The organism is Arcicella rosea (assembly GCF_040543805.1).
GTDB lineage: Bacteria > Bacteroidota > Bacteroidia > Cytophagales > Spirosomataceae > Arcicella > Arcicella rosea.
Map to the genome: position 1 here is coordinate 1 of NZ_JBEUMS010000021.1, position 57,671 is coordinate 57,671.

General features: G+C 34.3%; 50 protein-coding genes (1 of these 50 running past the window's edge). 19 read left to right on the top strand and 31 right to left on the bottom strand.

All coding sequences use genetic code 11. From position 1 onward, the window contains the following. Nucleotides 1–218: 218 nt before the first annotated feature. A complete protein-coding gene (pruA, locus tag ABID42_RS21805) occupies nucleotides 219–1,844 on the bottom strand; it encodes an L-glutamate gamma-semialdehyde dehydrogenase (RefSeq protein ID WP_367285464.1) in 1,626 nt (541 codons plus the stop codon). A 311-nt stretch (nucleotides 1,845–2,155) separates the two neighbouring features. On the opposite strand from pruA, the gene ABID42_RS21810 reads away from it, so the two are divergent. The 3 genes from ABID42_RS21810 to ABID42_RS21820 all read left to right on the top strand — a co-directional run bounded on the left by ABID42_RS21810 (nucleotide 2,156) and on the right by ABID42_RS21820 (nucleotide 4,114). Then, nucleotides 2,156–3,001 carry a bifunctional helix-turn-helix domain-containing protein/methylated-DNA--[protein]-cysteine S-methyltransferase gene (locus ABID42_RS21810; RefSeq protein ID WP_367285465.1) on the top strand — a complete coding sequence of 282 codons (846 nt, stop codon included), beginning with the start codon at nucleotides 2,156–2,158 and terminating at the stop codon, nucleotides 2,999–3,001. Nucleotides 3,002–3,158: 157 nt separating this feature from the next. Then, nucleotides 3,159–3,854, top strand: coding sequence for a 2OG-Fe(II) oxygenase (locus ABID42_RS21815; RefSeq protein WP_367285466.1), 696 nt, complete (start codon nucleotides 3,159–3,161; stop codon nucleotides 3,852–3,854). Further along, nucleotides 3,851–4,114 (top strand): Ada metal-binding domain-containing protein, encoded by a 264-nt coding sequence (locus ABID42_RS21820; protein WP_367285467.1) that lies wholly within the window; start codon nucleotides 3,851–3,853, stop codon nucleotides 4,112–4,114. The genes ABID42_RS21815 and ABID42_RS21820 overlap by 4 nt, the downstream gene beginning before the upstream one ends. A gap of 12 nt (nucleotides 4,115–4,126) precedes the next feature. On the opposite strand, the gene ABID42_RS21825 is transcribed toward ABID42_RS21820, so the two are convergent. The 3 genes from ABID42_RS21825 to ABID42_RS21835 all read right to left on the bottom strand — a co-directional run bounded on the left by ABID42_RS21825 (nucleotide 4,127) and on the right by ABID42_RS21835 (nucleotide 7,040). Then, on the bottom strand, nucleotides 4,127–4,786 hold the full coding sequence (locus tag ABID42_RS21825; RefSeq protein ID WP_367285468.1) for a tetratricopeptide repeat protein: 660 nt from the start codon (nucleotides 4,784–4,786) through the stop codon (nucleotides 4,127–4,129). Between the two features lie 551 nt (nucleotides 4,787–5,337). Next, nucleotides 5,338–5,970, bottom strand: a complete 633-nt coding sequence (locus tag ABID42_RS21830; protein WP_367285469.1) for a LysE family translocator — start codon at nucleotides 5,968–5,970, stop codon at nucleotides 5,338–5,340. An 86-nt stretch (nucleotides 5,971–6,056) separates the two neighbouring features. Then, nucleotides 6,057–7,040 carry a ComEA family DNA-binding protein gene (locus ABID42_RS21835; protein ID WP_367285470.1) on the bottom strand — a complete coding sequence of 328 codons (984 nt, stop codon included), beginning with the start codon at nucleotides 7,038–7,040 and terminating at the stop codon, nucleotides 6,057–6,059. A gap of 252 nt (nucleotides 7,041–7,292) precedes the next feature. On the opposite strand from ABID42_RS21835, the gene thrC reads away from it, so the two are divergent. Continuing rightward, nucleotides 7,293–8,600 (top strand): threonine synthase, encoded by a 1,308-nt coding sequence (thrC, locus tag ABID42_RS21840; protein WP_367285471.1) that lies wholly within the window; start codon nucleotides 7,293–7,295, stop codon nucleotides 8,598–8,600. A gap of 150 nt (nucleotides 8,601–8,750) precedes the next feature. Here the strand turns inward: thrC and ABID42_RS21845 are convergent, their stop codons facing one another. The 11 genes from ABID42_RS21845 to ABID42_RS21895 all read right to left on the bottom strand — a co-directional run bounded on the left by ABID42_RS21845 (nucleotide 8,751) and on the right by ABID42_RS21895 (nucleotide 25,155). Further along, a complete protein-coding gene (locus ABID42_RS21845; RefSeq protein WP_367285472.1) occupies nucleotides 8,751–10,523 on the bottom strand; it encodes an AMP-dependent synthetase/ligase in 1,773 nt (590 codons plus the stop codon). Nucleotides 10,524–10,718: 195 nt separating this feature from the next. Further along, nucleotides 10,719–11,792 carry a hypothetical protein gene (locus ABID42_RS21850; RefSeq protein WP_367285473.1) on the bottom strand — a complete coding sequence of 358 codons (1,074 nt, stop codon included), beginning with the start codon at nucleotides 11,790–11,792 and terminating at the stop codon, nucleotides 10,719–10,721. Nucleotides 11,793–11,988: 196 nt separating this feature from the next. Beyond that, on the bottom strand, nucleotides 11,989–13,821 hold the full coding sequence (locus tag ABID42_RS21855; RefSeq protein WP_367285474.1) for a tetratricopeptide repeat protein: 1,833 nt from the start codon (nucleotides 13,819–13,821) through the stop codon (nucleotides 11,989–11,991). A 437-nt stretch (nucleotides 13,822–14,258) separates the two neighbouring features. Then, on the bottom strand, nucleotides 14,259–15,893 hold the full coding sequence (locus ABID42_RS21860; RefSeq protein WP_367285475.1) for an Ig-like domain-containing domain: 1,635 nt from the start codon (nucleotides 15,891–15,893) through the stop codon (nucleotides 14,259–14,261). Nucleotides 15,894–16,074: 181 nt separating this feature from the next. Next, nucleotides 16,075–16,959 carry a class I SAM-dependent methyltransferase gene (locus tag ABID42_RS21865; RefSeq protein ID WP_367285476.1) on the bottom strand — a complete coding sequence of 295 codons (885 nt, stop codon included), beginning with the start codon at nucleotides 16,957–16,959 and terminating at the stop codon, nucleotides 16,075–16,077. 99 nt (nucleotides 16,960–17,058) lie between these two features. Next, on the bottom strand, nucleotides 17,059–18,921 hold the full coding sequence (gene mnmG, locus ABID42_RS21870) for a tRNA uridine-5-carboxymethylaminomethyl(34) synthesis enzyme MnmG (RefSeq protein ID WP_367285477.1): 1,863 nt from the start codon (nucleotides 18,919–18,921) through the stop codon (nucleotides 17,059–17,061). Between the two features lie 484 nt (nucleotides 18,922–19,405). Beyond that, on the bottom strand, nucleotides 19,406–19,825 hold the full coding sequence (gene ybeY, locus ABID42_RS21875; protein ID WP_367285478.1) for an rRNA maturation RNase YbeY: 420 nt from the start codon (nucleotides 19,823–19,825) through the stop codon (nucleotides 19,406–19,408). 168 nt (nucleotides 19,826–19,993) lie between these two features. Beyond that, nucleotides 19,994–23,344 carry a DUF4175 family protein gene (locus ABID42_RS21880; protein WP_367285479.1) on the bottom strand — a complete coding sequence of 1,117 codons (3,351 nt, stop codon included), beginning with the start codon at nucleotides 23,342–23,344 and terminating at the stop codon, nucleotides 19,994–19,996. 166 nt (nucleotides 23,345–23,510) lie between these two features. After that, the gene (locus tag ABID42_RS21885; RefSeq protein ID WP_323258486.1) at nucleotides 23,511–24,275 is read right to left on the bottom strand and encodes an exodeoxyribonuclease III; all 765 of its coding nucleotides are present in this window, start codon (nucleotides 24,273–24,275) and stop codon (nucleotides 23,511–23,513) included. Then, nucleotides 24,272–24,619 (bottom strand): hypothetical protein, encoded by a 348-nt coding sequence (locus ABID42_RS21890; protein WP_367285480.1) that lies wholly within the window; start codon nucleotides 24,617–24,619, stop codon nucleotides 24,272–24,274. The genes ABID42_RS21885 and ABID42_RS21890 overlap by 4 nt, the downstream gene beginning before the upstream one ends. A gap of 191 nt (nucleotides 24,620–24,810) precedes the next feature. Beyond that, nucleotides 24,811–25,155 (bottom strand): carboxymuconolactone decarboxylase family protein, encoded by a 345-nt coding sequence (locus tag ABID42_RS21895; RefSeq protein WP_323258485.1) that lies wholly within the window; start codon nucleotides 25,153–25,155, stop codon nucleotides 24,811–24,813. Nucleotides 25,156–25,243: 88 nt separating this feature from the next. On the opposite strand from ABID42_RS21895, the gene ABID42_RS21900 reads away from it, so the two are divergent. After that, the gene (locus ABID42_RS21900) at nucleotides 25,244–25,921 is read left to right on the top strand and encodes a ComF family protein (RefSeq protein ID WP_367285481.1); all 678 of its coding nucleotides are present in this window, start codon (nucleotides 25,244–25,246) and stop codon (nucleotides 25,919–25,921) included. A 49-nt stretch (nucleotides 25,922–25,970) separates the two neighbouring features. Here the strand turns inward: ABID42_RS21900 and gldJ are convergent, their stop codons facing one another. Continuing rightward, nucleotides 25,971–27,197 (bottom strand): gliding motility lipoprotein GldJ, encoded by a 1,227-nt coding sequence (gldJ, locus tag ABID42_RS21905; protein WP_456319143.1) that lies wholly within the window; start codon nucleotides 27,195–27,197, stop codon nucleotides 25,971–25,973. 207 nt (nucleotides 27,198–27,404) lie between these two features. Continuing rightward, the gene (gene mfd / locus ABID42_RS21910; protein ID WP_367285536.1) at nucleotides 27,405–30,764 is read right to left on the bottom strand and encodes a transcription-repair coupling factor; all 3,360 of its coding nucleotides are present in this window, start codon (nucleotides 30,762–30,764) and stop codon (nucleotides 27,405–27,407) included. A gap of 302 nt (nucleotides 30,765–31,066) precedes the next feature. On the opposite strand from mfd, the gene ABID42_RS21915 reads away from it, so the two are divergent. Then, complete coding sequence (locus ABID42_RS21915; RefSeq protein WP_367285482.1) at nucleotides 31,067–31,369, top strand: hypothetical protein; 303 nt, start codon at nucleotides 31,067–31,069, stop codon at nucleotides 31,367–31,369. Between the two features lie 321 nt (nucleotides 31,370–31,690). On the opposite strand, the gene ABID42_RS21920 is transcribed toward ABID42_RS21915, so the two are convergent. Then, the gene (locus ABID42_RS21920; protein WP_367285483.1) at nucleotides 31,691–33,280 is read right to left on the bottom strand and encodes an OmpA family protein; all 1,590 of its coding nucleotides are present in this window, start codon (nucleotides 33,278–33,280) and stop codon (nucleotides 31,691–31,693) included. Between the two features lie 118 nt (nucleotides 33,281–33,398). After that, nucleotides 33,399–33,980 (bottom strand): LOG family protein, encoded by a 582-nt coding sequence (locus tag ABID42_RS21925; RefSeq protein WP_367285484.1) that lies wholly within the window; start codon nucleotides 33,978–33,980, stop codon nucleotides 33,399–33,401. Nucleotides 33,981–34,202: 222 nt separating this feature from the next. Here ABID42_RS21925 and ABID42_RS21930 point away from each other — a divergent pair, with 222 nt between their 5' ends. Continuing rightward, the gene (locus ABID42_RS21930) at nucleotides 34,203–35,279 is read left to right on the top strand and encodes an acyltransferase family protein (protein ID WP_367285485.1); all 1,077 of its coding nucleotides are present in this window, start codon (nucleotides 34,203–34,205) and stop codon (nucleotides 35,277–35,279) included. Nucleotide 35,280: 1 nt separating this feature from the next. Here ABID42_RS21930 and ABID42_RS21935 read toward each other — a convergent pair whose 3' ends face one another. Continuing rightward, a complete protein-coding gene (locus ABID42_RS21935; protein ID WP_367285486.1) occupies nucleotides 35,281–36,672 on the bottom strand; it encodes a tetratricopeptide repeat protein in 1,392 nt (463 codons plus the stop codon). A 496-nt stretch (nucleotides 36,673–37,168) separates the two neighbouring features. After that, on the bottom strand, nucleotides 37,169–38,074 hold the full coding sequence (locus ABID42_RS21940; protein WP_367285487.1) for a TIGR01777 family oxidoreductase: 906 nt from the start codon (nucleotides 38,072–38,074) through the stop codon (nucleotides 37,169–37,171). Nucleotides 38,075–38,270: 196 nt separating this feature from the next. Here ABID42_RS21940 and ABID42_RS21945 point away from each other — a divergent pair, with 196 nt between their 5' ends. Both ABID42_RS21945 and recO read left to right on the top strand, forming a co-directional pair. Continuing rightward, entirely contained in the window at nucleotides 38,271–39,077 is an 807-nt protein-coding gene (locus ABID42_RS21945) for a lysophospholipid acyltransferase family protein (protein WP_367285488.1), read from the top strand. A 4-nt stretch (nucleotides 39,078–39,081) separates the two neighbouring features. After that, nucleotides 39,082–39,783, top strand: a complete 702-nt coding sequence (gene recO, locus ABID42_RS21950) for a DNA repair protein RecO (protein ID WP_367285489.1) — start codon at nucleotides 39,082–39,084, stop codon at nucleotides 39,781–39,783. A 14-nt stretch (nucleotides 39,784–39,797) separates the two neighbouring features. On the opposite strand, the gene ABID42_RS21955 is transcribed toward recO, so the two are convergent. From ABID42_RS21955 to ABID42_RS21975, 5 genes are all read right to left on the bottom strand, one after another. After that, the gene (locus tag ABID42_RS21955; protein WP_367285490.1) at nucleotides 39,798–40,136 is read right to left on the bottom strand and encodes an addiction module toxin RelE; all 339 of its coding nucleotides are present in this window, start codon (nucleotides 40,134–40,136) and stop codon (nucleotides 39,798–39,800) included. Next, on the bottom strand, nucleotides 40,126–40,368 hold the full coding sequence (locus ABID42_RS21960) for a hypothetical protein (protein ID WP_367285491.1): 243 nt from the start codon (nucleotides 40,366–40,368) through the stop codon (nucleotides 40,126–40,128). The genes ABID42_RS21955 and ABID42_RS21960 overlap by 11 nt, the downstream gene beginning before the upstream one ends. A gap of 43 nt (nucleotides 40,369–40,411) precedes the next feature. Continuing rightward, on the bottom strand, nucleotides 40,412–41,143 hold the full coding sequence (gene lptB, locus ABID42_RS21965; RefSeq protein ID WP_323258472.1) for an LPS export ABC transporter ATP-binding protein: 732 nt from the start codon (nucleotides 41,141–41,143) through the stop codon (nucleotides 40,412–40,414). An 84-nt stretch (nucleotides 41,144–41,227) separates the two neighbouring features. Next, a complete protein-coding gene (gene recJ, locus ABID42_RS21970) occupies nucleotides 41,228–42,952 on the bottom strand; it encodes a single-stranded-DNA-specific exonuclease RecJ (protein ID WP_367285492.1) in 1,725 nt (574 codons plus the stop codon). Between the two features lie 89 nt (nucleotides 42,953–43,041). Then, nucleotides 43,042–43,632 (bottom strand): NifU family protein, encoded by a 591-nt coding sequence (locus ABID42_RS21975; RefSeq protein ID WP_435521491.1) that lies wholly within the window; start codon nucleotides 43,630–43,632, stop codon nucleotides 43,042–43,044. Between the two features lie 121 nt (nucleotides 43,633–43,753). Between ABID42_RS21975 and ABID42_RS21980 the strand changes: the two genes are divergently transcribed. From ABID42_RS21980 to ABID42_RS22000, 5 genes are all read left to right on the top strand, one after another. Continuing rightward, nucleotides 43,754–45,133, top strand: coding sequence for an MptA/MptB family glycosyltransferase (locus ABID42_RS21980; RefSeq protein ID WP_367285493.1), 1,380 nt, complete (start codon nucleotides 43,754–43,756; stop codon nucleotides 45,131–45,133). Nucleotides 45,134–45,232: 99 nt separating this feature from the next. Further along, the gene (gene mutL / locus ABID42_RS21985) at nucleotides 45,233–47,125 is read left to right on the top strand and encodes a DNA mismatch repair endonuclease MutL (protein ID WP_367285494.1); all 1,893 of its coding nucleotides are present in this window, start codon (nucleotides 45,233–45,235) and stop codon (nucleotides 47,123–47,125) included. A 35-nt stretch (nucleotides 47,126–47,160) separates the two neighbouring features. Beyond that, nucleotides 47,161–48,171, top strand: a complete 1,011-nt coding sequence (locus ABID42_RS21990; protein ID WP_367285495.1) for a M28 family peptidase — start codon at nucleotides 47,161–47,163, stop codon at nucleotides 48,169–48,171. A gap of 215 nt (nucleotides 48,172–48,386) precedes the next feature. Further along, nucleotides 48,387–49,484: a glycine cleavage system aminomethyltransferase GcvT gene (gene gcvT / locus ABID42_RS21995; protein ID WP_367285496.1), complete on the top strand. Its 1,098-nt coding sequence runs from the start codon at nucleotides 48,387–48,389 to the stop codon at nucleotides 49,482–49,484. Between the two features lie 26 nt (nucleotides 49,485–49,510). Further along, nucleotides 49,511–50,215, top strand: coding sequence for a 2-phosphosulfolactate phosphatase (locus ABID42_RS22000; protein ID WP_323258466.1), 705 nt, complete (start codon nucleotides 49,511–49,513; stop codon nucleotides 50,213–50,215). A gap of 90 nt (nucleotides 50,216–50,305) precedes the next feature. Here ABID42_RS22000 and ABID42_RS22005 read toward each other — a convergent pair whose 3' ends face one another. Continuing rightward, the gene (locus tag ABID42_RS22005; protein WP_367285497.1) at nucleotides 50,306–51,001 is read right to left on the bottom strand and encodes a DsbA family oxidoreductase; all 696 of its coding nucleotides are present in this window, start codon (nucleotides 50,999–51,001) and stop codon (nucleotides 50,306–50,308) included. 253 nt (nucleotides 51,002–51,254) lie between these two features. Between ABID42_RS22005 and ABID42_RS22010 the strand changes: the two genes are divergently transcribed. Next, a complete protein-coding gene (locus tag ABID42_RS22010) occupies nucleotides 51,255–51,839 on the top strand; it encodes a DUF4136 domain-containing protein (RefSeq protein WP_367285498.1) in 585 nt (194 codons plus the stop codon). A 20-nt stretch (nucleotides 51,840–51,859) separates the two neighbouring features. Here the strand turns inward: ABID42_RS22010 and ABID42_RS22015 are convergent, their stop codons facing one another. From ABID42_RS22015 to ABID42_RS22025, 3 genes are read right to left on the bottom strand one after another with little or no spacing between them, the layout of a single operon-like run. Then, on the bottom strand, nucleotides 51,860–52,369 hold the full coding sequence (locus ABID42_RS22015) for a cupin domain-containing protein (protein ID WP_367285499.1): 510 nt from the start codon (nucleotides 52,367–52,369) through the stop codon (nucleotides 51,860–51,862). Beyond that, nucleotides 52,356–52,823, bottom strand: a complete 468-nt coding sequence (locus tag ABID42_RS22020) for an RES family NAD+ phosphorylase (RefSeq protein WP_367285500.1) — start codon at nucleotides 52,821–52,823, stop codon at nucleotides 52,356–52,358. Before ABID42_RS22020 ends, ABID42_RS22015 begins: the two co-directional genes overlap by 14 nt. A 35-nt stretch (nucleotides 52,824–52,858) precedes the next feature. Further along, nucleotides 52,859–53,308: an Xre family toxin-antitoxin system antitoxin gene (locus ABID42_RS22025; protein ID WP_367285501.1), complete on the bottom strand. Its 450-nt coding sequence runs from the start codon at nucleotides 53,306–53,308 to the stop codon at nucleotides 52,859–52,861. A 237-nt stretch (nucleotides 53,309–53,545) separates the two neighbouring features. On the opposite strand from ABID42_RS22025, the gene ABID42_RS22030 reads away from it, so the two are divergent. From ABID42_RS22030 to ABID42_RS22040, 3 genes are read left to right on the top strand one after another with little or no spacing between them, the layout of a single operon-like run. Beyond that, a complete protein-coding gene (locus ABID42_RS22030; RefSeq protein WP_367285502.1) occupies nucleotides 53,546–54,109 on the top strand; it encodes an RNA polymerase sigma factor in 564 nt (187 codons plus the stop codon). 39 nt (nucleotides 54,110–54,148) lie between these two features. Then, entirely contained in the window at nucleotides 54,149–54,724 is a 576-nt protein-coding gene (locus ABID42_RS22035) for a hypothetical protein (protein ID WP_367285503.1), read from the top strand. A gap of 26 nt (nucleotides 54,725–54,750) precedes the next feature. Then, nucleotides 54,751–56,055, top strand: coding sequence for a hypothetical protein (locus ABID42_RS22040; protein WP_367285504.1), 1,305 nt, complete (start codon nucleotides 54,751–54,753; stop codon nucleotides 56,053–56,055). Between the two features lie 27 nt (nucleotides 56,056–56,082). Here the strand turns inward: ABID42_RS22040 and recF are convergent, their stop codons facing one another. Further along, entirely contained in the window at nucleotides 56,083–57,168 is a 1,086-nt protein-coding gene (recF, locus tag ABID42_RS22045; protein ID WP_367285505.1) for a DNA replication/repair protein RecF, read from the bottom strand. A 257-nt stretch (nucleotides 57,169–57,425) separates the two neighbouring features. Here recF and pdhA point away from each other — a divergent pair, with 257 nt between their 5' ends. After that, a protein-coding gene (pdhA, locus tag ABID42_RS22050; protein WP_367285506.1) for a pyruvate dehydrogenase (acetyl-transferring) E1 component subunit alpha crosses the window boundary here: on the top strand, nucleotides 57,426–57,671 show its 5' end (the start). Its footprint extends 762 nt past the window's final position; only the first 246 of its 1,008 coding nucleotides appear in the window; it begins with the start codon at nucleotides 57,426–57,428; its stop codon lies off the right edge, out of view.

Here is a 57,671-nt window from a genome sequence, read left to right on the forward strand (position 1 = left end):
ACTTCTTCCAAAAGTTTTTTAAAACTTTTTTTAAAATAATCCGTAAATAACTTAATATCAATACATTATTGCACACAATAAATAACGAAAAAAAAATTTATAAAAATGAAAAAAAATTATGACCATTTAATAAAGCTTAGTTTTTACACAAAAAATCGGCCAATCATTTTTAAAATGACTGACCGATTTTTGCAATTTCTATAAGATTTATATCAAATCTATCCTAAGAATGGGTACTTATAGTCTGTTGGAGATACAAATGTTTCTTTAATTGTTCTTGGAGAAACCCATCTTAATAGATTTAACTTTGAACCAGCTTTATCATTTGTTCCTGATGCTCTTGCTCCACCAAATGGCTGTTGTCCAACTACTGCTCCTGTTGGTTTGTCATTAATATAGAAGTTTCCAGCTGCGTTCACTAACTTTTTATTGGCTATTTCTAAAGCATAGCGGTCTTGTGCGAAGATTGCTCCCGTTAAAGCATAATCAGAAGTTGTATTTACAATATCTAAGGTTTCTTCATACTTATCGGCATCATATACATAGATAGTAAGTACTGGTCCAAAGATTTCTTCACACATGGTTGTATAGTGCGGGTCTTCTGTTAGGATAATGGTTGGCTCAATGAAATATCCTTTTGATTTATCGTAGTTTCCTCCTGCTATTATTTTTGCTTTATCAGATGCTTTTGCATTATCTATATAAGCAGTGATTTTATCAAAAGCTTTTTCATCAATTACTGCATTAACGAAATTTGAAAAGTCTTCAACTGGACCAACTTTGATTTCACTCAAGTCTGCTTGAACATATTCCCAAGTTTGTTCCCAAAGTGTATTTGGAATGTACGCTCTTGAAGCTGCCGAACATTTTTGTCCTTGATATTCAAAAGCTCCACGTACCAAACCTACGGCAAGTGCTTTGGCATCGGCTGATTTATGGGCTACTATAAAATCTTTACCACCAGTTTCTCCAACAATTCTTGGGTATGATTTATACTTATGAATGTTTTCTCCGATTGTTTTCCAAATATGTTGGAATACTTTAGTACTTCCTGTGAAGTGTACGCCTGCAAATTGTGGATGATTGAAAACAATATCGCCAGTCAATGGTCCATCGGTATAAATCAAATTGATTACGCCATCTGGCAATCCTGCTTCTTTCAATACTTTCATTAATACATTGGCAGAATAGATTTGTTGCGGTGAAGGTTTCCACACTACAACATTTCCCATTAATGCTGCCGAAGCTGGAAGGTTTCCTGCAATAGCTGTAAAGTTGAAGGGTGTTACTGCAAAAACGAATCCTTCTAATGGACGATATTCTAATCTATTCCAAACGTTTTCAGAAGAGATTGGTTGTTCTGCATAAATTTGTGTGGCGAAATGCACATTGAAACGAAGGAAGTCTATCCACTCGCAAGCGGCATCAATTTCTGCTTGGTAAGCATTTTTCGATTGACCTAACATCGTTGAAGCATTTAGCTCATTACGATATTTTGTTGCTGAAAGGTCGGCTGCTTTTAAGAAGATTGCCATTCTATTTTCCCAAGGTAAATTTGCCCAAGCTTCTCTGGCAGCTAAGGCTGTGTCAATAGCTTGATTAACATGAGTAGCATCGCCTTCGTGGTAATATCCTAAAATATGTTGATAGTCGTGTGGGGAAGTTAATGCTTGTTTGTTTCCTGTTCTTACTTCTTCTGAACCAATATACATTGGTACATCTGCTACGACACTTCGCATTTCAGTAAGTTTCGCAATAAGTGCTTCACGCTCCTTAGTATTAGGGGCATACGAGTTGATTGGCTCATTCTTGGGCGTTGGTACGCTGAAAAATCCTGTTGACATTTGATGAAGTTTTTGATTTCATGTAAAATTAATGAAAAAGCTGGATTAGGACAATTTTGGTAGAAGATACAAGACGAAAGAAGCAAGAGACAAGATTTGAGATGTAAGATTTAAGACGAAAGAAAAAATTAGAAAAAGACAAGATTTGTCGTTTGTCAGGAAATGAATCTTGTATCTTACTTCTTGCCTCTCGTATCTCTTTTCTTGCTTCTTGTGTCTTGCCTCTTGAATCTAAAATCTCAAAAAAAGCAACTTTCGGGTTGAGGATGTTCTTTTATCAATCGACATTTGTATCGTTAATTTTATAAATCATGACAACAGATACTTATCATTATGAACGCATTGCGAAGGCAATTGAGTTTATTAGCGAAAATATTACGGCTCAACCTACTTTGGAAGAAATCGCTGAGAAAGTAAATCTTTCTCCTTTTCACTTTCAAAGAATATTTACGGAATGGGCTGGTGTGAGTCCGAAGAAGTTTTTACAATTCTTAACGGCTGATTATTTGAAAGCGAAAATTAAATCGACGGCTACTTTGATTGAAGCCGCAGAAATCGCTGGACTTTCAAGTCAAAGTAGAGTGTATGATTTGTTCACAGGTATCGAAGCGGTTACTCCACAAGAATTCAAAAGTGGTGGAAAAGGTTTGCATATCAGTTATGCTTATCATCAAACTCCTTTTGGTGAATGTTTTTTGGCGGTTACTGAAAGAGGAATTTGTGGCATGGCTTTTACGGATGAACATACAAAAAAGGAAGATTTAGCAACCTTCAAGAAAAAATGGTTTTTCGCCACAATTCAAGAAAATACTTCCATTACTTATCCATATATACAACGCATTTTTACGCCACATCTTAGTTCATTGGATAAACTGCATTTATTGGTACAAGGCACAAATTTTCAATTGAAAGTTTGGGAAGCATTGCTGACAATTCCGCAAGGTTCATTAACTACTTATCAACAAATTGCTGAAAGTATTGGAAAAGACAAAGCCGTTAGAGCCGTCGGTACGGCCGTGGGAAATAATCCGATTGCATATTTGATTCCCTGTCATCGTGTGATTAGAAAAGAAGGAAAACTTGGGGAATATCATTGGGGAAGTATTCGGAAGAAGGCTATTGTTGGATGGGAAGCGGCAAAAAAAATTAGTGATTGAGTGAGTTGTGATTTAGTGATTTATTTTTTCAAAAAAAGTACAAATGTATCTTTTGAAAAATTATTGGCTGAAATATTCTGAATACTTTTTTAATATTTTCTTACTAAACATAAAACATTTAATCACTCAATCACAATTCACTAACTCACAATTAAACATGAATATCAATTCAATCAACTGGCAAAATGTTAAAGCTGATTTGGATGAACAGGGTTATGCTGTGATTCCTTCGCTGATACCGACTGATGTTTGTTCTCAATTAATTACTTCTTACACACAAGCAGATTTATATAGAAGTACGATTGTGATGAAACGCTATAATTTTGGAAAAGGCGAGTACAAATATTTTGCTTATCCTTTGCCCGAAAGCATTGCTTATTTAAGGAATGAAATGTACAGTCCTTTATCAAAAGTAGCGAACGAATGGAATCAAAAATTGGGCATTCATTTTACTTATCCAGAAAAGCACGCTGATTTTATAGAAGCTTGTCGCCTACAAAATCAATGCAGACCAACGCCTTTGATTTTGAAATATGAAAAAGGAGATTTCAATACGCTTCATCAAGATTTGTATGGCGACTTATATTTTCCTTTTCAAGCAGTATTGTTTTTAACACAAGTAAATGAAGATTATACTGGCGGTGAATTTGTATTGATTGAACAAAAACCAAGGTTGCAGTCACAAGCGATTGTGCTACAACCCAACCGTGGTGATATGGTAATTTTTACCACGAATTTCAGAGCAGCTAAAGGAACAAGAGGATATTTTCGTTCACCGATGAAACATGGAGTAAGTAAATTGCATAGTGGCAATCGTTATACTGTGGGTATTATTTTTCATGATGCAAAATGAAAACACATCAATCATTTTTGGACGAAAAAGGGACGAATCGGGTATTACTTTCTTTTATTAAAAATAGAAAAATCCTTTGGGCTGGAAATCGTAAATTAAAAATTTATGGTAAACTCAATTGTAAATCGGGCAAAAGAATGAAAAACCCAAACCGAGTCTTCTTTCAAAATGAGCAAGAAGCCATCACTTTGGGTTTTCGTCCTTGTGGGCATTGTATGAGATTGGAGTATTTGAATTGGAAAAGAATTCACATTGATTGATACTTCAAGGCTCTATTTTTCCAAAAGAAATTTCCTCACCTCTGGATTAATTGCATTAGCATCTAATTTATCAGTAATCTTCAAAAAAACTAAAGCACTGTCTTTTTCCATATAATACGAATAAGCCATTGTTAACTGAGCATAAGCCTCTACGTTCTTATTATCTAATTCAGCAGCTATTCTAAAGTTGTCAATTGCTTTATTCAACAATTTAATATCATTGTTTTTAACAAACATTTGGGCATAACTTGTCCCCTTTGAAAGCCAGACTTTAGAATTTTTAGGATTTAATTTTAACGATTTATTAAAGTAAGTTAATGATTCTTCAAACTTCAATTGCATTCCAAGTATATTACCAAAACCCCAATAAACATCTGCATTAGTACTGTCTAAAAGCCAAGCTTGGTTAAATCGTTTCATAGAATTATCATAATCCTTTTTATAGAAATACGCCCAAGCGTCCTTCAAATGACGACTAACAGCCTCATTCCTACTTTTAAAGTATTTATCACATTCTTCGATAAAATCCTTGTCAATTTGTAATTGCTCTTTACATTTTTTTACTCCACTATTCACACCATACATTGGCAGAATATTGATATTCTCTGGGCAATCTTGAGATGACGAACAACTCAAAAAGAACACGATGATAAGTGCGTGAATCTGTTTCATAGAAATGGGTTTATAGTGAAAATTGATTTTTCGAGAGTTTACATCATTCTCATGTAATCCAACATCACAATTTTGTTTGTTTACATTGAAGTTCTGCAAGCTTACAGAAAAGTTTTGTTGACTTACAAAATTTCTCTGCAAGCTTACAAAATAGTTTTGCAGACTTACATCGTTTCATTGTAAGCTTAATCTGTGTTTTTGACGCTTTCATAACATTGATGTAGGTCAACATCACAATTTTGTTTGTTTACATTGAAGTTTTGTAAGCTTACAGATAAGTTTTGTTGACTTACTTACAGCAAACCTTTGTAAGCTTACAAAATGCCATTGTTGAATGATTTTACATTAAAACAGAGCTTATAAAGTACTTTGTAAACATCTTTTGAAATTGATTTAACCTACAAAACATTAAAAGCAGTTAATTCTGTAATTTTGTTTGTTTACAAAGCATCATTGTAATACTTAAAATATTGATTGTTAATAATTTATAAGTCAAATCAAGTTAATCTTGAAATGATGTTCACTTATATAATTATTAATAGAATAAATATTCATTTGGCTTTATCTAAGGCTAATTTTATAGCAAGACTTCCCAAAATTCCAGCCATAAACCATTTTTGAATTTTAATCCATGTTGGTCTTTCGCTGAACCATGTTGAAATACTGGAAGCAAACAAAACGATCATTAGATTCACCGAAAAACTGACTGTCATTTGGGTAAATCCTAATTGAAAATTTTGAAGTAAAACATTGCCATATTCTGGTTTGATAAACTGCGGAAAGAAAGACATATAGAATACCGCAATTTTAGGATTGAGTACATTGGTTAAAAATCCCATCTGAAACAATTTGAAATTACTGTCGTCTTTCAAAGATGTTGTTTCAAAAACTGATTTACTTCCCGGTTTGATGGCGCTCCAAGCCAAGTACAAAAGGTAGCCAACTCCCAACCATTTCAGAAAAGTATAGGCAAAAGGTACTGCCATTAAAATAGCAGTGAGTCCGAATGAAACCATGATGACATGAAATAGAAAACCGACTATCACTCCTGCCAAAGAAATCATCCCAGCTTGTTTCCCTTGTGAAATAGAACGAGAAATTAAATAAATCATGTTTGGTCCGGGCGTGATGACCAAACCAAAAGCGGCGATGATAAAGATGAGTAAGTCTGAGTAAGGAATCATAAATATATTGTTATGTAGCACGAGATTCCATCTCGTGTTGTTATTAGAGTTTTAAAATGTCACGGGATAGAATCCCGTGGTACAGTTTAGAATGATAAATATGGTAAAAGTTTTTCAAGTGTCTGAGTATCCAAGAGTTTAATATTTTCTAAATCTTTTTTACTCGAAAAATCTCCATGCTGTTGTCGATAGGCAATAATCGCTTTGGCAATATACGGTCGTAAATAAGGATGTTTGAATTCTTCCAAAGTCACTTCATTAATCTTGATTTTTTTGAGTTGTGGATTATTCACTCTTCCATACTTCAACAGTTCTTCAATCGAAACAGAATCTAATCCCCAAATAGATTTTACTTGCTCTACTGAATAAAAGCCTCCCAATTTTTCTCTTTCTTGAATAATCCTCATCGCTCGTTTTGAAGCAATGCCTTTTAATTTCTTTAAGTCGTTGGTATCGGCATGATTCAAATCAAAAACTTGTATTTTGAAAGACTCTTTCACAACATTAGAAGCAGTAGATTTTTTTTCGGAAATTACTGCTAATTGTTCGGTCACAATATTCTTAGTTGTCGATTGAGTATTCGATACAACAATATAAGGTGCTAACTTTTGATAAAGTGTATTTGGAAAACTATAAATTTTCAATAAATCTTCTTTTTTACGAAAAACACCTCCTTTGCTTCTGTACTTAATAATGCGTTCAGATAACCAAGTTGGTATGCCCAATTTTGTTAAATCGCCAGCACTAGCCAAGTTAGGATCAAAAGTGAATAAATTTATCGTTTTTGCACTCTCAGTAAAGTCGATTTCCTTAGGGTATTTATCCGGAAAAATATTTTTATTCGCTCTACGGCGTTCTGAAGCTTCTTTGATTTCAATTTTTGCTATCAATTCTTTAATCCTTTTTGGATTCACAGAATAATTAACTAATTGTTTTTCAGGAAGATAATCAAAAATAAAAGTAACAACAACCAGTAAAAACAGTAAAAAAATGAGGAAAACAAAGCCTTTAATTTCTGTTTGATTAAAAGCGAAAAAATCACGAAGGTAGGTTTGTAATTTCTTGTACATGGTGTTTATATTAAAATGAATAAGATGTCCAGTCACAGAAAATCAAATGTTTATTCTGTAATTCGGGCTTTTGAACTAATTTTGTGCTTCGTTTACTGCTGTAGGCTTTGGGCTGTAAGCTGTAAGCTATTTTTAAATTGTTATTATCAAAAATGTTCTCGACAATTATTAAATTTTTGATAATACTAATTTACAAGATTTCTTGCCACGAAGGTTTTGAAATTGAAGCTTTTATCTGTTCCAAAAACGTTTATGATACTTTATAGCACAAATCATCAAAGTGATGATGTTTCTTTAGAAGAAGCAGTTTTTAGAGGACTTCCTCCCGACAATGGCTTGTATATGCCACATGTTATTCCGACTTTACCCGCTTCATTTTTTGAAAAGATTGAAACACTCTCCATTTCAGAAATTGCTTTTGAAGTAACTAAGGCTTTATTGGGCAATGATATTCCTGAAGCAGATATTAAAACGATTGTAGAAAGAGCTATTGATTTTGATGCTCCTTTGGTTGCTCTTGAAAAAGACACTTATGTTTTAGAATTGTTTCATGGACCATCAATGGCTTTCAAAGATTTTGGTGCAAGATTCATGGCATCGTTGATGTCTTACTTTTTACAAAAATCACAAAAAGATATTCACATCCTTGTAGCAACCTCTGGCGATACTGGTGGAGCAGTGGCACAAGGTTTTTATAAAACGCCGGGTATCAAAGTAACTATTTTGTATCCGACAGGAAAAGTATCGGATATTCAAGAAAAACAATTGACTACTTTGGGCGAAAATGTAACAGCTTTAGAAGTTGATGGTACTTTTGATGATTGTCAGGCTTTGGTGAAAGCTGCCTTTTTGGACAAAGAATTATCTTCAAAAATCAATTTAGCTTCTGCCAATTCAATCAACATTAGTCGATTGATTCCTCAATCTTTCTATTATTTCAATGCTTATGCACAATTAAAAAAAGCTGGAAATACCAAACCAGTAGTTTTTTGTGTACCAAGTGGAAATTTTGGAAACTTATCAGCAGGATTGATTGCTCAGAAAATGGGCTTACCTGTGAAAATGTTTGTGGCGGCAACGAATGTGAATAACATCGTTCCGAAGTATTTGGCTTCTGGAAATTATGAACCAAAACCTTCGCAAGAAACGATTTCAAATGCGATGGATGTTGGAAATCCTTCTAATTTTATCAGAATGCGTTTGTTGGCTGGCGATGCTCATGAAGAAGTAGTAAAACATATTGCTGGAGATTTCAGTGATGATACTGCTACCAGAGCATCCATGAAAGATGTCTATGAAAGAACCCAATATGTAATGTGTCCACATACTGCGGTAGCGTACTTAGGTTTGAAATCTTATACAGATACTTTATCGGAAGAAGTGGCAGGCGTATTACTTTCAACAGCGCATTATGCTAAATTTTTGGATGTTGTAGAAGAAACTTTAGGAACATCAGTAGCGATTCCAGAAAGACTTTCGGCTTTACTTTCTAAAGAAAAAGTAGCTATTCCGATGACGAAAGAGTTTAGTAATTTTAAGGAATATCTTCTTTCTTTATAATTGAGTGAATTAGTGAGTTGTGATTTAGTGATTAAATTTCAACTTAAAGTTTCTTATAAATAAAAATGCCATTCGACTAAAATCCGAATGGTATTTTTATTTATAGGAAATACTGATAACTATTAACAGTTTTCAGATAACAGCTTAAGATTAATTATACATTCCCTCAATCAAATTCTTATAATTATTATGAATGATTTTTCTTTTTAGTTTAAGTGTTGGTGTTAATTCACCTGATTCAATAGTGAACAATTTAGGTAATAATTCTACCTTTTTTACTTGTTCGTATTGAGCAATGTTCTTCATTAAATCTTTCACTACTTCATCCAATTTATCTTTTACTTTTTGATTTTTGATAATTTGTTCTGGATTGGCATATGAAATTTCATTTCTTGAACACCATTCTTTTAAAGCATTGAATTCTGGAACAATTAAAGCCGAAGGAAATTTTTGCCCCTCACCTACTACAATCGCTTGTTCAATCAAAACGGCTTCTTTTAATTTATTTTCGATTACTTGTGGTGCAACGTATTTTCCACCAGAAGTTTTGAAAATTTCTTTCTTGCGGTCTGTAATTTTCAGATAACGACCTTCAAAAAATTCACCAATATCACCAGTATGAAACCAACCATCTGCATCAATGGCTTCGGCAGTAGCGTCTGGTCTTTTGTAATAACCTTTCATCACTGATGGTCCTTTTACACAGATTTCTCCATCGTCTGCAATTTTTACTTGTAAGTTTGGCAAAACCGTTCCCACACAACCGACTCTGAAATCAGATAAAATACTTGAAGAAACAACTGGTGAAGTTTCAGTAAGTCCATAACCTTCGGCAATGGGAATTTCAGCCGCCCAAAATACTCTTGACAAACGTGCCTGTAAAGCTGCTGAACCCGAAGCGATGATTTTTATATTTCCACCCAAAGCTTCTTTCCATTTACTGAAAATCAATTTACGGGCAATTTTTAATTGAGTATCATAAAACCAACCCATGTCTTTCATAGGGTCATATTTCAAACCTAAATTTAATGCCCAGAAAAAAAGTTGCTTTTTGATTCCAGAAAGTTCATAGCCTTTTGCTACAATTTTATCATAAACTTTCTCTAACAATCGAGGAACAGTAGCGAATACTTGTGGTTTAATATCCTTTAAATTATCTGCAATGGTATCCATACTTTCGGCATAATATACCGAAACACCATAATACATATAAACATAAACATCGGTACGTTCATAAATATGACAAAGCGGAAGAAAACTCAAAGCTTTATCATCCGAACACAACTCCAAATGCTTTCCAATCACTAAACCATCAATATTTGAAATGATATTATCGTGCGTGAGCATTACACCTTTTGGTTTTCCAGTTGTTCCAGAAGTGTAAATCAACGTCAATAAATCGTCAGGATGAACGGCAGCTTTGTATGTTTCAATTTGAGCGAAGTCTTCATTTTTTGATAAATCCAATAATTCAGTCCAATGTTTGGCTTCTTTTGTTTTATCAAAAGTATAAATTCCTTCTATGCCAGTTAATACACTGGTTGCTTCTAATACTTTTGCCAGTAAAGCTTTATCCGAAACAAAAACCAGTTTTACTTCTGCATCGGTAAAAATATAACGGTAATCTTCAATCGTAATGGTTGGGTACATTGGCACCAAAACAGCTCCCAATTGTTGAACGCCCAATTCGATAAAATTCCATTCTGGTCTGTTATTAGAAATCAAAGCAATCTTGTCATCCTTTTTAACTCCCAATTTTATTAATCCAATACTTACTTTATTGACGATTTCAATTACTTCTGTAGCACTGTATTTCTTCCATTCGCCTTTTACTTTACTTGCGAAAGTATCTTCTTTATTAACAGCTAAAACACAATTGGGCAGTAAGTCGAATACTCTGGTAATGTTAGGATTGCTCTTCATGACTATCTTCGTTTAATCGATATATCTTCAATATAAAATACAATTTAAACCCTATATTTTACAATAGGATTTAAGCAAAGATAACAAGATTAACTAAATCAAAATAGTATGCACGCATAATATTTTTACTACTTTTTATGCTTTTTATCATAATTTTCAAAAAGTAATTGTCTCTATATTATTTACTCTATTTGATTATTCGTTTATAATCTGAATAATTTCTTTTCTGCCATCAGAGAAAAAATAAGTTAATTCAACATCACTTTCATCATTATTAATTAAGATATAGTAACCTTCTTCAGTTGTACCATCATTTACAAATTTACCTTCAAACCTTTCTCCATGTTGAAAATAGTAAATTCCATTTCCTTCTCTTTTTCCAGCTTTGTATTCGCCTTCAAACATTTTTGTACCATCGGGATAATACTGAATTCCGTAACCATCTCTTTTTCCATTTTTCCACATTCCTTGATAACTGCCTTGTGTTTTATGTACAAAAAGTCCTTCGCCTTCTTTACAATCTCCTGAGATACATCCTGTTTTTTTCAAAGAAGATTCGATTGGTGAAATTGGTTTACTTTCAATTAATGAAATACTTTTAAAAGGTTCTTCAGCATCTGATTGAACTTTAGGTTGATTATTTTTAGGTTCTCTTGATACTTCTATTTGTTTTTCGGTATCAGCTTCTTCCCAACCTTTTTTGATAGCTAATAATCTTTGAGATTTTGGAGGATGTGTTGAAGTAATATTTTCTTCCTGAAAATAAATAATAGCTTGTTGGGCTTGTGCTAAAGTAGCGCCCATTTGATGTAACCAAAAACCAGAAAAATAATCAGCTTCTAATTCTTTTTCGGGTCGGCTACCTTCTTTATCAATCGTATGAAAATTGGCATGATGTCCGATTTCATGTGCCAAAATAGAAATTGCCGCCCAGTCAGTTTGTGCTGTGCGTTCTACTCTGTTTAAAAAGTCACGGTCATAAATAATATAAGGCTGTCCATCAATAATCGTAGCAAAACAATTATCAGTATTTGAACATTGCATTACTTTAAACTTACTATGAAACTGTCCCATCTTTTTGGCAAATTTTCCGATTACTTCCGCAGCATGACTTTCAGAAGCATATCCTAAGGTTTGTGGACAAATATCTTGTGGGATTACTTGTTTACCAAAATAATTACAAGCAAAAACAATTTGCTTTTGCTGAGCATGAAGCTCATAAACAGAAAAAAGAGAAACAATAATAAATAGAGAGAAGAGCTTTTTCATGGTTATTTTACTTGATAGTGAATAAATCAGAGGATGGAAAGCAAAATAAAACCAGTCCATTTCAACAATGGTCTTTACAAATTTTATTTAAAGCAATCAAGTAAAGTTAAATCATGTGTTGGGATTTAGCATTTATCCACAAAAAAGGCCTGTAAGTGGATAAGTTTACAGGCCTGATAATAATACGTTTAGGTAATTAATTTATTGTATCGCCTCTTAGATTTCTAAATCTTTTTCTAGCTTCTGCACTATAAATACTTCCAGGATACTTTATCAACAATTCTTGATACAATTTCATGGCTTTCGTCGATTGATTCAATACTTCATGATAGGTCTTCGCTAAAAGATAAAGTGCATCATCACCTTTAATATCATGTGGAAAATTCTGGATGACAAATTCTAAATCCTTTACTCCTTTTTCCACATCACCTTGTTTTAAGTAAATATTGGCTCTGAGGAAAATCAAATCATCCATGATAGGATTTCCACGATATACTTTTTCCATTTCGACCAATTTAGCAATTGCTTCATTGTTTCTGTGTTGAAAAAGTAAAAGCTCAACGGCTGAGTAATCTTTCAAAGCAGCTTCAGTACTATCAAAGCCTGTGTTTTCTTGAATCAGTAAACTCAGCTCCATCGCATCGTTTGCAATTTCACGAGTAGTGGCTTGTTTTAAAATATCCAGTACTTCTTTTGATAATTCAAAATCGCCTCTGAAATAAGCCAATTTTGCATTGCGCAATTTTGCTTCATAACCCATCGGGCTATCCTTTTGTGATTTTTCTACTTGCGAATAAAGTAAAGTAGCTTCCCAAGGTTCAGATTTCAATAAGAAAATATCACCTAAATCCAGTTTACATTTATCCACAAAGATTTGATCAGTATTAGCAAGTTTGATGGCTTTTTCTAAAACAGCAATGGCAGTATCTTTTTCGTTCAAGTAAAACGCATATAAAAGTCCTTTACTTCTCAATGCTTCCAAAGTTCTTTGGTTCGTTCCAAGTTCTTCCAGCATTTTGGTGTATTCAGCAATGAGCAAACGAATATCAGATTGATTGATTGGATAGGTAGTTTTGATTACTTCCTCTTTAGCATTAATCAACATTCTTCTCCACAATGGGTAATTCTGATGTCTTGGATATTCTTTAATCAAGTATTCAAAGATTTTACCCGAGTTAACAAAGTCTTTATTTTGATGCGCCATAAAGCCTAATTCTGTAACCTGAGCTCCTTCTTTTCTATAGCGTTTATCCAATGCTCTTGCCTGAACAAAAGCTTTATAAAAGTCTTTTTTCTGAACCAAATGCCAGATTAAAATATCAGTGTAATAAGAAGTCTGTGGATACTTCTGAACTTTTGCGTAAAGTATTTTTTCTAATTCTTCTATTTCTTTGTCTTCCTTCAACTCATCCTGAAGGATTGACTGCACCATTTCTTGATTTTCAGTCGCTAAACCAAACTTCAAGTACTCTTCTATCATTTCAGGCACTTTGGCTTGCATACGAAACAAATTGGCTAACTGTACAGCGTATTTGTCTTCCGACTTTCCAAAAACCCTTGATACCTCAATTGTTTGTATAGCTAGTTCTGTTTGTTGTTGTTGAACAAAGTAATTCACCAAATCAATCATTTCATCGTCGTTGGCTTTTACTTTATCAATCGCTAAATCGTAGTTCTTTTTAGCTTCCTCTTTCTTTTCTGTTGCTTGATAAAGTCTTCCTAAGTCAACTAAATATTTAGCTTGATTGCTTTCTGAATTTTTGATTTGCCTTTTAACAAACTTTTCAGCCTCGTCCCAATTTTTCAACTTAATCAAAGTTTCCAAATAAGGTTTGTAAATATCTTTTGCGGTTTCTTTGTTCTTCGCCAACTTCTGAAAAATGGTTCTTGCTTTTTCATACTCTCCAGCTTTCAAGTATTCAACGCCCAACTGAGCATCCTGACTGAAAACTTCAAAAGAACACATCAAGACAAAACATAAGCAAAGAGCCTTCCAAAAAGTTTTCAACAACATCTTATATTTAATCATAATAATTTTTATTTAATTTTTTAAAAAAAGAAAACTATTACTTCTATTATACTGTGGATATGTGGAAGAGTATTGTGAAACATTATTTTCACGTACAATTGTTAATATCAGTTTTATTATCAACATTTTATGATAACTTATCAACACATAACTATTTGATTTACAGAACATATAAATTTAATCAACATTTATGTGTATAACTTTATTCATTTTCTCAACATTGTTAACATTCAAAATTTATGTGGTTAACATGTCTTAAAAATAGGGATTAAATCGATAGTTTTCCACTTTTCAAAAAGTCCATTTTTACTTTCCACAATGAGGCTTTTTCTTTCCACAAAAATGAAGGGTGAAAAACACCTACTTTTCCACTTTTTTGAAAGGCTATTTGCCCTGTTTTGGTACTTATCCACAGAAGGTTGACCAGTTTTCTGATTTTAGTCAATTGTGAAATCATTTCCTGAAAGAACAAAGTTCTGTTTCAGCTTTATCTTGTTCGGATTGTAGATAATTTTTTCGGGAAGCGTATTGGTTTGAATATCGCCTTCATCCCAGCGAGCATTTTGATTTTCATCCACAATTAATCTTAGATAATAAATACCCGCTTTTAGAAAGGCAAATTCGTATTTCAAAAGGTTGTCCACTTTTTGGATTACTTCATTTTTATCGTTCATCAATTCGATAAAGAAATGTTTCTTGTTTGGATTTTTTACTTCGCCTTCAATGATGCCATAATTTTCAGGATCACGAATTGGATGATTGGCTTCGTACTTTGAAGTCGTGTCATTTTCAAGAGAAATAAAAGCTTCTTTTTGGAATCGCACTCTTACAAATTCCTTCGGTTTCTTATCATTTTTCTGGATGATAAGTTTCGTTTTATCTTGGTTCCATTTAATATCTTTTTCAGTAATTGGTACTTTAATCAAAGTATCATTCATGATTTCAATTTTATTCAAATCATATTTTATTACAGATTTTGTAAAATTGATAGTGTAGCCAACTTCTTTCAAATCGATGTCTTCATTATTACTTGGACTGATTTTAATACTGAATTCTTCTTTTACACTTTCATCCTTTTTACCTTTTACTCTGAATTTGATTTTTTGGTCGTGGGTAAAAACTCTATCTAATGAATCCGTCACAGAAATTTTTACTTTTACAGTATCAGTAGAATTGTTGATAGTATTATAAATTCTAAGATTTTTTGCATCAACTTGTTGATAAGCGAGCGTATCTTTTCTGCCAAGAAAATCAATTTTGGCATTTTTTATTCCACGATTGTATTCTATATAATAATAGCCAGAAGTATTTCTTGTCTTAAATACTTTGTTTGGAGTTTTATCCATTTTCGCCATATTGATTTCTAGGTTTGATAAATTGGTTTTTAAATCAATTGTATCTCTTACAAAACCCATCAGTTCTTTAGCTTCTTCATATAAAAGATTACTGTTTGCATCTGAAATAGCGAAAACTCTATACTTGCCAGCAGCCACATTTTCAATTTTGAAAATTCCAGAACTATCCGTTTTTGTGAAATAATAAGGCTTTACTTTTTTCGGATTCAAAGTATCAGTGTAATTATATAAACCCACATTAATATCTAAAACTGGTTTATTGGTTTGCGGATTGAAAACTTTTCCACTCACACTCAGAGAATCAATGATATTACCAGTACTGAAAACCAATCTGATATTTTTAGCCACATTTCTCTCAGTAATATCTTTAATAGCATTTCTAAAATTTAAACTATAAGTAGTGTTTGGTTTGAAAGGTTTATCAAAAACAAGACGCACACCTTTAGATAGTGCTTTGCTTTCATAAGTACCTTCAATATTTGGTGTGATTAATAATTGCTGTTGAATATTATCGACACTCACATACTCATTGAATTCAATTTGTACTAATCTTCCTGAAAAATTAATGGCTTGATTATTCGGAAATGTTTTTATAATAACTGGTGCAAGTGTATCTTTTTTACCGCCAGTAGGTGCTACGATTTGTGCACAACTAAACAGCATTTCAATGAGTATAAAACTTAAAAAACTTATCAAGACTAAATTCTTCACTTTCATGTTAATATGTTGAAAACTTTGTGGATAAAATGGATGTCAATGTCTGAAAAACTAAATAAATGCCTTCGTTATCCCAAAATTGCTTAAAAAAATTGGTTTATCGAAATGTTGACCATTTTGCAAAAAGAAACCCTCAGCGTTTGATAAACTCTGAGGGTTGTGGAAAAGTGTGTGAATAATGTTAATTCTTCTTAAATATGTAAATTAAGCTAGAATAATTCTGTTGATTACTTTCAGCTTTAAGATTTGACTTCAAACCATCCATAAAAGCTTTTAGATAATTGATTTTTCCGGTTTGATATTTAGTACTCAACATCGAAACATAGAAAGAATCAAACTTCATTGGCAGTGTTTTTTCTAAACGAAAGTTATGTTGTTCAAAAAGTTGCTTTATTGTCTTTTGCGAGAAATGATATAAATGTCTTGGTACATCATAGGCTGCCCATTTGTTGCCATAAATAGCCGCATCTTCAGATTCATGGTTAGGCACAGCAATAATCAGCGAACCATCATTTGAAAGTCTTTCATAGAGCCAATCAATTGTTTCATTTAATTGATGAACATGTTCTAAAACATGCCAAAGAGAAATGATGTTAAATTGCTCATTTGGAAAAGAACTAAGCACTTCATTTTTGATGGTTGACTGATTAATTTGTTCAGCAATTGCCCTTGCGTCATCGTCTGGTTCAATGCCAAATACTTTCCAACCATCTTCTTTACAGACATTCAAGAACATTCCTGTTCCACAACCAACATCCAATAATTTACCTTTTGAAGGGAATAGATTATTAACTAATTCTAATTTACCTTTTAAAGTATATTTTCGTACAGAATGATAAATTTTTGCGATTAATCCTTTAGAAGTATTAGTATGTGAAATGTAAGATTCAGCTTTATAATATGCTCCTATTTTATCTATTGTAGGACGAGGATTGGTAAACTTAAAGCCACATGAATTACAATTGACAATATCGAATGTTTCTTGGCTTACGGTATAATCTTGAACATTAAGAAAAGTACTAAATGAATTCTGTTGACAGATTGGGCAAGTGCTAATTTTTTCCATGGTTGTTAATTTTCACAAAGATATAAAAAAAGACTTGTAAGCCTTTGGTTTGGAATTACCATTACTTACAAGTCTTTTTGATTGCGTATTATCCAGATTCTATCTGTCCATATAAAGCATTAATACAGAAACATCAGAAGGTGAAACGCCACTAATTCTTGAAGCTTGACCAATAGTGGCTGGTCTTATCCTTGATAGTTTTTGACGACCTTCATTTGAAATAGCTTTTAAATTCGCATAATCGAAATTTACTGGAATCTTCAAGTTTTCAAATTTCAATAGTTTATTAACCATTACTTGCTCCTTTTCGATGTAGCTTTCATATTTTACATTGATTTCTGCTTGTTCAAGAATTTCGTCAGAATATTTACAAAGATATGCTTCTACTTCAGGTGTCAAGGTTTTCAATTTGACCATATCAATATCCGGTCTTTTTAATAAATTGATTACTAAAGTACCTTCTCTTAAAGCAGAAGTACCAATTACTTCTAGTTTAGCATTTACTTCCTCAGGTTTAATTTTCAAAGATTTCAAGCCAGCAATTAATTCAACCGTTTTAGCTTTTTTATTATTAACATTATTCAATCTTTCTTCCGAAGCCAAACCAATAGAATGACCTCTTTCTGTTAAACGAATATCAGCATTGTCTTGTCTTAAAAGCGTTCTGTACTCCGCTCTTGACGTAAACATTCTATAAGGCTCTTCTGTGCCTTTATTAATTAAATCGTCGATTAAAACACCGATATAAGCTTCTGAACGAGATAAAGTAAAGTCTGGTAAATCTTGCGCTCTTTGGTGTGCATTAATGCCCGCCATTAAACCTTGGCAAGCGGCTTCTTCATATCCAGTAGTTCCATTAATCTGACCAGCAAAGAATAGATTCTGAATTAGTTTAGTTTCCAAAGTCTGTTTTAATTGTGTTGGCGGGAAGAAATCATATTCAATTGCATAACCAGGACGGAACATTCTTACGTTTTCAAAACCCGGAATCTTTTTCAAAGCAGCGTATTGAACATCTTCTGGTAAAGAAGTAGAAAAACCATTTACATAAACTTCAACTGTATTCCATCCTTCAGGCTCTACAAAGATTTGGTGACGGTCTTTATCTGCAAAACGATTGATTTTATCTTCAACTGATGGACAGTACCTTGGCCCTAATCCTTTAATTCTACCCGCAAACATTGGAGATTTTTCAAAACCAGTTTTTAAAACATCATGTACTTCATGGTTTGTATAGGTAATCCAGCAGCTTCTTTGTTCTGTTAATGAAGGCGTATCTAAATAAGAAAACTTACTCGGATTTTCATCTCCTTTTTGTTCTTCCATTTTAGTGTAATCTAAGCTTCTTCCATCAACTCTTGGCGGAGTACCAGTTTTCATTCTACCAGCTTCAAAACCTAATTGTACTAATTGTTCTGTAATACCCGTGGCTTTTCCTTCGGCAGTTCTGCCACCGCCAAAGTTTTTTTCACCAATATGGATTAAACCATTTAAGAAAGTACCATTCGTTAAAACAACTGATTTTGCTTTGAATTCTATTCCTAGTTGTGTTTTTACACCTACTACTTTATTATCTTCAACAAGCAATCCAGAAACCATTTCTTGCCAAAAATCCACATTTAAGTTTCTTTCCAAAGCTAATCGCCATTCTTCAGCAAAGCGCATTCTATCCGATTGACATCTTGGCGACCACATAGCAGGTCCTTTTGAACGATTTAACATCCTAAACTGAATCATGGTTTTATCAGAAATAATCCCTGACATACCGCCCAAAGCATCTACTTCACGCACTATTTGTCCTTTGGCAACGCCACCCATCGCTGGATTGCAAGACATCTGTGCGATAGTATTCATATTCATCGTAATGAGTAATACTTTAGAACCCATCGTTGCTGCAGCGTGAGCGGCTTCACATCCTGCATGACCAGCTCCTACTACGATAACATCATATTCTTTGTACATATTTTTAATTGGTAATTAAATCTTATTCTCTGTTGTTTTATAATCTTGTTTGTTTTTCTCTTTAGAAGACAGTTTTGATACTTTTAAGGGTAATTAAATTTATGCTCGAAATACAATAATCTAATTAACATTTCATGGGTTTAATTTTATGTTTCACACTTATCTTTAGGCATATTTAATATTGTTGTTTAGCCTCAAAAGTGCTAGTTATTGATTCTATTTTATCTGATATTCTCAATAAGTTAATTTTAACACTCAATTTATAAGTATGATTTTGTGTGAACTAATATCTTGTAAGATAGATACTGAGTCATCAAGTATTACTTATGCCTAGTATATTTTTATCTATGAAGTATTACTTTAGGTGTTAAAATGGTTATTTAAAATTAGATATTCAATATTTGAATCACTTTGAAAGAATACTCCAAAAGCCACATTTTTAACAAGTGTTCCACGTGGAGTGTTTGATAAAAATAACAAGGTGTTAATTATTGAAAATAGAAATATATTTACTTTCAAGCTCTCTCATCTGTGCCTCATCTTCGTCTGAATGGTCGTCGTAACCGCAAAGATGTAATAAGCCATGAACTAAAACACGCTTAAATTCATCAAGGAACTCGGTTTTTAATTCTTGTGAGTTATCTTTTACTCTTTCAATACTTACAAAAATATCACCTTCAATATCTTCTTCTCCCTCTGAATTGTCGAAAGTAATAATGTCTGTATAAGTGTCGTGATCTAGGTACTCAAGATTGATTTTATGAAGGTACTCGTCAGAACAAAATATATAGTTGAGGTTCCTCATCTTAAAGCCCTCTGATTCAGCTACTTTTTTAAGCCAAGCTTTTAACTGGTTCTTCTGACCAAATTTGAAATCAATATCCTCGTTGAAAAAAACAATCATTGTGTAATAACATTGTTAAGTTTGAAATAATTCGTTTACAAAGATACAATATAAAATTCAGCTTGTGAATATCAACGACTTAGACTAGAATACGGAAACACCTTCAAACCAATCTACTCTACCAATAAAAATAAAATGGACTCAGATTTAAACCTGAGTCCATTTCGATTAATTGATTTGTTTGAAGTAACTATCCACTTGACGTTTGTAATATTGATTCAAGTTAGGAGGAACAGTCCGAAGTAATTCAGTTTGCTTTTGTTTGTCTTTCACATACTGCTGAAATTGTGGCGGGACTTTCCTTGCTAAATCTTGTCGAGCAGATTCGGCTTTTCGTTTTTGCTCTTCTTCCTGTTCTTGCATAGCTTTTTCAGATTCCAACAAACGAGTCAATAATTCTTGCTGACGTTTCATTAAATTTGGATTCAGCCTTTTATTCACTAAATCAGTTTCGCTTTCTTCCATTTTCTTCATCAGCTCTTTTACTTCATTGCCTAAACTTTTTCCTTTGTCAGTTCCTTTATTATTATCCAAAAACTCTTGAAGCATTTTTCTGATTTGTGCTTGCTCTCTCGCCATCTTTGCCAATTGCTCAGAAATACCACCTTGTCCCTTCGCTCCTTTTTGCATAGTCTGTTGCATTTGTTGATTCAAATCTTTTTGACTTTCGCTAATGCTTTTCCCTTTTCCTTTACTTTTGGTTTTTCCTTTTCCAGCACTCTGCATCATCATTTGTTGATTTTGCTGCATTTGCTTCAACACATCAGAAAGTAACAAAGCCAAATTATTCATCGAAGTCATCGCAAATTGTTGCTTTGAAGTTGTCATTGGTAATTTTCGTTCTTTAATCAACTTTGTGGCTTCGCCCATAAAACCTTTCATATTACTCATTTCACGAGTCACGAAAGTTTCAATTTGTAAAACCCTTTTCGACAAAGCATATAAACTATCTTCAATTACTTTGGCATCATCTTGAATTTTTAATTGTTCTTGCGAAAGTTTAATAAAGCGTGGATCTGATGGATTCATACCTCTAAAGTCTTTCATCAACTTTTCTTGGTTCAACGAAATCTTCACAAGATTTTCAAGAATGTCACGAAGGTCGTCCATATTTTCTTCGTTCTGTTTCATTTCTTGTTCTTGTTTTTCTTTTGCTAATTGCTGTGCCAAATTCTTCATTTGTTTCGCAGCTTGCTTTTGTTTTTGCGAGGCACCTTTATTATCACCTTTTTCAGATTTTTCTTCCGCATCTTTTTGATCTTGAGAAATGTCTTCTTGCTGTTCTTTTCCCATATCCATCTGTTCAGCATTTTTCATTTCTTTGTTAATCTTTTCAGCTTCTTTCAAATCTTTCTTTACTTCTTCAAAAGCCTTGCTAAGTTTTTCTTGTTCCTTTTTATTGGCATCAGCTTCTTTTTGTTTCTCGTCATCACTTTTATTGGCTTTATCTAAAGCTTCATTTTTCTCAGCAAGTTTATCTTGTTTATCGGCTTGGTCTTCCAAATCTTTGATACTCTTATCCAACTTTTGTTCTAATTTTAATTTTTTGAAAAGCTCCTGCATACGTTCCAATTCTTTTTCCATGTTACGCTCTTTGTTTTTGAGCTTATCCATTTGTTCAAGCATTTTATTATCATCAGGATTTTGTTCAAGCATTTTTTTCAATTCTTCATATAATTTCTGAGTTTCAGGATCCATCAAATCATTCATCATTTTTTGGAGAGCCTCCATTTTCTGTTGATTTTCTGGTTTCTGTTCATTGAATCTTTGTTGCTTGTCGTTCAAATCTTTGTTAGCTTCTTGTAGATTTTTGATTTCATTCATCAATTCAGCTTTCTTTTTGATGAGTTCTTCAGCCAATTTCTTGTCTTGATAATCCAATTCTTTTTTGTTTTTCAAGCGATTTTCCAAAGCAGCAATTTCCTTACGAAGTTTTTGTGCTTTCTCGAAAGTCTTTTCTAATTGGGCTTGGGTTTTATCGACAGAATTTTCAATTTCATTATCAATTGCTTGCTTGTCAGGAATGGCATAATTCATAATTTGTGAACGAGTAGATTTTGCACCATTCACGCCATCATTATCCCAAACTTGCACAAAGTATTCTATTCTATCAGAAGGATTGAGTTTTAAGCTATCCAAATTCCATTGCTTATAAAAGCTTTGAATCGTTTGATTTGCTTGAATTGGCAAGCCAAAACTCGCATAATTTTGCTGATTATTTTGTCCGTTTCTAAGTACTTTATAAAAAACCGCAAGGCGACTAATGCCATAATCATCGGCGATATTTCCGCCTAAAACCATAAAATTATAAAGCGTTGAATCTTTGTATTGCTCTAAACTTAATTGCGGATATTTATCAGGAATAACGTTCAAATAGAAACTGATTCCATCTGAATTTGAAGCGTATTTATTTTTAAGAAATACTTTATAAGTACCAGAAGCTTTTACTTTTTTAGTAAAATCGAATCCACCGCCCAGTAATTTTTTATCAGCACGATAAGTATTTTTATCACCTTCAAAAACCATTGTAATAGAATCTGTATTACTTACGTTAAAATCCCATTCAATAGAAGTACCTTCTGGAACGGTTAAATTGCCAACATTTTTTAAAGATTCATCAGGTTTATTGAGATATGAAGGATAGTTTACGTTAACATCAAAAAAAGCCAAACTCGGTTTGTTGACCAATTCTACTTCATATTGACCAGATTTGAATCCAGCTGCTTCAAACTGGAAATCGAAGCCATTTTGAACTTTAGAGAAAGTATAAGTATAATGACGTTTGTCATTCGTTTCCATTTTTAGCTTTCTATCATTATAAATCACATAAACAGCGTCAGGAATAGTATTGCCTTGAAGACTAAGATTAAGGGTAAAATCTTCGTTTTTGAAAGCCTGTAAACTTTTGTTTTCAAGAAGAAAATTGAAAGGAGCTTCTTCTTGATATTCGTTTTTAAAATTGACAATTCGTTCTGTACTTTTTGAAAAGAAAGCAGGATAAATCATTAAAATTCCGACAATCAAAATCGCTGGAAAAATAGCGAATTTCAAGTATTTTCGATTGTCGTTTATCTTGATAGCATCGGCAAATTTGACAATTCCTAATTGCTGAGATTTCTGTTTGATAGAAGCAATCAGTAATTCATTTTGCTCTTTGTCGATATTTCTAGTCAGTTGAAGAGTATTGATAAGCTTATCGCCCACTTCTGGAAAGTACTTGCCAATTTGTTCAGCAGCTAATTCATTTGATAAAGGCTTTTGTTTTCCATATAGAAAAATCAGCGGTTTTATCACCCAAAGTATCGTTGAAATGATAAATGCCAACAAGAAAGAAAAGAACAAAATGGTGCGAAAAGTAGTACCAAAATGACCGAAATATTCAAGGACATTAAAAACCAAAAAAGCGGACAAGATAACTGCCGCTGAAAAAATACTGCCTTTGATGAGTCGATTGAGATAATACTTTCGTTTGTATTCTTCAATCCGCATGAGTAATGTTGCGATGGGTGAAGTAGTCATATTGTTAAGGTTTATTCCCGAAGATTTTCAAGTATTGATGAAACAAATTATTAACGAAAAAGAAGCTTGTAAATGTAGAATTTTGAAAGATATATTGAAAAGAATTATTAAAAAAAGCGAATCATAAATCTTTCAAATTAAAAAATTTATGATTCGCTCATTAGTCTTACACAGAAATTTCAAGTAAAACAGGGCAATGATCTGAGTGTTTAGCTTCTGGCAAAATAGCAGAACGAACAAGTCTATCAGTCATACTTTCGGTTGCGCAATGATAATCAATACGCCAGCCCAAATTCTTGCCCCTTGCTCCTGCTCTATAACTCCACCAAGTATATTGATGTGGCTCAGCATTAAAATGTCTGAAAGTATCTACAAAGCCATTAGCCAAAAACTTCGTAACCCATGCTCTTTCTTCAGGTAAAAACCCAGAACTATTGGCATTCGATTTTGGATTATGAATATCAATTGGTTGATGACAAATATTATAATCTCCTGAAATAATCAGGTTTGGAATTGACTTTTTTAGTTCATCGGAATAGCCATAAAAATCATCCAACCATTGCATTTTAAAACCTTGACGTTCGTCGCCACTAGAGCCAGAAGGCATATAAACCGACATCAAAGAGAAAGTATCAAAATCAGTACGGAGTACTCTTCCCTCACGGTCGTAGTCTGGCAAACCACAGCCGAAATCAATGTTGTTGGGTTTTACTTTCGTGAGAATGGCAACACCGCTATAACCTTTTTTTTCGGCAGGAAACCAATAAACATGGTAACCCATATCCTCAAAAACAGCTTTGTCGATTTGGTGTTCTTCAGCTTTAATTTCTTGCAGACAAATCATGTCTGGATTGCTCGCTTTGAGCCAATCGATAAAACCTTTGTTGATGGCAGCACGGATGCCATTTACATTATAAGTGATGATTTTCATACAAATACTTCCCTTTCAAAATATTCTATAACTTGAGCTTTCAATAATTTTTCTTGTTCAATTACATTTACGAAAGGCAAAGGCTGAATCAATTTCCAATGTGGCCAACCGTCTTGATCAGTGCCTTCCAATTCATAAATACCGCTATAACTAAGTACTTTACAAATGGCAATGTGCATTAAATCTTGCTTTTGTTCTTTGGTAAAAAACTGATGTCCTTTTCCTAATTCTTGAACACCAATCAGGAAGAGTACTGCATTCAAATCAGCAGGTTTTTTTCCAAGAACTTGTTCTAATTTATCTAATAAAATGTTCCATTGCTGGGCGAGATTCTCTATTTCCATGTTTTTTTTATTAGCTGTAAGCTTTCAGCTATGAGTAATGAGTGTTTTTGAAAATTTAGATGTTGACCAAAATATTGATTCTTGGCATTTATAATTGTGAGTTTTGAGTTGTGAATGAGTGATTTTTAGTAAAGACTTATTTTTATAATCCATAAAATATTCAGCATTCACAACTCTTCATTCACAACTCCCTACTCCTCACTGCGAAGTTCTTCCCAATACTCAACAGCTCTGCGCAAATGTGGAATAACAATTGTTCCACCAATTAAAGTAGCGACAGAAAAAATCTCTTGCATTTCGGCGTCTGTTACTCCTAATTCAAAACATTTTCCGAGGTGATATTTGATACAATCATCACAACGCAAAACCATTGAACAAGATAAACCCATCATTTCTTTTGTCTTTTCAGATAAAGCTCCTTCAGCGTAAGTATTGGTATCGAGATTGAAAATTCTTTTAATTACTTTATTATCAGAAGACAAAATTTTATCGTTCATTTTGCTTCTATACTCATTAAATTCTGCGACTAAACTCATGATTATTGTTTGATTGATGTTAAATTGTATGCAAAATACAAAGAAAAAATTGTAATCAGTTTCTAACCTTAACAACATTCCCGAAATCATGTTCAGCGCATTTATCGACCTCATTTTTCCAAGAATCTGTTCGGCTTGTTTAGAGCCTCTTCAACGCAATGAAGAACTAATTTGTACGCATTGCAGATTCGATTTACCAAAAACGAATCTACATCTTGAAACCGAAAATACTTTAGCTCATAAATTTTTTGGAGAAGTACAATTAAAACATACTTTGAGCTATTTGAAGTTTGTAAAAGGAGGAAAAGTACAGCTATTAATGCACGAATTAAAATACAAAGGCAATCAAGAAGTTGGTGAAATGCTTGGTCGTTGGTACGGAGCCGAATTAAGAGAAAGTGGTTTTGCTGATGCCTTTGATTTGATAATTCCTGTACCACTTCATCGAAAAAGATTATTGATTAGAGGTTACAATCAATCAGATTGTTTTGCAAAAGGTTTATCCGAAAGCCTAAATATTGAATGGCGAAATGATATTTTAGTCAGAGAAACTGAAACAAGTTCGCAGGTTAACAAATCAAGGTTAGAGCGTTATCAAAATATGGACAAGGTTTTCAACGTGAAGAATGCAGAACTTTTAAGAAATAAGAAAATTGTAGTTGTTGACGATACGCTAACGACAGGCGCAACGCTTGAATCTTGTATTTTAAGCTTGCAAGCATTTGAGATAAAAGACATTTCTATACTCACCCTAGCAATGGCATAAAAAAAGGCGACAGAATCAAATTCTGCCGCCTTTATAATGGGTAAAAATATTATTTATTCGCACCTGCTCTAATCATCGCACATCTAAAACCGATGGTTGAAGTAGCAGAATCTTGGTCAATAAATCTACGTGTTCCTGGTGCTAACCAATAAGCAACATCTGCCCATGAACCACCTTTGTAAACTCTTGCTTTGTTATCTACTAAAGAGTTATTGTTTTTTCTATCGTAGTTTTTAGCGTTATCTAAATAATCGTTTCTACGAATTGGGTTTAAATCGTTGAAATCTTCATAAGATAATGGACGGTACAAGTCATAAACCCACTCATTTACGTTACCAGCCATTTGGTATAATCCAAAATCATTTGGCGGATAAGTATAAACTTCAGTGGTGATAATTGCACCATCATTTGATTTACCTGCAATACCCGCATAGTCACCACGTCCACGTTTGAAATTGGCTAACATTGAGCCTTTTTTCTTGCCTTGTGAAGCACGCATATTTGGTCCGTCCCAAGGATAAATTCTTTGATTGGTTTGATTTTCATCCTCGTACTGAGTACCAATCATGGCTTTTGCTGCATATTCCCATTCTGCCTCAGTTGGAAGACGATATGCAGGCAATACTTTTCCAGATTCAATCGCTAAACGTTGACCAGCAGAATAAACTGGTGCTGTTCTACTTTCAGCTCCTTTTTTACCTTTTTTCTTTTTCTTCTGGCTTTTCATAGCGATGTCGTTGTTAACGGCAGCGGTTCTCCAAGTACAGTAATCAGAAGCTTGTACCCAAGAAACACCCACAACTGGATACATTCTAAAGCCGGGATAACGTAAATATTGTTCTACATAAGAATCGTTAAAAGCTAATTCATCTTTCCAAACTAAAGTATCTGGCAAAGCAGATTCATAAAATTCTTGAGAAGAATCTTTCATTACAGAATTCAAATATTCAAGGTAATGAACGTTTCCAATTTCTGTTTCATCCATGTAAAATGATTGTACAGAAACTGTTCTTTCTAAGTTATCTCTAGAATTGACAACGTCTTCTTCCAAAGCTCCCATTGTAAAACGTCCGCCTTCTACAAAAACTAAGTTCGGACCTGTAGGTTGACCTTTGAAGGATTTATCAATCTGAAAACCTCCTTTTTTATTATAAGCAATACCAGTAGCAGTACTTGTTTTGCCGATTTTTACACTAGTTGACTTTTTCGATTTACAAGAACTTACCATTGCAAGACCTGCTAAAAGAATAGCCATTGATTTGAGAGACAACTTCATCTGTTAATTAATTTGATTGTCGTGAATAAGAATAATTTTAAAATCTTGTTTTTTCCTTTGTTAGGAAGAGTGCAATTTACAGAAAAGACTACAAATTTATGCTAAAGAGTGTAAATTCTGCTGGCTTTCTGATAGAAGATTCTTCATCTTCATCATTATCAATGGAATATTACGAATAAATAAGTAAAAATCTGAACTGTGGAAGCTTTATAATTTAGTTATTTCTTTCAAAATCCACTTCAATTCTTCAATAGAAGTAATTTTATCGAAATACAACATCAATTTTCCTTTTACTTCTTTCAACGAACATTTTCGTGAATTTTGTTTTACATATTCAATAACCTTGCCGAAAACTGCTGATTTATAATACTTTTCATTCTCTGAGGGAACGAAGAAACACTTCAGATTATTATTTTTCAGCAATATTTTTTCCATTCCTAACGATTCTGCAATCCAACGAACCCGCACAATTTCAATCATATCAGACATTTCTGGTGGAATTGGTCCGAATCTGTCAATAATCATACTTTCAAATTTTACCAATTCTTCTTCTGTTTTCATATCATCTAATTGGGTGTAAAGCGAAAGTCTTTCAGAAATACTGCTGATGTATTTTTCAGGAATCAATACTCTTAAATCGGTTTCAATCTGACAATCAATTTTGAGTTTTTCGGCAGTTTCAGCTAAATCTTTTTCAAATAACGCTCTGAATTCATTTTCTTTCAATTCCTGAACAGCTTCATCCAAAATTTTATGATACAATTCATAACCTAAATCATTGACGAACCCACTTTGTTCAGCACCCAATAAATTTCCTGCTCCACGAATATCCAAATCTCGCATCGCTACTTTGAACCCATCACCCAAATCAGAGAATTCTTCTAGAGCACTTAGCCTTTTTCTGGCTTCGGAGGTCAATAATGAAAGTGCTGGAGTGAGTAAATAACAGAATGCCTTTTTGTTGGAACGTCCTACTCTTCCACGCATTTGGTGTAAATCTGATAAACCAAAATGATTGGCGTGATTAATCAAAATGGTATTTGCATTCGGAATATCCAAACCAGCTTCGATAATATTGGTTGAAACTAACACATCGAAGTGTCCTTCAATGAAATTCATCATGGCTTTTTCCAACTTATCGCCATCCATTTGTCCATGAGCCACACCTACTTTGGCATCTGGTACCATGCGTAAAATCAGGTTGGCAATAGATTCCAACTCTCCTACTCGGTTATGCACAAAGTAAACTTGTCCGCCTCTTTTTAGTTCATAGCTTACAGCATCACGAATGAGTGTTTCGCTAAAAATCTGTAATTCAGTCGTAACTGGCTGACGATTTGGCGGCGGTGTTGCGATGATAGATAAATCTCTTGCTCCCATCAAAGAAAAATGAAGTGTTCTTGGAATTGGCGTAGCCGTAAGCGTTAGGGCATCAATATTCACACGCATTTCCTTCAAACGGTCTTTTACTTTTACGCCAAATTTCTGCTCCTCATCAATAATCATCAAGCCTAAATTCTTGAAAACTACATCTTTGTTCACAATTCTGTGCGTGCCAATCAGAATATCGGTTTCGCCTGAAGCTACTCTTTTGAGTGTTTCTTTGATTTGTTTATCCGACTTGAAACGATTGATATACTCTACTCGACAAGGAAATTTCTCCAGACGGTCACGGAAAGTTCTAAAATGTTGCATTGCCAAAACCGTAGTTGGTACTAAAATCGCTACTTGTTTTGAATCTGCCACAGCTTTGAAAGCCGCCCGAATCGCTACTTCTGTTTTTCCAAAACCCACATCACCACAAACTAATCTGTCCATTGGGTGTGGTTTTTCCATATCAGCTTTTACATCGGCAGTAGATTTTGCTTGGTCTGGTGTATCTTCATACAAGAAAGAAGATTCCAGTTCGGCTTGCATAAAAGTATCTTTAGAAAAAGCAAAACCAGGTGCCATTCTACGTTTTGCATAGAGTGAAATCAATTCCTTGGCAATATCTTTTACTTGTTTCTTTACTTTCGATTTTCGATTTTCCCATTCTGGCGAACCCAATTTTGACATAATTGGCGGTCCGCCTTCTTTGCCTGAGTACTTCGCAATTTTATGGAGCGAATGGATGGAAACCATCAACACATCATTGTCTTTATAAATCAAACGAATGGCTTCTTGTTCGGCATCGCCAACGATTACTCTGTCTAAACCTGCAAAGCGACCAATTCCATAATCAACGTGCGTAACAAAATCGCCTACTTGGAGTGAACGCAATTCTTTTAAAGTCAACGCTTTTGATTTGGAGTACTTACTCTTTTCTCTGAAACGATGAAAACGGTCGAAAATCTGGTGGTCGGTATAACAAACAATTTTGGCTTGTTGGTCGATAAATCCTTCTCTCAAAGAAATATTCATTGCTTGAAAGCGAACATTTCTATCAATTTCATCAAAAATAGTTGCCAAGCGTTCAAGCTGTTTGGGCGAATCGGCAGAAATAATATTGGTATAATGAAAGCCTTGATTTTCACGAAGATTATCCGCCAATCGTTTGAAATCCTTATTGAAAGTCGGCTGTACTTTTACTTGGTATTGAATCTTTTCCTGAGCAGATTTGAAGTAAAATCTTTTACCAAACTCAACAGTGCCAAATGCTTTAATCAAATTCAGAAAACTTCTGCGAGTTTCAAATAATTGATTGGGTTCAGAAATCACTTTGATACCACCACTTTTAGCAATGATTTCTTGGAAATTGGCTTCTACTTTTTCGAACGATTTCTCAATAATTTCCAAAGTCAATTCTACATCCTTGAACCAAAGACGAGTATTTTCTGGTAAAAAATTAAAGAAAGGTTCACGGGTTTCTTGAATCAAACGACTTTGAACATCTGGAATGATATTGATTCTGGAAATGGATTCTACAGAAAGTTGAGATTCTGGGTCGAAGGTTCTGATACTTTCTACTTCATCGCCAAAAAGGTCGATTCGGTAGGGCAAATCATTGGCATAACTAAACACATCAACAATTCCGCCACGGATAGAATATTGTCCAGCTTCGTAAACAAAATCAGTTTTCTCGAAATCGTAACTTGATAATACTTCACCCAGAAAAGCGGTATCTAATTTCTCAGAAACATTAATGGTAAAAGTATTTTTAGAAAGCGAACGCTTGTTGATTACCTTTTCGGAAAGTGCTTCTGGATAAGTAACAATCAAGAAACCTTCAGTACTGTTATTGAGTTTGTTGAGTACTTCAGCTCGCATCAGTACATTGGCGTTATCAACTTCTTCGTATTGATAAGCCCTTTTGTAAGACATCGGGAAAGAAAGTACACGCTCCTCGCCTACTAAATTTTGCAAATCGTTGATAAAGTAAGCCGCTTCTTCACGGTCGGAAAGGACAAAAAGGTGCGATTGTTTTTCGTCAAGTAAATGTAAAGCAGAAGCTACAACGGCATCTAAACTACCAATAAACCCTTTGATTTGGATATGTGGATAGTCTTTCGGCGTTTTAATTTGTTCGGCAATCATCTGTACAAAGCCGTCTTCACGATACAGAGTAAGGAAATCTTTTACGAGCATAATCTTATCATCAATAACAACAATAGCCACGAATCGCCAGATTCCTAAAAATCTGAGCAATTCGTGGCGAAAAATTCGATACAAATTTAACCTTAAAAAGAAGTATTTGGCTTAAATGAAAATTATTTTGTGTAAAGTGATTTTAAATTTAAAAACCTTGACCAAAAAGATGTGTATTTGAGTAATTGAAGTAAAACTTGTTAGAGTAAAGAAAATATTTAATATTTTAGGGAATTAGCCTTACTTGAGAAATAATCAAAGAGAATTCACAAGCTAGAATGGCATGTAATTAATATATCAACATGAAAAAGCTCATAACACAGTTCTGGTTTTTACAAAGAAAATCTAATAATCTATTTAATTTACTCTTCTTTTTCCCATTAATTACAGTAAGTGTTTATAATTACTATAAAACAGTAATGGTAGGTGTTAAGGCGAGTTTTTCACTAGAATATATATCGTTTGGGTTGTTTTTTTATTTACCTATTACGTTCGTTATTCTTTTTTTTCCACCATTTGCTTACTTACAAAAACTGAACAGAGAGAATAAAGACCTAAAGCAAAAATCAATGTTTGACGAAAATGATAGCCTTTCTGAAAGTTGAAAATAAAAAACCTCAGTAATTATCTACTGAGGTTTTTTTGTATTTAATCTCTTTTACTACTCTTCTTTTCCTGTTTTGCCGCTCTTTTTTCCTTGAGGGTTTTTGTTGGTTCTTTTTTAACCTCTTTGATTGAGCCTTTATCCTTTGCCATTTTATGTTTTTTTTAGTTAGTTACAAGTTAGTTTAAAACCAACGATAATCTTATGCTTAACATTCTTTTAATTTTTTCTCGAAGATTTTCAAAGATAAATTTCAATGTCAAAATATGGATAAATATAATTTTCAGTCTAATACTTGGAGCCTATCGCCTAAAACTTAAAATCAATTCTTCAAAACTTCAAATTCTACTCTTCTGTTAATGGCTTGGTTTTCAGGCGTGTCATTAGCTACTTTTGGTCTGGTTTTTCCATAACCTTTGGCTTTAATTCTCTCTGCTGGCACACCCTGAGTAAGCAAATAATTACGAACAACATCAGCACGTTCTTGCGATAATTTGTTGTTTACTTCATCCGTACCAACATTATCAGTATGTCCGCTTACTTCTGAAACTAGTTTTGTGTTTGTCTTAAAGAAATTGGCAATTCTATTCAGCTCTGGATATGATTCTGGCTGTAAAGCGGCTTTCCCAAATTCAAAGAAAATATTATTCATTTCCACTTTTGTACCTGCTTCGATAGGTTTAACCGTCATGTCTTTTCCTTCTACTTCCAAATATCTTCCTGAGATTTTACTCAAATCTATGTTTTGTGAAGTACCTATATAACCGTTGATTTTAGTGCTGATACCATAATTGGTACCATAAGGCAACACAATTTTGTAGATTCCAGTATTTGGGTCTGGCGTGGCGATGCCCAACTCTTTTCCAGTACTTAAATCTTCATAAATGACTTGTGCATTTTGTGGTACTTTTCCCGTTTTGCCATCAATTACTTTTCCAGAAACTAATACAACAGCATCCGATTTTGTTGGTTGAATAGGTTTTCTATCATCAGATTTTCTCGTTCCGCCACCAATTGGCGTTGTGGTTACGGTTGGTTTGGTATCAGTTTCGATAGGTTTTGGAGCGTCTAACTTTAACCTAAAGATGTCTTTTTTACCCAAAGAATTATTGCCTGAAACAAAATAAGCGTAATCACCAGCCGCCGAAATGGTATAATAAGCATCATACTGGTCGGTGTTGATGGGTTCGCCGATATTGATGGGTTCAGTCCAATGAATCCAAGTGTCATCTTTTCTTTTACTTACCCAAATATCATTACTTCCTTTTCCTCCTTCTCTATTGCTCGAAAAGTAAAGTGTTTTACCATCTGGAGCTAAAAAAGGCGTAGTTTCGGTAAAATTCGTATTAATTTCATCTCCTAAATTCATTACTTCGGACCAAGTTCCGTCATTTTCGAGAAAAGAAGCATAAATATCATCTTCGTCTGAATTCTTCTTTTCTGAAAAGGCCATTAAAAGTACTTTACCATCGTTTGACAGAAAACCATATTCGTTTTTCCCTTTGCTGAGTCGTTCATACTTAGGAATAATTACCTTTTTAGGAATGTCCCAGCCATTTGCAGATTTTTTAGCAATCGAAAAACCACGAGTTTCGTATTGTCCGTTTACATAAGCTCCTTTCAATAAAATTGTTTGTCCGTCGGGAGAAATACTGAGAATAGAATTATATTGATCACGATTCAAACTTTCAGGCATTCTTCTAGCAGCAGACCATGCTCCCATTACATTTTCGGCAAACCAAATATCTTGCGAGCCAGCAATTTGGTCTGTTCCTGCTACGCCATATTTATTTTGTGGGTGGCTTTTTCTTCCGAAGTATAATATTCTTCCATCAGGAGCAATGACGGGGTTTAATTCAGAGTATTCAGAATTGACCGCAGCACCTAAGCTTTCAGGCTTATTTTGAGCCATCGTATCTGATAAACACAGAAATGATAAGGAAGAAAAAAAGAAAAAAATGAGATTTTTCATACAAAGAATAACACAATCAAGATTAGGTTTGGAACGAAAATTACACAAAAACATTGTTTTAAGCTTTATTAATCATTTTCCCAATGAGTTCGCCTTCGTAAGAATCATTTCTAAGCTTTTCGATTAAAGAATCAATGTTATCGTCGATAATTAAGAATTTAGCGTTAGCTTCTCTGACAAATCCTTCGGTGACCATTTTATTAAGCATTACAATTAAATCATCGTAAAAACCATTGGTATTTAATAAACCAATCGGCATTTTGTGTAAGCCAATTTGTCGCCAAGTTAGAATTTCAAATAATTCATCTAAAGTACCCCAACCGCCCGGTAAAGCAATAACAGCATCAGCTTTTTCAGCCATTAATTGTTTACGAACGTGCATAGAATCTACGACGATACATTCAGTTAAGCCTCTGTGTTGTACTTCCCATTCTTCCATAAATGATGGAATAATTCCTGTTACTTCACCGCCATTTTCCAGCACGGCATCAGCAACAACGCCCATTAATCCGCCACTTCCTCCACCATAAATTAATCTAAGAGATTGTTTTGCAAGGACTTCGCCAAGGTTATTGGCAGTAGATTTATAAATTTCATTTCGCCCGAAAGATGAGCCACAGTACACTAAAATGTTTTTCATGAAGTAATAATATTTATGCGTTGAGGATGAATGATTGATATTTCTAAAAATCCTACTTGATTTTTGTCTTTAATCAAAAATGTTTTGCGTTTATAAAATATATATTCAATAAACTATGATAAAATAAAGTAAGACTAAACAAATTACTAATTTTATACGATCTATTACAAAATTTATAAAACCTTATTTATTAATAAACTACATTTTTAATAACCTATTTCAATGAAAAATCGAGAATCAAACATTGAACTATTGCGTATAGTTTTGATGATTATGATTATTGTTCACCATGTTATTGTTCATGGATACGCCTTAGAAAAAAACATCAAAGACTTTTCTCATGCCAATAGAACAGTCTATCCCGAACTCTTTATCAATAGCTTCGTCATCGTTGGAGTAAACACCTTTATTTTTATTTCGGGCTATTTTGGTATAAAGTTCAAACTAAGGAATTTGATTTCCATCATTTTTCAAGCTTTTTTCTATTCTATTTGTATTTCATTGGTATTTATTTTGACGAGTAGTTCTAAAATTGCTTTAGTGGACTTTGTCAAATCCATTCTTCCAATCTCAGGAAATGTTTGGTGGTATTTGGGGGTATATTTAGGTTTATACTTTATTTCTCCTTTTCTCAACAAAGGGGTTGAGTTTATTGATAATCGCCAACTCGTTTTTTTATTAGCAGGTTTGTTGTATTTGGATAGTTTTTCAGGATTTATCTTCAGGACAGTATCTGGAGATGGTTTTACCGTTTTTCATTTTATAACCATTTATCTTCTTGCCAGATTACTTCATAAATTTGACCTGAAAATCAAAACACCAATACGATACTTTATAGGCTTGGCATTACTGCTATTTGGAAGTACTTTGATTTTATTAGCCATTGATAAACCACAATTTGTCTGGAGGTTATTTGCATATAATAACCCACTGTTGATATTATCGGCAATAATGCTTTTCTATTCATTCAAAGAAAGAAAAATACAAAGTAATGCTATCAATTTAGTTTCTAGTTCGGTATTTGGAATTTACCTCATTCATGACCACCCATTTATCAGAAAAATCATTGTTTATTTTTTGAATCAAGGTCAAGGAAAAGATTCCATTTTTCTACTCATTATCAATATCTGCATCATCGTTATTATTATTTTCTTAATTGGAGCAAGCATTGAGTTATTGAGAAAATATATTTTTTACAAAATAGAATACAGCCTGTTTCAGTTTTGGCGAACCAATAGATGGATTGGTAGAAACAAAAAAATGTTACGCTCTAGAATTCAATTACAAATGAGCAAATAAATCATTCCTCCGAAACATTAACTGCATCATCAAGATTTGGGCTGAGGAGATGTTTTATTCTAATGCCCTGTACCCATTTTTTTACCCTAGTTTCGGCAAAATGATGAATTGGGGAAACAATTGAAGCCAAAGTAACCAAACAAAGAAGCGTAATGATTGGCGAACGATTCGATAGTTTGGTAATGGAAGGTTCAAGGATGATATTCAGAAATTCAAATAATAAAAGAAGTGAGACTACTCCTATCCATTCTAAAATGGTAGGATTTACCTGACGTTTATACAACACAACGCTCACCATAATGATGGTTAGGATAAAGATGGTAATACCAACGTATTGAACATGTTGTGAACGTTCTAAAGCTTGTTGTGATTGTGTTTCTCTGAGATGTTCTTGTCTGATAATTTCTAAGAAAGTATATTTTCCTATCTCTTTAAATTTATCCAAATTATACAAACTATCTTTTGCTGCACTCGCCATGATATGGTATTTCAAAGCAAGCCTTGCATCCGTTTTTTCATAAGCCTGAAACAATAATTGAGCTGTCTGATTAATCAGGGTATAAGATTTATGTTTTTTTGTTTCAGCTAAAGCTTTCTCTGCAAAGTAAATGGCAGAATCTCTTTGGTTGCTTTTCCAGTAATTCTTGCCCATTTCAAGGTAAATTTCACCTGAAATCGGTAAGCGATGATTATTATTGAAAGAAAGCACCGATTGGAAGTAGCTTTTTGCTAATGGAATATTACCCATTTTATCATACACTTGTCCCATTGCTAAAGCTGTGGCTGCCACACTTCTGATGGAATATCGTAAAGAAGATTGATAATTCTTATGAAGATAAGCCAGTGCAGAATCTAATTCGCCTAAATCTTTATACATAAAACCAATCATCAAATTGATAGGAATGGTGTTTTCTGGAATATGATATTGGTGAATTAAATCACGACTTTTAAGCATATATTCTAAGCCCTTACTATAATCTAATTTGCCATAAGCCAAGCCCAAAGCCATAAAAACCCTAGCTTGCAAAACTGGGTTGCCGAAGGTTTCGCTGATTTCATTGGTTTTGAGAAGTAATTCTATCGCTTTTCCATGTTGGTTCATTTCAATCAGAAGCGAACTTAAACTTACCCCACAAGAGATTTGCCCTTTGGTATAATTGATTTTTTGAGCCAAATGAAGCCCTTCTTGTCCGTAGGAATAAGCCTTTTCTGCATTTTCGAAATGATAAGCACGAGACAAGAAAATCAGAATATTTACTCTGTTACTATCTATCTTTTCTGTTTGCAAGGCTTTTAGTAAACTATCCTTTGGTGGAAATGGATACTTTTCATTTTGCGCAAAAGAAAACATCGATAAAAAAGTAAAGGCAGTCAAAAAGCAGAAGGTTCTCATGGATTGATAATTTGTATTTTAAGTGAATATAATTAAACTTTAACAATATTCACTAGCCAATATGGCTAAATACAAGTAATCAAATGTGGGTGATTCCTTCCTGCACATTGCAGGAGTAAAAAGATGTGTTGAAATTTCTTCCTGCATGATGCAGGAGCAAAAAGATGTGTTGAAATTTCTTCCTGCATGATGCAGGAGCAAAAAGATGTGTTGAAATTTCTTCCTGCATGATGCAGGAGCAAAACATCGGGTGATAATTCCTTCCTGCAAGTTGCAGGAGCAAAACATCAGGTGGTAATTCCTTCCTGCATGTTGCAGGAGCAAAACATCGAGTGATAATTCCTTCCTGCACGTTGCAGGAGCAAAACATCGTGTGATAATTCCTTCCTGCACGTTGCAGGAGCAAAACATCGGGTAATAATTCTTTCCTGAGTGTTGGAGCGACAAAAAACAAATTGAAAAGCTCACAGCTCAAAACTCATCGCTCACAGCTAAACTACAATAAAGCCTCCAAAGCCTTTTTCACAGAAGTATATTGATATTGGAAAGATGTTTCAGAAGCAATTCTTTGATTCAAAACATAATTGCCTCCCAAAACGATATTCGCCATTTCTCCGAATATCAATTTCAACAACCAAGCAGGTACATTGGGCATAAAGAAAGGTTTTTTTAGAATCTCAGCTGAGGTTTTTGTCAATTCATAATTGCTGACAGGATTGGGAGCGACGGCATTATAAACACCTGTCATCGAATCATCAGTAAGCGATTGAATAAATAATTCACATAAATCATCAATATGAATCCAAGATTGATACTGCTTTCCAGTTCCCAAAGCAGCACCTATACCGAAACGCACGGGCAATAATATTTTAGGTAAAGCACCTCCTTTTGTACTCAGAACAATACCAGTACGTAATTTTACGGTTCTGATGCCTAATTTTTCTACTTCATCAGCCACAGCTTCCCACTGAATGCAGCAGTCAGCCACAAAATCATTCCCAGAAGAATGTTGCTCCGTAATGATTTCGTCGCCAGTATCAGCCCCGTAAAAACCAATTCCAGAAGCAGAAGTAAAAGCTTGAATTTTATGCGGAAGTGTTTTTAAACTTTCCGTAATTAAATGAAGAGATTTTGTTCTACTCTCGATGATTTCCTTCTTTCTAGCATCCGTCCATTTTTCATCTGCAATTCCCGCTCCTGCCAAATGCACCAAAAAATCGGCTTCAAGTAAAGCTTTCTCGTCGATGATGCCATGCTGGATGTCCCAATGATAAATTTTTACTTTTCCAGTAGTATTGGTGGCTTTTCTGCTAAGATGTGAAACCGTAAAACCATTGGCAATCAGTATTTGTGTAAGACGAGTACCAACTAAGCCCGAACCACCTGTGATGAGTACATTCATAAATCGCTATTGTTTGAAAAAACAGTGTTTTTAGCTGTTTGTAAGGATAACTCAAAATGCCAAGTAAGAGTTTAGAAAGCTTGAGGAAGAACAATTTTTTAAACAATATACCAAAAATTATCTATCTTCGATTTTACAAATACTAGCAAATTGCTCTAAAAACTGGATGATAGTAGCGTAATAATAACCCGAAACGATGAATCAACACTTAAAAAAACTTTTACCAATGATGGATGTCTTTGGAATCTTTGAAAGAGATCCATTTGGCAATTCAATGTTAGTAAAAAGAATTATCATGATTGTGTTAGGTTGGATAACCTACTCTCGTTTAAGAGGCATCAATAAAACAAGAATCAGCGGAACAGAGCATTTAGAAGGCTTACCAAATGAAGGCGTACTATTCTTATCGAATCACCAAACCTATTTTATGGATGTGATTTGCCTTTACCATATTTTCTTTAGTGTAAAATGGGGTTTTCGCAACTCTGTCAACTTCCCGATTTACTTGTTAGCACCCCGTTCAAAAGTATTTTACGTGGCAGCCTCAGAAACAATGACCGAAGGAGGATTATTACCAAGAGTATTTTCGCAAGCAGGTGCTATTTTGGTGAATCGTTCTTGGCGAGAAAAAGGTAAAGATGTTAAGAAAGAAGTAGATACAGCCGCCGAAAGCAAAGTTGGCAAAGGCTTATCTTATGGTTGGGTAGTCAGTTTTCCGCAAGGAACCACTACTCCTTACGCCCCACTTCGCAAAGGAACAGCACATTTAATTAAAACGCATAACCCGATAGTTGTTCCAGTAGTGATTAATGGTTTTAGAAGAGCCTTTGATAAAAAAGGACTTCGATTCAAGAAGAGAAATACGACACTTTCGGTTACTTTCAAAGAACCAATTCGTTTTGATAAGGATATGCCAACAGATGAAATAATGGATATTTTAAGAGATAAAATAGAACAGAAAATTCCCGTAAAAAAACTGGTTTGGCTAAGAGATAAAGAGTAAAACTATGTTAAACAAAACAAGAGGCATAGTAATCAATTACATTCGTTACCGAGAAACGTCAGTAATTGTGAATATTTATACCGAAGAATTTGGAATACAAACCTATATTGAGAATGGCGTAAGAAGTGCTAAATCTAAAAATAAAATAGCCTTGTTTCAGCCACTTACTTTATTGGATTTAGTGATTTACCAGAAAGGAAAAAATGCTGGAGCTAACAAACAGATTCATCGAATTGCGGAAATAAAGTGTAATGCTCCTTTTCATACTTTGCCTTATGATATTTATAAATCTTCGATTGCACTTTTTATCACAGAAATTTTAGGAAAATCACTCAAAGAAGAAACCGGGAATCATTTCTTATTTGAGTTTTTACATAATTCCATCATTTGGCTGGATGAAGTAGAAGAACATTTTGAGAACTTCCATTTACAATTCTTATTGCAATTGGGTACTTATTTGGGTTTTTCTCCCGAAAATGCACATGAAATTTCTAATGAATTAAGGATTCATAATTTGCCAGTACTCAGTTTGGCATTAGAAAATCAATTAGATGTTTTGTTGAATACGCCATATCATCAATCGCCTAAAATCGACCGCCATTCACGCAATCAGTTATTAGAATCTATTATCTTATTTTACAGACTTCATGTGGATACTTTAGGAGAAATAAAGTCTTTAACTGTTTTGAAGGAAGTAATGAGGTGATACTCAGATTGAAATTAAAGACCAGCATCTTTAACCATTTTTACAAGAATATTCTTTTTCATTGTTGAATCTTCCGATTTATCATAAATTGTCAAAACCGTGATGTCAATATCTTCTTTATTTTCTGTCACGATATAATTGATGACTCTAAAACCACCACTTTTACCTTTCCCCTTACTTTTTGAAGCCAAACGGACTTTGTAAAGACCAGCACCTAATGATTCACCTAAGAAAGGGTTCTCTTTTAGTAAATCCACAAAATCGATAAGTTCATTAGCAAGAGAAGGAAATTTTTTGATAAATCTTTTAACCCTTGATTCAAATGGGTCTGAAAAATTAATGTTAGTTGCCATTTAAAATTTCTTCAAGCGTTTTAGATTTCTTTTTCCCACTCTTAAAATCGTTGACATTATCTAAAGCTGTTCTAAACTCTTGTAGGATTTCAGGCTCATTCTCAGATTGTAAAGGTCTTATTGTGACAAAATTTAAACTCTCTAAGTAGGTTAATAAAGCCTTTGATTCTTTACTATCATTAAATGAAATAAAGAAGTCCTTTTGTGATATGGAAGAATTTATTGTTGCCATTTTCTTGTCGTTTATCTATATCCAAATATAATAAATCTAATCACTAAATCTTCCGCTTCAATTCAAAATGTTTACCCAAATACAAACGTCTTACTTGTTCATCATCAGCTAATTCTTGTGGCGTACCTGCTTTTAAGATTTTTCCTTCAAAGAGTAAATACGCACGGTCGGTGATAGAAAGTGTTTCGTCCACATTGTGGTCGGTAATCAAAATCCCGATATTTCTGTACTTCAATTTAGCCACAATTCCTTGAATTTCTTCCACTGCAATAGGGTCAACTCCGGCAAAAGGCTCATCCAACAAAATAAATTTAGGGTCAACTGCTAAAGCACGAGCAATTTCTGTACGACGACGCTCACCACCAGAAAGTACTTGTCCTAAGTTTTTACGAACATGTGTCAACGAAAACTCTTCTAAAAGCGATTCCGTTTTTTCACGTTGTTCTTGTTTAGAAAGCTTAGTCATTTCGAGTACAGCTAAAATATTCTCTTCTACCGAAAGACTTCTAAAAACAGAAGCTTCTTGTGCCAAGTAGCCAATACCCAATCTGGCACGTTTGTACATCGGAAGATTGGTTACTTCTAAATCATCCAAAAATACTTTTCCAGCATTCGGTTTTACCAAACCCGTAGCCATGTAAAAGGAAGTAGTTTTTCCCGCACCATTTGGACCAAGAAGTCCCACAATTTCACCTTGAGCTACTTGGTAACTAACATTATCATTTACGACACGCTGTCCGTACTTTTTAACTAAATTTTCTGTTCTTAAAATCATGGTTTGAATCAGAAGGAAAACCCTCCTTTTAACTTTAATATTTTAGGCAAGCACAAAGCACAACTAATCACTATTTACCAATTACTAAACCTTAATATCCTTCAACATCAACTGAAATGATTTTCGTCCTTGCCATTCGTTGATTTCAATAGTATAACAAATTGAAAAAGGCTTGCCTTCTTGTAAGTCCTCAAAAAAATCTTCTACCATCCCAAAACCAACACAAGTATAAGCAGGAGAACCTTCTTGAAAAACATTGATTTTTAAATGCTTTTCTTTCATTTTCAATGCTTTGCCATGCAAGTAAACATTTTCGGAAACAAAAACAGGCGTCATATTTTGTGGACCAAAAGGCGACATCTGCGACATGATTCTATGAAATTTATCGGATATTTCTACCAAAGGCAATTTCAAGTCAATGTCAATCATGGGCGAAAGTTGCTCAGGTAATATCTTCCGATTAACAACCTCTTCAAATTTACGCCTAAAATTTTCTATCTCAGAGATTTCCAACGTTAAACCTGCCGCAAAAGTATGTCCGCCAAATTGTATTAAATGTTCTGAACATTCCTCAATAGCATCATACACATCAAAACCAGGTACAGAACGAGCGGAACCCGCAGCGTGTCCATGCGATTCAGTGAGAATAATCGTTGGACGATGATATTTTTCGATACATCTACTCGCCACAATCCCGATGACTCCTTTATGCCAATCATTTTTAAAAAGTACAGTACTTTTGGCGGATTTCAGGAAATCGTCTTCTTCAATAATGGCTAAAGCCTCGGCAGTAATGTTTGTGTCAAATCCTTTTCTATCAGTATTATGTTTGGCAATGATGTTGGCAAAGTCTGTAGCTTCTTCTTCGTTGTCGGTCAATAATAAATTGACGGCATCGTATGCGTGTTTAATTCTTCCTGCCGCATTAATTCTTGGTCCTAAACCAAAAACTACTTTAGTAATATCCATTTTACCCGCTAAACTAGCCGATTGCATCAAAGCTTTCAATCCCGTTCTTGGATTGGAGTTCAATTGTTGCAAACCGTAAAAAGCCATAACTCTATTTTCGCCTGTAATCGGCACAATATCGCAAGAAATAGAAGTAACGACTAAATCCAAGTAAGGAAGTAATAATTCCTGAGAAATGCCATGTGTTTGACAATAAGCTTGTAACAATTTAAAGCCAACGCCACAGCCTGTTAATTCTTTGTAAGGATATGCACAATCAGACCTTTTAGGGTCGAGTATCGCCACGGCTGGCGGAAGGTCGTTATCGTCAGGACGGTGATGGTCGCACACGATAAAATCAACGCCATGTTCTTTTGCCCAAGTAATTTTTTCTTTGGATTTAATCCCGCAGTCTAAACTCACAATCAATCCAAAACCCTCATTGGCTGCTTTCTCTACACCAGCTTGCGAAACGCCATAACCTTCGGCATAGCGGTCTGGAATATAAAATTCCAAAGGACAGCTTGCTGAATTTTGATAAACAACATTTTTCAAGAAACCGTAAAAAGTTGCAACAGAAGTAGTTCCATCAACATCGTAGTCGCCATAAATCATGATTTTTTCGCCAGAAGAAATGGCTTTCGTCAATCTTTCTACTGCTTTGTCCATGTCTTTCATCAAGAATGGGTCGTGCAGATGAGCTAAATCTGGGCGAAAAAAAGCTTTGGCTTCATCAAAAGTATTAATATCACGCTGTGCTAAAAGCGTAGCAATTTCCGTTGAAACATTGATTGCTTCAGCGACTTGTTTTATTTTTTCTGTGGAAGGAATGGGTTTATAAATCCAACGTTTTTCTGTCATAAGGCAAAAATACAAAGACCTGCAAGGTTTCGGAAGCCTTGCAGGTCTAATCTATATAATTTAAGAAAAATTAAGCTTAAGGAATGGTTTTACACACCTTCTGCTACTACTTCTTTTACTTCTGGAACCATACGAGTTAAAAGATTTTCAATCCCTTGTTTCAAAGTCATCGTAGAAGACGGACAACCTGAACATGAACCTTGAAGCAATACTTTCACTGTTCCTTCATTGAAAGAGTGAAAATTGATTGCTCCACCGTCTGATTCTACGGCTGGACGAACGTATTGTTCTAAAACTGCTTTGATTTTTACTACTGTTTCAGAATCTTGCTCACCTCCTATTACATCGTTGGCAGCAATGGTTGCTTTTGTAAATACTTCTTTCTTCTCTTCAAAGAAACCTTTCAAAAATTGTTTCAAACCAAATAGTTCATCTTCCCATTTTGTGTCTTCGTCTTTTGTAACGGTTACAAAATTTGATGAAATGAATACTCGTTTGACAAAATCAAAGCCGAATAAAGCAACTGCCAAAGGTGAATTTTTGCCTTCTGCTACTGCATCTGATGGTGTAGCGTAGTCGAACGATAAACCTTCAGGAGCTAACACAAAGTTCAAGACAAACTTCATTGAGTTTGGGTTTGGCGTTGATTCTGTGTAAATTAATATCTGCTGTTTTAACATGAGTTCTATTTAATTTGTATCTGGATTTGGTCGTATTTTAAAAATGCGCTGAATTGACTATAAAATTAGCAAGCAATCAGGAAACATTTAAAACACAAAATTAGTTTTCAGAAACGTATAAATGTCAGAATACCTTCAAAAAAATAGTGTTTGGCTACTTCCAATATCAATTGTTCTGTCTGCAATTGGTTATGTTTGGATATTATATTACTTGCCAAGAGCCAATTTCAATGTTTTTATCAGTATTATCGTTTTACTTTTCGGCTTGTATTTTTTAATCATAAAAAGTGCGTCCAAGTATTTCAATATAAAGTACTTATTGGGTATTGCGGTTGTTCTAAGGTTATTGTTATTATTCGCAGTCCCGAATTTGTCTGATGATTTTTACAGATTTGTTTGGGACGGGCGATTGATTGTTGCAGGCAAAAATCCATATTTATATTTACCCAACGAATTTCCAGAAAATCCAATCTTTGCTTATTTAAATTCTCCGAATTATTACACAGTTTATCCTCCTTTCAATCAGTTTATTTTTGGTCTGGCTTCATGGTTTTTTCCTGAAAACTTGCTTGGAAATATCGTTTTGCTAAGAATCATCATCGTATTGGCTGATGTTGGAGTAATAGTTTTACTTTACCAACTCAAAAAAGAAAAGGTATTACTTTATGCTTTCAACCCATTAATTATCATCGAACTGACGGGCAATTTACATTTTGAAGGATTAATGATTTTCTGGTTTCTGTTTGCCATTTATTTTTTTGTTCGTGGCAAGAAACAAGTTTCAGAACGAGATAAACTTTGGGCGATGATATGTTTTACTTTGTCGGTCGCCACCAAATTAATCCCCTTGATTTTTTTGCCTTTAATCATAAAAAAGATTGGCTTTAAAAACGGACTCAGGTTATCCTTTTTTTCAGGTTTTTTATTTGTACTACTTTGGCTTCCATTTTTCGACAGAGAAATAATCAGTAATTTCTTTTCAAGCATCGACCTCTACTTTCAAAGTTTTCAGTTCAATGCTTGTGTGTATTATATCATCCGAGAAATCGGTTTCTTGATACTCGGTTTCGATGTCGTTTGGTGGGTTGGTGGAATCTTAGGGTTTTCGGGTTTGTCTATTATCTTGAATTTATCTTGGGGGAAATTTTGGTGGAAGCAAGACAATTTCAGCAATTTACTGAAAAATGAAGGAGAAGAAATGACAGAAAAAATGCTTGAAACTTTCTATGTAACGGCATTATTGATTGTAACGACGTATTATTTTTTCGCTACAACAGTACATCCTTGGTACATCGTTACGGTTTTTACTTTATCCTTACTTACTCCTTATCGTTTCGGAATTGTATGGTCTGGAATGGTGATGCTTTCCTACTTTGCTTATCGACAAGTGCCTGTTAATGAGTCACTTTCTCTGATTGCTATCGAATATTCAGTCGTAATTGGCACGATGCTTTATGAGCTGAAAATAAGCCGTTTAGCGATTTATCCACACCAAAAGTAGATTTTTTGTTGGCATTCCCTGCTTTTATCACGAACTTAGAGGTACAATTCGGAGAACTCCACTGTCAAAAAAAGCTAACCTAAAATACGTTTTCAGAAAATGTTAGATATCATCCAACTGCTCCCTGATTCCATTGCGAACCAGATTGCCGCCGGCGAAGTCGTACAACGACCAGCTTCTGTGGTGAAAGAGCTTTTGGAAAATTCCATCGACGCCCAGTCAACAAACATTCAATTAATCGTCAGAGAAGCAGGAAAAACCTTAATTCAAGTCATTGATAACGGTTTGGGTATGTCTGAAACCGATGCAAGAATGTGTTTTGAGCGTCATGCTACTTCCAAAATTCGTACTTCCGACGACCTCTTCAAAATCAGAACGATGGGTTTTCGGGGCGAAGCGATGGCATCTATCGCTGCCGTTGCACAAGTAGAAATGCGTACTCGCAGAACAACCGACGAATTAGGTGTTTTAATAAAAATAGAAGCTTCGGAATTAAAAGCACAAGAAGCTATTGCTACTCCAGAAGGCACAAGTACTCAGGTGAAAAACCTGTTTTTTAATGTGCCAGCCCGTAGAAATTTTCTAAAGTCGAACCCAGTTGAAATGCGTCATATCATCGACGAATTTCAAAGAGTAGCTTTATCCAATCCTGAAATTTCATTCTCTTTACATCATAACGATACCGAAGTATATAATTTGCCTGCGGGTAAATTGAGCCGAAGAATTGTAGATTTATTCGGAAAAGGCTATCGTGAACAATTAGCTTCTTGCGAAGAAGAAACCTCTTTCGTAAGTGTTCGTGGATATGTTGGTAAACCAGAGTACGCCAAAAAAACTCGTGGTGAACAGTTCTTTTTTGCCAATAATCGTTTTATCAAAAATAGCTATTTGAATCATGCTGTGATGAGTTCTTTTGAAGGATTAATTCCAGAAGGTTCGCATCCGTTTTATGTACTTTTTATTGAAATCGACCCAATTCACATTGATATAAACGTTCATCCGACCAAAACAGAAATTAAGTTTGATGATGAACGAACGGTCTATGCCATTGTGCAAGCAGCTGTTCGAAAGTCTATGAGTCAGCATAATTTAATGCCTTCTTTGGATTTTGAAACAGATGTGAATTTCGCCAATAATATTTTTCAGTTCAACGGTTCTCCTTTTGAAAAAACAAAAGAAACGGCTGGTGTAAGTTCTTTCGCAAGAACGACAGAAGCACCTTTTAGAGAAAAAACGAATCTGACAAATTGGAATAAATTATATGAAGGTTTGAATCGTCAGCTTGATGATTTTGAAAGAAAAGAACCTGAAATAGAACAAACGAAAGTTGATTTTGGCGATACCACAGAAAGTACTTCGTTCTTATTGAAAAGTAAAGCGAATGATATTGGGAGTAATCGTCCGCAAAGAGCTTCGCAAGATTCTGAGGCTTCAACTTTTCAGATTCATAATCGCTATATTATTTCTCAGGTAAAATCTGGAATGCTTTTGATTGACCAACGTGCGGCTTATGAAAGAATTTTATATGAGAAATTCTCGCAGAATTTACGCAAAAATGGCGGTGCGTCTCAACAATTATTATTCCCGACAAAAGTAAAACTGACGACAGCAGATTTTCATTTATTGCTTGAAATTCAAGATGAAATTAGGAATCTTGGCTTTGTCTTGAGTGTTGTAGAACATGATTCTTTCATGGTGAATGGTATTCCTGCCGATTCTCCAGAAGAAAATGAACAACAAATGCTGGAGGGAATTCTGGAGCAATTCAAACAAAATGAATCAGAATTACATTTGGATAAAGCTGAAAATCTAGCTCGTGCTATGGCAAAACGTTCGGCTGGGCGTTATGGAAATCATGCTTTAACTGTTTTAGAAATGAATACTTTGGTAGAACAGCTTTTCGCTTCTTCAAACCCAAGCTATACGCCAAGTGGCGAAATAACGATGAAGATTGTTTCTTTATCAGATATGGGAAGTTTATTCTTGCGGTAATCAACAATGTTAAAAGAGTATTATAAAAATTAATAATGAAAACGAATCGAATAGCGCTATTCCTGTTAGCAATTTTTATTTTTTCAGGTGTGGCAGTTTACTTTAAATCTTGCCAAACGACTAGCTCACAAGAAAGTGTTCCTCAAGAAGAAATCACACTTAATCCCGCTCCAGATTTCAATGCAGATTCAGCTTATAGCTTTGTTGAAAAACAAGTAAGTTTTGGACCAAGGGTTCCCAATACCAAAGCACACAAAGAATGTGCAACTTGGTTGGTTGCAAAACTAAAACAATTAGGCTGTGAAGTAAGTACACAAGATTTTGTAGCAACTACTTTTGATGGAAAGAAATTGAATGCAACGAATATCATTGGTTCAATCAATCCAACTGCGACGAAAAGAATTTTATTAACGGCTCATTGGGATGCACGCTCGGTGGCAGACAAAGATTCTGTCGATAAAAATAAAGCAATTGATGCCGCAAATGACGGAGGAAGTGGCGTTGGTGTTTTATTAGAATTAGCAAGAAGTATTCAAGAGGCGAAAACTAAACCTAATGTTGGTGTTGATATTATCTTTTTTGATGTAGAAGACGTCGGCGAACCAGAAGACTTTAAAGGTGAGCATGGACAAAATTCTTGGTGTTTAGGTTCGCAATATTGGGCAAGTCATAAACACAAAGAAAATTATACGGCTTATTACGGAATCAATTTAGACATGGTTGGGGCAAAAGGAGCTGTTTTCCCACACGAAGGTACTTCAATGCAATACGCACCAATGATTGTCCGTAACGTTTGGGACATAGCAAGCAGATTAGGTTATTCTAATTTATTTATTGATGCAGATGGCGGAGGTTTGGTTGACGACCACGTACCTGTAAATGATGTAGCGAAAATTCAAATGATTGATATTATTGAATTAAGACCAAACGACCCAAAAACTTTTGGGGCATATCATCATACGCATCAAGATAACATGTCGGTGATTGATAAAAATACTTTAAAAGCTGTGGGACAAACTGTTTTGACAGTTTTGTATCAGGAATAGCGGTAAGCTATGAGCCGTGAGCAATGAGCTGAAAGCTCATTGAATACAGCACTGTAAAGTCTAAAACAAAAGCTCAAAGCTGAAAGCTCATGGCTCATAGCTTATAGCTTTTTAGACTTCTCAAGATACTTTGTTACTTTTGTGAAATATATGACAAACATATACTTACTAACCACATATTTTTTGGTTAATCTTTCAATTTCAATCAACATCCAATGGAACAAACAGAAGTTTTAAAATACGTTCATCTAAATGATGTTCATGTGTCGCTTGGGGCAAAAATGGTACCTTTTGCAGGATATTCAATGCCAGTTTTATATTCAAACCTTATTCAAGAACATATTGGTGTTCGTACTTCGGTAGGTGTTTTTGATGTATCGCACATGGGCGAGTTTGTAGTTAAAGGAGAACGTGCCACTGAATTTTTACAATATGTTACTTCTAATGATGTTTCGGTTTTGATTGATGGAAAAGTACAGTATTCATGTTTACCAAACGATAAAGGCGGAATTGTAGATGACCTCTTGGTGTATCGTTGGGACGAAAACGAATATTATTTAGTAGTAAATGCGTCAAACATTGAAAAAGATTGGAATTGGCTACAGCAAAATAATACATTCGGTGTAGAAATGGAAAACATTTCAGACAGATTGAGTCTTTTCGCAGTTCAAGGTCCAAAAGCGATTGATACGCTGAAAAAGCTTACGGATTTAGATTTAGATTCGATGGAGTATTATTCTTTCAAATCAGGAACAGTAGCAGGAATTGGGGATGTCTTGATTTCTTCAACAGGTTATACTGGCGCTGGCGGTTTTGAAGTATATGTTTGGAACAAAGATGCCGAAGCGATGTGGAAAGCGATTTTCGAAGCAGGTTCAGAGTTTAATATCATGCCTGTAGGTTTAGGTGCAAGAGATACTTTACGTACAGAAATGGGCTATTGTTTATACGGAAACGATATTGACGATAGTACTTCTCCAATTGAAGCAGGTTTAGGATGGATTACCAAATTCAACAAAGAATTTATCAATTCTGAATTCCATAAAAAAATTAAAGAAAACGGACCAACACGTAAATTAGTAGGTTTTGAAATGATTGATAGAGGTATTCCTCGTCAGCATTATGAAATTATGGATGCTGCTGGTAATATCATTGGCGAAGTAACTTCTGGAACACAATCGCCTACGCTTAGTAAAGGAATTGGAATGGGTTATATCACCAAAGAATACACCAAAGTAGGTTCGGAAGTATATATCAATATCCGTAACAAATATTTGAAGGCAGTAGTGACCAAAATGCCCTTTTTGAAGTAAAATGTGAATTAGATTTTTTTGAAATTATGCAAAAAATAGACGTTTGTATCAGTCCCGAGTTATTACATTTATATAATATCGAAAATTCGATTGTTGTCGTTGTAGATATTTTTAGAGCTACTTCTTGTATGACAACCGCTTTCGCCAATGGTGTAGAAGCAATCATACCAGTATCAACAATTGAAGAATGTGTAAGTTATCAACAAAAAGGTTACTTAGCAGCGGCAGAACGTGATGGAAAAACACCAGAAGGTTTTGATTTCGATAATTCGCCTTTCAGTTACATGACTGAAAAAGTGAATGGTGCAACGGTTTGTGTTACTACAACCAATGGTACTTTGGCAATAAACAAATCGAAATCGGCGGTAAAAGTAATGGTAGGCTCTTTCTTGAACTTGGGGGCTTTAACGAATTACTTAAAAGAACAACAATACGATATTTTGGTATTATGTGCGGGCTGGAAAGGCAAACCGAATTTAGAAGATACACTTTTTGCAGGAGCTTTAGTAGAGCGTTTGCAAGAAGAATTTATGGTAGAAGATGATTCAGCTTTGATGGCGTTACGTCAATATGAATTAGCTAAAAATGATTTATTATCGTTTGTAGCATCTTCTTCTCACGTAAAAAGATTACAGCGTTTAGGTATTCAAAAAGACATCGCTTATTGTTTACAACAGGATTTGTACGATGTTTTACCTGTAATGCGTGGGAATACTTTAGTAAAAATGTAATTTCTGTAACACGAGTTTCCAACTCGTGGATTGAAAAAATTTAATTTCTGGAGAGACTATTCAAGTTCCTCCAGAAATTAAATTAATCTATTAACAATTTTCCCCATCTACATCACAAACCTCTCCCGAAATTGCCTGTACTTGTTTTTCTTGCGCTAATTTTTCAAAGATTTCTTTAAATACTTCCGAAGGTTGTGCGCCAGAAACAGCATATTTTTTATCGAAAATAAAGAAAGGTACTCCTGAAATTCCTTGTTGACGAAAATAGTGCATTTCTTCTTTTACTTCGTCAGAAGCTTCGTCTGACTGTAGAATGCCAATTGTTTTCTCAGCAGACCAACCAAATTGATTCATTACTTCTGCCACAATGTTTTCGTCTGTTAAATCAACTCTGTCAATAAAATAAGCTTTCATCAAAGCTTCTTTTACTTCAACTTGAATCCCTTCTTGCAAAGCAATCGTAAGTATTCTGTGGAAAGCAAAAGTATTAATAGCTTTAGGAAGATTTTCAAAATCAAAATCTAAGTCTTCCGTTTCAGCGGCTTGCTCAACTTGACGAAACTTTTGAGCGTAATGAGGACCGAAACGTCCTTCCATGTGTTCGCTGAAAGGAATGCCTTCTTTCGGAACAGTTGGGTCTAGTTGAAAAGGATGGTAGATAACTTGCAGAGTACAAGAACTTTGTGTATCTTGAATAGCTTTTTCTAATCTACGCTTACCAATATAACACCAAGGACAAACAATGTCTGAAACAACATCTACACGAATAATTGGTTTTGTATTCATTTTTATAAAATTATAATTCCTTACGAAAGTAGCGCTAAGCAATAAATAAAAATTTATTATCCATATTATCAGATAGTTAGATAATTTATTATACTTAGATTAACACACCACAAAGAGACTATTCTCAAATTTTTACGTATTCATTATTAAAACCGCTTTTTGCGATTGAAAATTCAATTTCGATTTTAGATTCATTAAATCAACTAAAAATCAAATAGTTATATCTTTCAAGTTTTAAATTAATTTTTACGTTATGAAAAAAATCTATCTTTTTGCAGTGGTTGCATTCCTTGCTTTAGCGTCTTGTAATCGTAATAGCTTTCAGATTGGTTCTGCTTGTCATCGAGAAATCGAAGATGAAGTATTTAAACCCAACTATCAATCGTTCACAACTGTTGAAAAACAGTTTACCATGATTGATACCACCTACAAATTTCAGGCTGTGATTGATGAAATCGGCAATCAAATGAAATTAAGAGGCTATGAAGATTCAAAAGAACGCCCCAACTTAATTGTCTTTTATGCTCTTTTTCCTACAGATGTAAATCTTTCTGTGCTACAACGTTCTTTCAGAGGATTAGGCAAAGAAAATATGAATGAGGAACTAAGAAGAGTAAAACTCAGAAAAGGCACACTTCTTTTACAATTTGTTGAAAACGATAGTAATCGCCCTATTTGGATGGGTTATGCTGCTGGAATTGCTGCGCCAGAAACGCATAATATTGACGAGAAAGCATTGAGAATAGCGACTCGTCAAATTTTTGATAATTACAGAATTTTCGCCAAAGACTACATTGCTGGAAAACCTGTTTCTGCGCAAACAATCGCATTGAAATAATGGATAGACAAGCAATATTCTTAATAAGTAAGCATTGTTACAATGTCCTCATGTTGAGGAAACATTTGTAGCAATGCTTTTCTGTCTTTCATTTCAAAATCTTCAAAGTCAAAACCAGGAGCAACAGTACAGCCTACTAACGAATAAGTATTTTCTTCGGCAGGTTTTGACCCAAACCATTTTCCTGCAGGAACCACTGCTTGAAATACTTCTCCACGGTCAGGATTATTACCGAGACGAATAATTTCTAAAGTATCATCTTCATCTAAAACATAAATATTTAAAGCCGTACCCGCATAAAAATGCCACATTTCATCAGAGGCAATGCGATGTAATGCTGAAATGTGATGGCTTTCCAACAAAAAATAAATGCCAGTTGAAAATACTCTTTCTCCTTTAAAACGTGCGGGTAATGCCGTTTGGGCAATACTTTCACTCGCACGATAGGTTTCTACAAAGTATCCACCTTCAGGATGAGTATTCATTTGATAGTTTTCAATCCAAAATTGGGCAGTTTTAGTCGATGACATCCTTAAAAAATCTTTCGTCAAAAGTGAATTTTTCAATGTTTTTAATCTTCACATCCTGAAAATCTGGATGTAGTGGATTAATCAGATAATTAATTTCTTGAGGAACAATCGCAGAAGGTACTCCTAAAGCAATAGATTGCTCCGTTTTCAGCCAATAATCGGTAAAAGAAGCTAACACGCCAGCATCAAATATTTTAGCCCAGTCTTTTGGTAAAATGGAAGCATCCAAAGAAACAATTTGATTATCTGGAATATCTAAAGTGATAATGGCATAATCGTCTTCTGGATAATATTCTCCGATATGCACTAATACTTCTAATAAAGCCAAAGACCGATGCGAAGCCGTGTAAAGTAGTGAAGTTCCTCTCCTATTCCAACGCTGACCTTTTAAACTTGCTCCATAGCCCGATAAATCTCTAGCTCTTTTAAACTTACTAATTCTAAAAACTTCCATTTTATAAAATTTTATAGTGTAGAAGAACATGGACATTATGAAAATAGTCCGTGTTCAATATAAATTAATTCTCTTTCAATAATTTCATAGCCCAAAGAAGTATCCAATAATTCTGTAGGACGTTTTCCGCCCAAAGCAGGTACACGAGAGTGCATCCAGCCGTTGAAGCGTTCAAGGCTTCCAAATGTTTCCTGACCTAATTCATATAGTTTTGCCAAGCGAATCAATTTTGCAGAAGCATCTTTATCTAAACGATGGTCGTCTCTGTAGCGCTGAATTGTTCTTTCAGAAATATTCAATACTTCTGCCATTTCTTTATTAGAAAACGCAATTTGTTTTGCCAAACTATCTAAAGCTTGTTTGGGTAAGCCTTCTTTGGCAATTTCTATCAAGTCAAAATCATGTCTGATTTCTCGGTTGATGATTGCTTGTCCACCCAGCAATACAATTAAAGTTGGAATGGGTAATATATTTTGTGTTTTCATCTAAACCTTATCTTGTAAATATGTCGTAAATATAACGACAATTGTCGTGATTGCAAAATGGCTATGGAATGATATTTTAGAAAAGGGTTTCAAACGATAAAATTTTTAAAATATTTTAAGAATTTTTAACAAAATGCAACATTCGTAAATAGGTCTGTGTCATTAGTTTGAATTTAAGTTATTGGTTGTCTAATAGATGAAAACTTTTTAACTTGAAGGTTAAGAAGTTTGAACACTATGAATCCTCAACCTTTAGCACTGGAACAAACACATTACATAGACAAACATTTACCACTCGTGGAGGCTTGCCGTAGGGGCGAACGCAAGGCTCAATATGAGATTTATAGGCTTTATGCAAAGGCTATGTTCAATGTTGCTGTCCGAATTGTAAATCATGTTGGTGAAGCAGAGGACGTCCTGCAAGATGCTTTTTTGGATGCTTTTCAAAAAATTCATGATTTCAGACAAACAAGTACTTTTGGTGCTTGGTTGAAACAGATTGTCATCAATCGAGCGTTAAATCATTTAAGAAATCGAAAAGTACAATTAATTGATATTGAAGAAGCAGGCGAAGTTCCAGACGAAGAAGCCTATGATGAGGAAGGAATAGAACTTAATATTCAGAGAGTACAAAATGCCATTCAACAATTACCAGATGGTTTTAGAACAGTACTTTGTTTGTATTTATTAGAAGGTTATGACCACGAAGAAATTGCAGAGATTTTGGGCGTGGCAGAATCTACTTCTCGAACACAATACATCAGAGCCAAAAAGCGATTGTTGGAGATTTTAAAAAAATAAAGACCTGTTCTTTTTAAGAGAAATCAGGCTTAAAGCGTTATGAAAAAGACAAAAACAGAAAGATTCATTCGTGATAACCGAGAAAACTTTGATCAATTTGAAGTGCCTGCTGGTTTGTGGGACAAAATAGACAAAGGCTTAGGGAATTTAGATACCTTTCCGGGAGAAACATCCTTTGTAGAAAAGAAAAATATTATCGTTTTCAAACAAAAATATTGGGCGATGGCAGCAAGTCTTGCTTTGCTCATAGGTTGTTTCTTTGTGTATAATCTTGGTTTCAAATCACAAAATACCGACAAAATTATTGCTACAGTAAGCCCCGAATATGGTGATAAAATGGTTCAGTATGCAAGTTTGATTGAAACGAAACGTGAAGAAATCAGACAAATTGAAACAGAAGACCCAGTATTGTATAAAGAATTTGCCACAGAAATCGAGAATCTGAACAAAGACTATCAAAACCTGAAAGCTGAATTGCCCCAAACGCCCAATCAGGAAGAGTTAGTTAAAGCCATGATTCAGAATTTACAAGTACAATTAGATATTTTAAATAGGCAATTGTCGATTATTCAAAAAATTAAAGATTATCAGAACAATCCGACAAGAAGCATTTGAGGTAAACAGTTTAATCGAAGCATGTCATGAAAAAGTTATTGAATATATTAGCATTAAGTGTTTTAGTCATTAATGGCACTTTAGCGCAAGGAGTAATAGTACACATAAGTGATTCAACAGAAAGTAAAGCATTCGAGAATCATTTAAGGGCGAGTATCGCCACAACGAGAAATATCGCTGTTCGAACAATTAATGGCGTAGCCACAACACTAAGAAATATCGAACATCAACCTTTGCCAGCAGCACCAGTTAATCCCAATTATGCTTATGGCGAAGCTATCATTCAGGAAACTGCCACGGTAGAAAAGAAAAAAGTAATCAGTAAATCGTTTCCAGTAGATGCCAAAAACTTTTTAAACATCAATAATCAACACGGTGAAGTAAAAGTAGAGCTTTGGAATAAAAACGAAATCAAAGTAGATATTACCATCATTGGTTACGGCAAATCTGACGCTGAAGCACAAATGTTGATTGATAATGTAGAAATCATTGAAAGAAAAGAAGGCGATAAAATAGCTTTTAAAACAATGATTGATACCGATGAAAAAAGTAACGGAAATGGTAGCTGGAGTTGGGCGAATAGTTTAACCAATAGTTTTAACTGGAGTAGCAGTAAAAAAACGATGGAAAAACGTGGTGTAGAAATTAACTACATGATTTTTATGCCAAAATCTAATTCTTTGACGGTAGCAAATAAATATGGAAAAACAATTATTCCGCAGTTTTCAGCGCCATTAAAGATTACTTCTAATTACGGTAGTTTTGTTTCTGATAAATTGACGGGTGGAGGAAAAGACATCTTCGTACAATATGGTTCTGGTAATATCAAACAAATGGACGATGGTGATTTGCACATTGCTTATTCAAAACTAAATATTGAAAAAGCAGATAATTTAAAACTTACCAATAATTATGGGTCGATGATTCTGGACGACATCAATCATTTAGATGGAACCATTCAGTACTCTAGTGGAAAAATCGGTAAGATTAATCAGACAGGAAAATTGTCAATCAGTTACTCAGATGGAGTTCAATTGGCAGAATTATCAAAGACTTTGAAAACCTTAGACATTCGTTCTAATTACACAGCCGTGAAATTACCTGTAACGGGCGATTGCAACGCAGATTTTGAAGTGACGACAACTTATGCCAACTTTAGGTATCCAGAAAATAAATGTACTTTGACGGTGAACCCTGATAATAAAGAAGACGAAGAACGTAGAATGGGCATACAATCAACCAAAGTTTATAAAGGTAAAATTGGAAAAGGCTCTGCTACAAAAATTACGATTAAGACGAATTATGCAGGTGTGAAATTCACTGAAAAATAAATAGAAAAGCCTAACGAAATGAAAACGTTAGGCTTTTTTTATGTCAAAATATTGAATATCAACGGTTAAGTTATCCAGCAATTGTCGTGTCCTTTCAGGGCGAGCATCAGTAATAAATACTTGATTGAATGTTCCGTCAGTCATCATATTGATTAATTGTTGAATTCTTCTATCGTCAAGCTTATCGAAAATGTCATCTAAAAGTAAAATCGGAGCGAAACCTTTTGAAAGACTTAACATTTCAAATTGAGCCAATTTAAGGGCAATTACAAAAGATTTTTGTTGACCTTGCGAGCCAAATTTTCGAAGTGTAAAGCCATTAATTTCAAAAATGAAATCATCTTTATGGCTTCCCATCGTTGTGCGCTGTGCTGCTAAATCACGTTGTCTATTTCTACGAAAAACAGTAGTGAAATCGTCGCTTCCTACTTCCGATTCATAAATCATGTCAACGACTTCTCTGGCATCAGATAATACTTCATAATGCTTTTTGAAAATGGGCAGAAACGTATTGGCAAAAGCCAAGCGAGCATCATAAATCTTTATGGCTATTTCCACTAAAGGGTCGGTATAAATATCTAGTAATAAATCATCTACATAATTGCGTTCAGCAAACTGCTTCAGTAAAGAGTTTCTTTGAAGTAATAGACGATTATATTGTAAAAGGTTTTCTAAGTACTCTGAGTCTAATTGAGACATCACTCCGTCGAAGAATTTTCTTCTTTCCTCACTCCCATCACGAATCACATCAGTATCATTTGGCGAAAGTAATACGACAGGAAATTTACCGATGTGTTCTGATAATCTTTCGTAGGCTTTTTTATCGTGCAAAACAGCCTTTTTTTGTCCTTTTTGTAAGGCAATCGTAATTAAAGTAGATTTTATATTTTCAAAATCTCCTTCAATCATCATAAAATCAGCGTCATGATTAATACTCAAGTTGTCTTGATTAGAGATAGCACTTTTGGTTAAAGCCAAAAAGTAAATAGCATCTAACAAATTAGTTTTTCCACTTCCATTTTCGCCAACAATACAATTTATCCGAGGTGAAAACTCGAAAGAATCGTAATCGTAACTCTTGAAATTGGTCAAACTAAGTTTTTGTAAATACATGAAAAGAAAATAAAAACGTATTGAATTGAAAATTTGAGCGTAAAAATGAGCAAAACCTGTATTTAAGTATCAATGAATAATACAAAATACTTTGTGTGTTCTTTGTTTTGTACTAATTTCGTAGTGCAAATTAAAGACTGTTTGATGGGATTGCAAATCACAGGCAGTTTAGCATCGGATTTATCTCCGAATAAGCAGTGTTAAAGTGAAGCTTACAATTCACTTATTCACAAATCACTCATTCATAATTGTAGAAAATGGCAAAGAAAGCTGAAAACAAAGTAAAATACTCGAAGGAGACCTATATGTACTGGTACGAGTCGATGGTACTTCAACGCAAATTTGAAGAGCGTGCTGGTCAGTTGTATGGACAACAAAAAATTAAAGGTTTTTGTCACCTTTACATCGGACAAGAAGCTTGTTCGTCAGGAGCAAGATCTGCATTGAAAGACGGCGACAAGTACATCACTGCATATCGTGACCACGGTATTCCTTTAGCTTTA

Excerpts from the sequence above, each read along its gene's own strand:
- ABID42_RS21820 (WP_367285467.1), top strand. The coding sequence starts at position 3,851 with ATGAAAACACATCAATCATTTTTGGACGAAAAAGGGACGAATCGGGTA.
- ABID42_RS22030 (WP_367285502.1), top strand. The coding sequence starts at position 53,546 with ATGAATCCTCAACCTTTAGCACTGGAACAAACACATTACATAGACAAA.
- ABID42_RS21855 (WP_367285474.1), bottom strand. The coding sequence starts at position 13,821 with ATGATTAAATATAAGATGTTGTTGAAAACTTTTTGGAAGGCTCTTTGC.
- ABID42_RS21940 (WP_367285487.1), bottom strand. The coding sequence starts at position 38,074 with ATGAATGTACTCATCACAGGTGGTTCGGGCTTAGTTGGTACTCGTCTT.
- pruA (WP_367285464.1), bottom strand. The coding sequence starts at position 1,844 with ATGTCAACAGGATTTTTCAGCGTACCAACGCCCAAGAATGAGCCAATC.
- ABID42_RS21920 (WP_367285483.1), bottom strand. The coding sequence starts at position 33,280 with ATGGCTCAAAATAAGCCTGAAAGCTTAGGTGCTGCGGTCAATTCTGAA.
- ABID42_RS21825 (WP_367285468.1), bottom strand. The coding sequence starts at position 4,786 with ATGAAACAGATTCACGCACTTATCATCGTGTTCTTTTTGAGTTGTTCG.
- gcvT (WP_367285496.1), top strand. The coding sequence starts at position 48,387 with ATGGAACAAACAGAAGTTTTAAAATACGTTCATCTAAATGATGTTCAT.
- ABID42_RS21955 (WP_367285490.1), bottom strand. The coding sequence starts at position 40,136 with ATGGCAACTAACATTAATTTTTCAGACCCATTTGAATCAAGGGTTAAA.
- ABID42_RS21895 (WP_323258485.1), bottom strand. The coding sequence starts at position 25,155 with ATGAGTTTAGTCGCAGAATTTAATGAGTATAGAAGCAAAATGAACGAT.
- ABID42_RS21990 (WP_367285495.1), top strand. The coding sequence starts at position 47,161 with ATGAAAACGAATCGAATAGCGCTATTCCTGTTAGCAATTTTTATTTTT.
- ABID42_RS21865 (WP_367285476.1), bottom strand. The coding sequence starts at position 16,959 with ATGGAAAAAATTAGCACTTGCCCAATCTGTCAACAGAATTCATTTAGT.
- mutL (WP_367285494.1), top strand. The coding sequence starts at position 45,233 with ATGTTAGATATCATCCAACTGCTCCCTGATTCCATTGCGAACCAGATT.
- recF (WP_367285505.1), bottom strand. The coding sequence starts at position 57,168 with ATGTATTTACAAAAACTTAGTTTGACCAATTTCAAGAGTTACGATTAC.
- ABID42_RS21890 (WP_367285480.1), bottom strand. The coding sequence starts at position 24,619 with ATGGAAATAGAGAATCTCGCCCAGCAATGGAACATTTTATTAGATAAA.
- ABID42_RS21960 (WP_367285491.1), bottom strand. The coding sequence starts at position 40,368 with ATGGCAACAATAAATTCTTCCATATCACAAAAGGACTTCTTTATTTCA.
- ABID42_RS22040 (WP_367285504.1), top strand. The coding sequence starts at position 54,751 with ATGAAAAAGTTATTGAATATATTAGCATTAAGTGTTTTAGTCATTAAT.
- ABID42_RS21900 (WP_367285481.1), top strand. The coding sequence starts at position 25,244 with ATGTTCAGCGCATTTATCGACCTCATTTTTCCAAGAATCTGTTCGGCT.
- ABID42_RS21980 (WP_367285493.1), top strand. The coding sequence starts at position 43,754 with ATGTCAGAATACCTTCAAAAAAATAGTGTTTGGCTACTTCCAATATCA.
- ABID42_RS22005 (WP_367285497.1), bottom strand. The coding sequence starts at position 51,001 with ATGAATACAAAACCAATTATTCGTGTAGATGTTGTTTCAGACATTGTT.
- ABID42_RS21975 (WP_435521491.1), bottom strand. The coding sequence starts at position 43,632 with ATGTTAAAACAGCAGATATTAATTTACACAGAATCAACGCCAAACCCA.
- ABID42_RS21915 (WP_367285482.1), top strand. The coding sequence starts at position 31,067 with ATGAAAAAGCTCATAACACAGTTCTGGTTTTTACAAAGAAAATCTAAT.
- ABID42_RS21930 (WP_367285485.1), top strand. The coding sequence starts at position 34,203 with ATGAAAAATCGAGAATCAAACATTGAACTATTGCGTATAGTTTTGATG.
- ABID42_RS21880 (WP_367285479.1), bottom strand. The coding sequence starts at position 23,344 with ATGACTACTTCACCCATCGCAACATTACTCATGCGGATTGAAGAATAC.
- thrC (WP_367285471.1), top strand. The coding sequence starts at position 7,293 with ATGATACTTTATAGCACAAATCATCAAAGTGATGATGTTTCTTTAGAA.
- ABID42_RS21835 (WP_367285470.1), bottom strand. The coding sequence starts at position 7,040 with ATGTACAAGAAATTACAAACCTACCTTCGTGATTTTTTCGCTTTTAAT.
- ABID42_RS21935 (WP_367285486.1), bottom strand. The coding sequence starts at position 36,672 with ATGAGAACCTTCTGCTTTTTGACTGCCTTTACTTTTTTATCGATGTTT.
- ABID42_RS21815 (WP_367285466.1), top strand. The coding sequence starts at position 3,159 with ATGAATATCAATTCAATCAACTGGCAAAATGTTAAAGCTGATTTGGAT.
- ABID42_RS22015 (WP_367285499.1), bottom strand. The coding sequence starts at position 52,369 with ATGTCATCGACTAAAACTGCCCAATTTTGGATTGAAAACTATCAAATG.
- ABID42_RS21945 (WP_367285488.1), top strand. The coding sequence starts at position 38,271 with ATGAATCAACACTTAAAAAAACTTTTACCAATGATGGATGTCTTTGGA.
- ABID42_RS22035 (WP_367285503.1), top strand. The coding sequence starts at position 54,149 with ATGAAAAAGACAAAAACAGAAAGATTCATTCGTGATAACCGAGAAAAC.
- ABID42_RS21850 (WP_367285473.1), bottom strand. The coding sequence starts at position 11,792 with ATGAAAAAGCTCTTCTCTCTATTTATTATTGTTTCTCTTTTTTCTGTT.
- recO (WP_367285489.1), top strand. The coding sequence starts at position 39,082 with ATGTTAAACAAAACAAGAGGCATAGTAATCAATTACATTCGTTACCGA.
- ABID42_RS22010 (WP_367285498.1), top strand. The coding sequence starts at position 51,255 with ATGAAAAAAATCTATCTTTTTGCAGTGGTTGCATTCCTTGCTTTAGCG.
- ABID42_RS21845 (WP_367285472.1), bottom strand. The coding sequence starts at position 10,523 with ATGAAGAGCAATCCTAACATTACCAGAGTATTCGACTTACTGCCCAAT.
- ybeY (WP_367285478.1), bottom strand. The coding sequence starts at position 19,825 with ATGATTGTTTTTTTCAACGAGGATATTGATTTCAAATTTGGTCAGAAG.
- recJ (WP_367285492.1), bottom strand. The coding sequence starts at position 42,952 with ATGACAGAAAAACGTTGGATTTATAAACCCATTCCTTCCACAGAAAAA.
- mfd (WP_367285536.1), bottom strand. The coding sequence starts at position 30,764 with ATGCTCGTAAAAGATTTCCTTACTCTGTATCGTGAAGACGGCTTTGTA.
- ABID42_RS22020 (WP_367285500.1), bottom strand. The coding sequence starts at position 52,823 with ATGGAAGTTTTTAGAATTAGTAAGTTTAAAAGAGCTAGAGATTTATCG.
- ABID42_RS21860 (WP_367285475.1), bottom strand. The coding sequence starts at position 15,893 with ATGAAAGTGAAGAATTTAGTCTTGATAAGTTTTTTAAGTTTTATACTC.
- ABID42_RS22025 (WP_367285501.1), bottom strand. The coding sequence starts at position 53,308 with ATGAAAACACAAAATATATTACCCATTCCAACTTTAATTGTATTGCTG.
- mnmG (WP_367285477.1), bottom strand. The coding sequence starts at position 18,921 with ATGTACAAAGAATATGATGTTATCGTAGTAGGAGCTGGTCATGCAGGA.
- ABID42_RS21885 (WP_323258486.1), bottom strand. The coding sequence starts at position 24,275 with ATGAAAATCATCACTTATAATGTAAATGGCATCCGTGCTGCCATCAAC.
- lptB (WP_323258472.1), bottom strand. The coding sequence starts at position 41,143 with ATGATTTTAAGAACAGAAAATTTAGTTAAAAAGTACGGACAGCGTGTC.
- gldJ (WP_456319143.1), bottom strand. The coding sequence starts at position 27,197 with ATGAAGTTGTCTCTCAAATCAATGGCTATTCTTTTAGCAGGTCTTGCA.
- ABID42_RS21810 (WP_367285465.1), top strand. The coding sequence starts at position 2,156 with ATGACAACAGATACTTATCATTATGAACGCATTGCGAAGGCAATTGAG.
- ABID42_RS21830 (WP_367285469.1), bottom strand. The coding sequence starts at position 5,970 with ATGATTCCTTACTCAGACTTACTCATCTTTATCATCGCCGCTTTTGGT.
- ABID42_RS21925 (WP_367285484.1), bottom strand. The coding sequence starts at position 33,980 with ATGAAAAACATTTTAGTGTACTGTGGCTCATCTTTCGGGCGAAATGAA.
- ABID42_RS22000 (WP_323258466.1), top strand. The coding sequence starts at position 49,511 with ATGCAAAAAATAGACGTTTGTATCAGTCCCGAGTTATTACATTTATAT.